General features: G+C 31.9%; 69 protein-coding genes and 1 riboswitch (2 of these 70 only partly in view). Of the genes, 10 read left to right on the top strand and 59 right to left on the bottom strand.

Annotated elements, in window-relative coordinates; translation table 11 throughout:
• The 6 genes from nusB to LQ675_RS07550 form a co-directional block, all read right to left on the bottom strand.
• On the bottom strand, positions 1–2 hold a 2-nt sliver of the coding sequence (nusB, locus tag LQ675_RS07575) for a transcription antitermination factor NusB (RefSeq protein ID WP_048539734.1). The gene continues 391 nt to the left of window position 1, outside the view; only 2 of the gene's 393 nt are visible here; the start codon is cut by the window's left edge — 2 of its three bases fall inside, at positions 1–2; its stop codon lies beyond the left edge, outside the window.
• 56 nt (positions 3–58) lie between these two features.
• Complete coding sequence (locus tag LQ675_RS07570) at positions 59–418, bottom strand: Asp23/Gls24 family envelope stress response protein (protein WP_025904942.1); 360 nt, start codon at positions 416–418, stop codon at positions 59–61.
• 12 nt (positions 419–430) lie between these two features.
• Positions 431–1,789: an acetyl-CoA carboxylase biotin carboxylase subunit gene (gene accC, locus LQ675_RS07565; RefSeq protein ID WP_048539733.1), complete on the bottom strand. Its 1,359-nt coding sequence runs from the start codon at positions 1,787–1,789 to the stop codon at positions 431–433.
• Position 1,790: 1 nt separating this feature from the next.
• Positions 1,791–2,240 carry an acetyl-CoA carboxylase biotin carboxyl carrier protein gene (gene accB / locus LQ675_RS07560; RefSeq protein ID WP_239727325.1) on the bottom strand — a complete coding sequence of 150 codons (450 nt, stop codon included), beginning with the start codon at positions 2,238–2,240 and terminating at the stop codon, positions 1,791–1,793.
• A 181-nt stretch (positions 2,241–2,421) separates the two neighbouring features.
• On the bottom strand, positions 2,422–2,979 hold the full coding sequence (efp, locus tag LQ675_RS07555; protein ID WP_025904945.1) for an elongation factor P: 558 nt from the start codon (positions 2,977–2,979) through the stop codon (positions 2,422–2,424).
• Between the two features lie 25 nt (positions 2,980–3,004).
• Positions 3,005–4,060, bottom strand: coding sequence for a M24 family metallopeptidase (locus tag LQ675_RS07550; RefSeq protein ID WP_048539732.1), 1,056 nt, complete (start codon positions 4,058–4,060; stop codon positions 3,005–3,007).
• Between the two features lie 99 nt (positions 4,061–4,159).
• On the opposite strand from LQ675_RS07550, the gene LQ675_RS07545 reads away from it, so the two are divergent.
• Together LQ675_RS07545 and LQ675_RS07540 are read left to right on the top strand one after the other, a co-directional pair.
• Positions 4,160–4,750: a hypothetical protein gene (locus LQ675_RS07545; RefSeq protein WP_048539731.1), complete on the top strand. Its 591-nt coding sequence runs from the start codon at positions 4,160–4,162 to the stop codon at positions 4,748–4,750.
• Between the two features lie 55 nt (positions 4,751–4,805).
• Entirely contained in the window at positions 4,806–5,018 is a 213-nt protein-coding gene (locus LQ675_RS07540; RefSeq protein ID WP_048539730.1) for an SA1362 family protein, read from the top strand.
• A gap of 27 nt (positions 5,019–5,045) precedes the next feature.
• Here the strand turns inward: LQ675_RS07540 and LQ675_RS07535 are convergent, their stop codons facing one another.
• Positions 5,046–5,876, bottom strand: coding sequence for a lipoate--protein ligase family protein (locus tag LQ675_RS07535; RefSeq protein ID WP_048539729.1), 831 nt, complete (start codon positions 5,874–5,876; stop codon positions 5,046–5,048).
• Positions 5,877–5,996: 120 nt separating this feature from the next.
• Between LQ675_RS07535 and LQ675_RS07530 the strand changes: the two genes are divergently transcribed.
• Positions 5,997–6,377 carry a rhodanese-like domain-containing protein gene (locus LQ675_RS07530; RefSeq protein WP_025904950.1) on the top strand — a complete coding sequence of 127 codons (381 nt, stop codon included), beginning with the start codon at positions 5,997–5,999 and terminating at the stop codon, positions 6,375–6,377.
• Between the two features lie 44 nt (positions 6,378–6,421).
• Here LQ675_RS07530 and gcvPB read toward each other — a convergent pair whose 3' ends face one another.
• The 10 genes from gcvPB to comGA form a co-directional block, all read right to left on the bottom strand.
• A complete protein-coding gene (gene gcvPB / locus LQ675_RS07525) occupies positions 6,422–7,897 on the bottom strand; it encodes an aminomethyl-transferring glycine dehydrogenase subunit GcvPB (RefSeq protein WP_048539728.1) in 1,476 nt (491 codons plus the stop codon).
• Entirely contained in the window at positions 7,890–9,233 is a 1,344-nt protein-coding gene (gcvPA, locus tag LQ675_RS07520) for an aminomethyl-transferring glycine dehydrogenase subunit GcvPA (protein ID WP_107602385.1), read from the bottom strand. The genes gcvPB and gcvPA overlap by 8 nt, the downstream gene beginning before the upstream one ends.
• A gap of 11 nt (positions 9,234–9,244) precedes the next feature.
• Positions 9,245–10,333: a glycine cleavage system aminomethyltransferase GcvT gene (gcvT, locus tag LQ675_RS07515; protein ID WP_107602384.1), complete on the bottom strand. Its 1,089-nt coding sequence runs from the start codon at positions 10,331–10,333 to the stop codon at positions 9,245–9,247.
• Between the two features lie 80 nt (positions 10,334–10,413).
• A riboswitch (glycine riboswitch) is annotated at positions 10,414–10,509 on the bottom strand.
• A gap of 16 nt (positions 10,510–10,525) precedes the next feature.
• Complete coding sequence (locus tag LQ675_RS07510) at positions 10,526–11,014, bottom strand: shikimate kinase (protein ID WP_239727323.1); 489 nt, start codon at positions 11,012–11,014, stop codon at positions 10,526–10,528.
• A 234-nt stretch (positions 11,015–11,248) separates the two neighbouring features.
• The gene (locus LQ675_RS07505; protein ID WP_048539724.1) at positions 11,249–11,683 is read right to left on the bottom strand and encodes a competence type IV pilus minor pilin ComGF; all 435 of its coding nucleotides are present in this window, start codon (positions 11,681–11,683) and stop codon (positions 11,249–11,251) included.
• Positions 11,658–11,939, bottom strand: coding sequence for a competence type IV pilus minor pilin ComGE (comGE, locus tag LQ675_RS07500; protein WP_048539723.1), 282 nt, complete (start codon positions 11,937–11,939; stop codon positions 11,658–11,660). The genes LQ675_RS07505 and comGE overlap by 26 nt, the downstream gene beginning before the upstream one ends.
• A complete protein-coding gene (gene comGD, locus LQ675_RS07495) occupies positions 11,923–12,372 on the bottom strand; it encodes a competence type IV pilus minor pilin ComGD (protein ID WP_048539818.1) in 450 nt (149 codons plus the stop codon). Before comGD ends, comGE begins: the two co-directional genes overlap by 17 nt.
• Positions 12,350–12,667 (bottom strand): competence type IV pilus major pilin ComGC, encoded by a 318-nt coding sequence (comGC, locus tag LQ675_RS07490; protein WP_037588275.1) that lies wholly within the window; start codon positions 12,665–12,667, stop codon positions 12,350–12,352. The genes comGD and comGC overlap by 23 nt, the downstream gene beginning before the upstream one ends.
• A gap of 14 nt (positions 12,668–12,681) precedes the next feature.
• Complete coding sequence (gene comGB / locus LQ675_RS07485) at positions 12,682–13,722, bottom strand: competence type IV pilus assembly protein ComGB (RefSeq protein ID WP_075577987.1); 1,041 nt, start codon at positions 13,720–13,722, stop codon at positions 12,682–12,684.
• Positions 13,712–14,614, bottom strand: a complete 903-nt coding sequence (gene comGA, locus LQ675_RS07480) for a competence type IV pilus ATPase ComGA (RefSeq protein ID WP_048539722.1) — start codon at positions 14,612–14,614, stop codon at positions 13,712–13,714. Before comGA ends, comGB begins: the two co-directional genes overlap by 11 nt.
• A 153-nt stretch (positions 14,615–14,767) precedes the next feature.
• Here comGA and LQ675_RS07475 point away from each other — a divergent pair, with 153 nt between their 5' ends.
• Positions 14,768–15,016: a DUF2626 family protein gene (locus LQ675_RS07475; RefSeq protein WP_025904960.1), complete on the top strand. Its 249-nt coding sequence runs from the start codon at positions 14,768–14,770 to the stop codon at positions 15,014–15,016.
• 34 nt (positions 15,017–15,050) lie between these two features.
• On the opposite strand, the gene LQ675_RS07470 is transcribed toward LQ675_RS07475, so the two are convergent.
• The gene (locus tag LQ675_RS07470; protein ID WP_048539721.1) at positions 15,051–15,683 is read right to left on the bottom strand and encodes an MBL fold metallo-hydrolase; all 633 of its coding nucleotides are present in this window, start codon (positions 15,681–15,683) and stop codon (positions 15,051–15,053) included.
• A 97-nt stretch (positions 15,684–15,780) separates the two neighbouring features.
• On the opposite strand from LQ675_RS07470, the gene LQ675_RS07465 reads away from it, so the two are divergent.
• Positions 15,781–16,020 (top strand): DUF2759 domain-containing protein, encoded by a 240-nt coding sequence (locus LQ675_RS07465; protein ID WP_016911885.1) that lies wholly within the window; start codon positions 15,781–15,783, stop codon positions 16,018–16,020.
• 28 nt (positions 16,021–16,048) lie between these two features.
• Here LQ675_RS07465 and LQ675_RS07460 read toward each other — a convergent pair whose 3' ends face one another.
• From LQ675_RS07460 to LQ675_RS07400, 13 genes are all read right to left on the bottom strand, one after another.
• On the bottom strand, positions 16,049–16,363 hold the full coding sequence (locus LQ675_RS07460) for an MTH1187 family thiamine-binding protein (protein ID WP_048539720.1): 315 nt from the start codon (positions 16,361–16,363) through the stop codon (positions 16,049–16,051).
• Positions 16,363–17,334 (bottom strand): ROK family glucokinase, encoded by a 972-nt coding sequence (locus tag LQ675_RS07455; RefSeq protein ID WP_048539719.1) that lies wholly within the window; start codon positions 17,332–17,334, stop codon positions 16,363–16,365. Before LQ675_RS07455 ends, LQ675_RS07460 begins: the two co-directional genes overlap by 1 nt.
• Positions 17,331–17,522, bottom strand: a complete 192-nt coding sequence (locus tag LQ675_RS07450) for a YqgQ family protein (protein WP_078099923.1) — start codon at positions 17,520–17,522, stop codon at positions 17,331–17,333. The genes LQ675_RS07455 and LQ675_RS07450 overlap by 4 nt, the downstream gene beginning before the upstream one ends.
• 4 nt (positions 17,523–17,526) lie before the next feature.
• Positions 17,527–18,975 carry a rhomboid family protein gene (locus LQ675_RS07445; RefSeq protein WP_048539718.1) on the bottom strand — a complete coding sequence of 483 codons (1,449 nt, stop codon included), beginning with the start codon at positions 18,973–18,975 and terminating at the stop codon, positions 17,527–17,529.
• Complete coding sequence (locus LQ675_RS07440) at positions 18,968–19,528, bottom strand: 5-formyltetrahydrofolate cyclo-ligase (protein WP_048539717.1); 561 nt, start codon at positions 19,526–19,528, stop codon at positions 18,968–18,970. Before LQ675_RS07440 ends, LQ675_RS07445 begins: the two co-directional genes overlap by 8 nt.
• 149 nt (positions 19,529–19,677) lie before the next feature.
• Complete coding sequence (rpmG, locus tag LQ675_RS07435) at positions 19,678–19,827, bottom strand: 50S ribosomal protein L33 (RefSeq protein ID WP_016911879.1); 150 nt, start codon at positions 19,825–19,827, stop codon at positions 19,678–19,680.
• A 76-nt stretch (positions 19,828–19,903) separates the two neighbouring features.
• The gene (gene phoU / locus LQ675_RS07430; RefSeq protein ID WP_048539716.1) at positions 19,904–20,551 is read right to left on the bottom strand and encodes a phosphate signaling complex protein PhoU; all 648 of its coding nucleotides are present in this window, start codon (positions 20,549–20,551) and stop codon (positions 19,904–19,906) included.
• Position 20,552: 1 nt separating this feature from the next.
• On the bottom strand, positions 20,553–21,341 hold the full coding sequence (pstB, locus tag LQ675_RS07425) for a phosphate ABC transporter ATP-binding protein PstB (protein ID WP_229412558.1): 789 nt from the start codon (positions 21,339–21,341) through the stop codon (positions 20,553–20,555).
• Positions 21,342–21,419: 78 nt separating this feature from the next.
• A complete protein-coding gene (gene pstA / locus LQ675_RS07420) occupies positions 21,420–22,322 on the bottom strand; it encodes a phosphate ABC transporter permease PstA (protein WP_048539714.1) in 903 nt (300 codons plus the stop codon).
• A gap of 1 nt (position 22,323) precedes the next feature.
• Positions 22,324–23,253 carry a phosphate ABC transporter permease subunit PstC gene (pstC, locus tag LQ675_RS07415; RefSeq protein WP_048539713.1) on the bottom strand — a complete coding sequence of 310 codons (930 nt, stop codon included), beginning with the start codon at positions 23,251–23,253 and terminating at the stop codon, positions 22,324–22,326.
• A gap of 66 nt (positions 23,254–23,319) precedes the next feature.
• A complete protein-coding gene (locus LQ675_RS07410) occupies positions 23,320–24,270 on the bottom strand; it encodes a PstS family phosphate ABC transporter substrate-binding protein (protein ID WP_048539712.1) in 951 nt (316 codons plus the stop codon).
• 627 nt (positions 24,271–24,897) lie between these two features.
• Positions 24,898–26,943 (bottom strand): peptidoglycan D,D-transpeptidase FtsI family protein, encoded by a 2,046-nt coding sequence (locus LQ675_RS07405; RefSeq protein WP_048539711.1) that lies wholly within the window; start codon positions 26,941–26,943, stop codon positions 24,898–24,900.
• Positions 26,944–27,133: 190 nt separating this feature from the next.
• Positions 27,134–27,736: a superoxide dismutase gene (locus LQ675_RS07400; protein ID WP_048539710.1), complete on the bottom strand. Its 603-nt coding sequence runs from the start codon at positions 27,734–27,736 to the stop codon at positions 27,134–27,136.
• Positions 27,737–27,900: 164 nt separating this feature from the next.
• Here LQ675_RS07400 and LQ675_RS07395 point away from each other — a divergent pair, with 164 nt between their 5' ends.
• Genes LQ675_RS07395 through LQ675_RS07385 form a run of 3 tightly spaced genes read left to right on the top strand, consistent with a single transcriptional unit; the run spans position 27,901 to position 30,372 of the window.
• Positions 27,901–28,656, top strand: a complete 756-nt coding sequence (locus LQ675_RS07395; RefSeq protein WP_048539709.1) for a DUF1189 family protein — start codon at positions 27,901–27,903, stop codon at positions 28,654–28,656.
• Positions 28,657–28,688: 32 nt separating this feature from the next.
• Entirely contained in the window at positions 28,689–29,789 is a 1,101-nt protein-coding gene (gene ispG, locus LQ675_RS07390) for a flavodoxin-dependent (E)-4-hydroxy-3-methylbut-2-enyl-diphosphate synthase (protein WP_048539708.1), read from the top strand.
• 19 nt (positions 29,790–29,808) lie between these two features.
• The gene (locus LQ675_RS07385) at positions 29,809–30,372 is read left to right on the top strand and encodes a 5' nucleotidase, NT5C type (RefSeq protein ID WP_048539707.1); all 564 of its coding nucleotides are present in this window, start codon (positions 29,809–29,811) and stop codon (positions 30,370–30,372) included.
• 167 nt (positions 30,373–30,539) lie between these two features.
• Here the strand turns inward: LQ675_RS07385 and LQ675_RS07380 are convergent, their stop codons facing one another.
• The 5 genes from LQ675_RS07380 to LQ675_RS07360 all read right to left on the bottom strand — a co-directional run bounded on the left by LQ675_RS07380 (position 30,540) and on the right by LQ675_RS07360 (position 35,047).
• Positions 30,540–30,953, bottom strand: a complete 414-nt coding sequence (locus LQ675_RS07380) for a Fur family transcriptional regulator (protein ID WP_048539706.1) — start codon at positions 30,951–30,953, stop codon at positions 30,540–30,542.
• Entirely contained in the window at positions 30,916–31,797 is an 882-nt protein-coding gene (locus tag LQ675_RS07375; protein ID WP_048539705.1) for a metal ABC transporter permease, read from the bottom strand. The genes LQ675_RS07380 and LQ675_RS07375 overlap by 38 nt, the downstream gene beginning before the upstream one ends.
• Positions 31,798–31,897: 100 nt before the next feature.
• Entirely contained in the window at positions 31,898–32,704 is an 807-nt protein-coding gene (locus LQ675_RS07370; protein ID WP_048539704.1) for a metal ABC transporter ATP-binding protein, read from the bottom strand.
• A 108-nt stretch (positions 32,705–32,812) separates the two neighbouring features.
• Positions 32,813–33,703, bottom strand: coding sequence for a deoxyribonuclease IV (locus tag LQ675_RS07365; protein WP_048539703.1), 891 nt, complete (start codon positions 33,701–33,703; stop codon positions 32,813–32,815).
• A 9-nt stretch (positions 33,704–33,712) separates the two neighbouring features.
• A complete protein-coding gene (locus LQ675_RS07360) occupies positions 33,713–35,047 on the bottom strand; it encodes a DEAD/DEAH box helicase (RefSeq protein WP_239727321.1) in 1,335 nt (444 codons plus the stop codon).
• Between the two features lie 148 nt (positions 35,048–35,195).
• Here LQ675_RS07360 and LQ675_RS07355 point away from each other — a divergent pair, with 148 nt between their 5' ends.
• Entirely contained in the window at positions 35,196–36,164 is a 969-nt protein-coding gene (locus tag LQ675_RS07355; RefSeq protein ID WP_048539701.1) for a 4-hydroxy-3-methylbut-2-enyl diphosphate reductase, read from the top strand.
• Between the two features lie 29 nt (positions 36,165–36,193).
• Here LQ675_RS07355 and LQ675_RS07350 read toward each other — a convergent pair whose 3' ends face one another.
• From LQ675_RS07350 to ccpN, 7 genes are all read right to left on the bottom strand, one after another.
• Positions 36,194–37,285 (bottom strand): Nif3-like dinuclear metal center hexameric protein, encoded by a 1,092-nt coding sequence (locus LQ675_RS07350; RefSeq protein WP_075577992.1) that lies wholly within the window; start codon positions 37,283–37,285, stop codon positions 36,194–36,196.
• Complete coding sequence (locus tag LQ675_RS07345; protein WP_048539699.1) at positions 37,285–37,950, bottom strand: tRNA (adenine(22)-N(1))-methyltransferase; 666 nt, start codon at positions 37,948–37,950, stop codon at positions 37,285–37,287. The genes LQ675_RS07350 and LQ675_RS07345 overlap by 1 nt, the downstream gene beginning before the upstream one ends.
• 54 nt (positions 37,951–38,004) lie before the next feature.
• A complete protein-coding gene (locus tag LQ675_RS07340; protein WP_048539698.1) occupies positions 38,005–38,358 on the bottom strand; it encodes a c-type cytochrome in 354 nt (117 codons plus the stop codon).
• A gap of 100 nt (positions 38,359–38,458) precedes the next feature.
• Positions 38,459–39,568, bottom strand: a complete 1,110-nt coding sequence (gene rpoD / locus LQ675_RS07335) for an RNA polymerase sigma factor RpoD (protein WP_048539697.1) — start codon at positions 39,566–39,568, stop codon at positions 38,459–38,461.
• 26 nt (positions 39,569–39,594) lie between these two features.
• The gene (dnaG, locus tag LQ675_RS07330) at positions 39,595–41,367 is read right to left on the bottom strand and encodes a DNA primase (protein ID WP_075577993.1); all 1,773 of its coding nucleotides are present in this window, start codon (positions 41,365–41,367) and stop codon (positions 39,595–39,597) included.
• Positions 41,368–41,378: 11 nt separating this feature from the next.
• Complete coding sequence (locus LQ675_RS07325) at positions 41,379–42,194, bottom strand: pyruvate, water dikinase regulatory protein (RefSeq protein ID WP_107602067.1); 816 nt, start codon at positions 42,192–42,194, stop codon at positions 41,379–41,381.
• A gap of 14 nt (positions 42,195–42,208) precedes the next feature.
• Positions 42,209–42,844 carry a transcriptional regulator CcpN gene (gene ccpN / locus LQ675_RS07320; RefSeq protein WP_239727319.1) on the bottom strand — a complete coding sequence of 212 codons (636 nt, stop codon included), beginning with the start codon at positions 42,842–42,844 and terminating at the stop codon, positions 42,209–42,211.
• A 294-nt stretch (positions 42,845–43,138) separates the two neighbouring features.
• On the opposite strand from ccpN, the gene LQ675_RS07315 reads away from it, so the two are divergent.
• Positions 43,139–44,527: a glycine--tRNA ligase gene (locus tag LQ675_RS07315; protein ID WP_025904194.1), complete on the top strand. Its 1,389-nt coding sequence runs from the start codon at positions 43,139–43,141 to the stop codon at positions 44,525–44,527.
• Between the two features lie 328 nt (positions 44,528–44,855).
• Here the strand turns inward: LQ675_RS07315 and recO are convergent, their stop codons facing one another.
• The 16 genes from recO to dnaK all read right to left on the bottom strand — a co-directional run.
• Positions 44,856–45,608 carry a DNA repair protein RecO gene (gene recO / locus LQ675_RS07310; protein ID WP_058592290.1) on the bottom strand — a complete coding sequence of 251 codons (753 nt, stop codon included), beginning with the start codon at positions 45,606–45,608 and terminating at the stop codon, positions 44,856–44,858.
• A 22-nt stretch (positions 45,609–45,630) separates the two neighbouring features.
• Positions 45,631–46,530: a GTPase Era gene (gene era / locus LQ675_RS07305; RefSeq protein ID WP_048539694.1), complete on the bottom strand. Its 900-nt coding sequence runs from the start codon at positions 46,528–46,530 to the stop codon at positions 45,631–45,633.
• Positions 46,531–46,935, bottom strand: a complete 405-nt coding sequence (gene cdd, locus LQ675_RS07300; RefSeq protein WP_025904197.1) for a cytidine deaminase — start codon at positions 46,933–46,935, stop codon at positions 46,531–46,533.
• A 19-nt stretch (positions 46,936–46,954) separates the two neighbouring features.
• Positions 46,955–47,302: a diacylglycerol kinase family protein gene (locus LQ675_RS07295; RefSeq protein ID WP_048539693.1), complete on the bottom strand. Its 348-nt coding sequence runs from the start codon at positions 47,300–47,302 to the stop codon at positions 46,955–46,957.
• Complete coding sequence (ybeY, locus tag LQ675_RS07290) at positions 47,295–47,756, bottom strand: rRNA maturation RNase YbeY (RefSeq protein WP_025904199.1); 462 nt, start codon at positions 47,754–47,756, stop codon at positions 47,295–47,297. The genes LQ675_RS07295 and ybeY overlap by 8 nt, the downstream gene beginning before the upstream one ends.
• Before the next feature lies 1 nt (position 47,757).
• Positions 47,758–48,705 (bottom strand): PhoH family protein, encoded by a 948-nt coding sequence (locus LQ675_RS07285; protein ID WP_037588335.1) that lies wholly within the window; start codon positions 48,703–48,705, stop codon positions 47,758–47,760.
• Positions 48,706–48,740: 35 nt separating this feature from the next.
• Positions 48,741–49,238 (bottom strand): PH domain-containing protein, encoded by a 498-nt coding sequence (locus tag LQ675_RS07280; RefSeq protein WP_058592287.1) that lies wholly within the window; start codon positions 49,236–49,238, stop codon positions 48,741–48,743.
• Between the two features lie 239 nt (positions 49,239–49,477).
• Positions 49,478–50,176 carry a hypothetical protein gene (locus LQ675_RS07275; RefSeq protein ID WP_075577994.1) on the bottom strand — a complete coding sequence of 233 codons (699 nt, stop codon included), beginning with the start codon at positions 50,174–50,176 and terminating at the stop codon, positions 49,478–49,480.
• Between the two features lie 15 nt (positions 50,177–50,191).
• The gene (gene floA / locus LQ675_RS07270) at positions 50,192–51,187 is read right to left on the bottom strand and encodes a flotillin-like protein FloA (RefSeq protein WP_025904203.1); all 996 of its coding nucleotides are present in this window, start codon (positions 51,185–51,187) and stop codon (positions 50,192–50,194) included.
• A 23-nt stretch (positions 51,188–51,210) separates the two neighbouring features.
• A complete protein-coding gene (locus LQ675_RS07265; protein WP_172965061.1) occupies positions 51,211–51,927 on the bottom strand; it encodes an NfeD family protein in 717 nt (238 codons plus the stop codon).
• A 211-nt stretch (positions 51,928–52,138) separates the two neighbouring features.
• Positions 52,139–52,315: a 30S ribosomal protein S21 gene (rpsU, locus tag LQ675_RS07260; RefSeq protein WP_016998564.1), complete on the bottom strand. Its 177-nt coding sequence runs from the start codon at positions 52,313–52,315 to the stop codon at positions 52,139–52,141.
• A gap of 124 nt (positions 52,316–52,439) precedes the next feature.
• Positions 52,440–53,786: a tRNA (N(6)-L-threonylcarbamoyladenosine(37)-C(2))-methylthiotransferase MtaB gene (gene mtaB, locus LQ675_RS07255; protein ID WP_048539690.1), complete on the bottom strand. Its 1,347-nt coding sequence runs from the start codon at positions 53,784–53,786 to the stop codon at positions 52,440–52,442.
• A 6-nt stretch (positions 53,787–53,792) separates the two neighbouring features.
• On the bottom strand, positions 53,793–54,542 hold the full coding sequence (locus tag LQ675_RS07250; RefSeq protein WP_048539689.1) for a 16S rRNA (uracil(1498)-N(3))-methyltransferase: 750 nt from the start codon (positions 54,540–54,542) through the stop codon (positions 53,793–53,795).
• Positions 54,543–54,550: 8 nt separating this feature from the next.
• On the bottom strand, positions 54,551–55,483 hold the full coding sequence (gene prmA, locus LQ675_RS07245) for a 50S ribosomal protein L11 methyltransferase (protein WP_119649272.1): 933 nt from the start codon (positions 55,481–55,483) through the stop codon (positions 54,551–54,553).
• Positions 55,484–55,486: 3 nt separating this feature from the next.
• Complete coding sequence (gene dnaJ, locus LQ675_RS07240; protein ID WP_048539687.1) at positions 55,487–56,620, bottom strand: molecular chaperone DnaJ; 1,134 nt, start codon at positions 56,618–56,620, stop codon at positions 55,487–55,489.
• A 94-nt stretch (positions 56,621–56,714) separates the two neighbouring features.
• A protein-coding gene (gene dnaK / locus LQ675_RS07235) for a molecular chaperone DnaK (RefSeq protein ID WP_048539686.1) crosses the window boundary here: on the bottom strand, positions 56,715–57,517 show its end. The gene runs 1,033 nt beyond the window's last position; the window shows 803 of its 1,836 coding nt (coding positions 1,034–1,836); its start codon lies off the right edge, out of view; it ends in the stop codon at positions 56,715–56,717.

The raw sequence follows: 57,517 nt of genomic DNA, 5'->3' as shown, positions 1-57,517 counted from the left end.
ATATTCTTCTCCTTCAAAGAATAAGAGGATGCACGCATCCTCTTAATTAATCATTTTATTATTGGAAATGTATATTAACGATATGTACATTAACTTCTTTTGGTGTTAATGCCGTCATCGTATTTAATGCTTGTTTAATTTCTGATTGAACTTTACGTGCTGTTTCAGAAATTTTTGTACCGTAGTCAAATGTACAGTAGACATTAATGTAGATGCCGTCTTCTTTAATATCGACTTTAATACCTTTACCAAAATTCTTTTTCCCGAATTTTTCTAAGGAATTCTTATTAAAAACGGATTGCATATGAGATACACCTTTAATGTCAGTAGTCGCAATGCTCGCAATGACCTCAATAACTTCTGGCGCAATCTCTATTTTACCTAAAGAAGGCTTTTTATTTTCAATTGTTTTAGCCATTTGAATCCCTCCCTATTTGTCTTCATTATTTATAATATCATGAATCTCTAGGAAATTGGTATTAAAATCACCTGATTCAAATACATCATTTTCTAACAATCTTAAATGGAATGGGATCGTTGTATCTATGCCAGCAACTAAAAATTCTGATAAAGCTCTTTTACCGATTTGAATTGCATCTGTTCTATCTTTACCATGAACAATAAGCTTCGCAACCATTGAATCATAATAAGGCGGAATCGTATATCCTGTATAACATGCTGAATCAATACGCACGCCAAATCCACCTGGTGTTAAATATTGATTAATTTTCCCTGGCGATGGCATGAAATTCTTAAATGGACTTTCTGCGTTGATTCTAAATTCAATCGCATGTCCACTCAAGTCAACTTCTTCTTGTGTAACTGGTAATGATTCACCACTTGCCACTTTAAGTTGAAGTTTAACTAAATCCATTCCAGTAACCATCTCAGTAACAGGATGTTCTACTTGAATACGCGTATTCATTTCCATGAAATAGAACGTTTCAGCATCTAAATCATAAATAAATTCAATTGTACCAGCATTTTCATAATTAACGGCTTTAGCTGCTCTAATAGCCGCTTCACCCATTTCTTTACGCATTTCTTCAGAAAGGACTGGTGAAGGAGATTCTTCTACTAACTTTTGCATACGTCTTTGGATCGTACAATCACGTTCACCAAGATGTATTACATTACCTTCTGAATCACCCATTACTTGAATTTCAATATGTCTAAAGTTTTCGATGAACTTTTCTAAATATAAACCTTTGTTACCAAACGCTGTTTCAGCTTCTTGCTGTGTCATTCTAAATCCTGTTACAAGCTCTTCTTCATTACGTGCAATTCGGATACCTTTACCGCCACCACCGGCAGTAGCTTTAATAATAACAGGATAGCCGATTTTCTTCGCACATTTCTTTGCAATTCTTACTGTATCTACTAAACCATCACTACCAGGAACAACAGGTACGTTAGCTTTGATCATTTCTTCTTTCGCAACGTCTTTAATACCCATCTTCTGGATAGATTGATAACTAGGTCCAATAAATTTAATTTGGCATGCTTCACACATTTCTGCAAAATCACTATTCTCGGCTAAGAAACCATAACCAGGATGGATACCGTCACAACCTGTTGATTTTGCAATTGAAATAATATTAGGAACGTGAAGATATGAATCTTTAGATTGTGTCGGTCCAACACAATAAGCTTCATCTGCTATTTGAGTATGTAATGCATCTTTATCAGCTTCTGAATAAATTGCGACCGTTTGTATGTCTAACTCTCTACAAGCTCTAATGATTCTTACTGCAATTTCCCCTCTATTTGCAATTAATACTTTTTTCATATTACTTCACCTTGAATAACGGTTGGCCATACTCTACCATTTGTCCGTCTTCAACTAATATTTCAGTGATTTCACCAGAAACTTCTGCTTGAATTTCATTAAATAGTTTCATTGCTTCTAAAATACATACAGTTGTATCAGCTTCTACACGTGAACCTACTTGAACGTATGGACCTTCATCAGGAGATGGTGATTTATAGAATGTACCAACCATTGGCGCATTAATCGTCAAATCACTTGGCGCTTCTTGTTCAACATTTTGTTGTGGTGCTGATTGAGTTGCTTGTTGTGGTTGTTCTGCTACGACATTTGTTGCACCTTGGCTATAAATAATTTCTTGTTTAATATCTTTTTTTAAAGTTAGTTTAAAATCTTTATCATTAATATCAATTTCAGTTAAAGAAGAATTATCTAACACATCAACTAGTTCTTTAATTTGTTTTAAGTTCATTTGAAAAACTCCTTTTAAATTCTAATACGTTACACTTCATACATTTTACTTTAGTGGTCATACCAATTCAAGAGATTTTAATATTTAATTATAAATGTAAATAAGAAACATTCCTAATGTAACTAAAATGATTGAGGCCAGGACACAAGTTACTGTCCCAGCCTCATTTTAATGTTTAATATTAACCTCTTGATACGTAGCTTCCGTCAGTAGTATTAATGACAAGTAAATCACCTTCATTAACAAATAACGGTACGTTTAAACTATAACCTGTTTCAACTGTAGCTTGTTTAGTTGCACCAGTTGCTGTATCACCTTTAATACCAGGTTCAGTTTCTGTTACTTGAAGTGTAACTGTATTTGGTAATTCAATACCAATTGTTTCACCTTCATAAGATTGGATTTGAACTTCCATGTTTTCTTTAATAAATTTAAGTTCATATTCTAGTTTATCACCAGGTAACTCTAGTTGATCGTAAGTTTCGTTATCCATGAACACATGGCTATCACCATTAGCATATAGATATTGCATACGACGATTATCGATTTGAGCTTTTTCAACTTTTTCACCGGCTCTAAAAGTTTTCTCTTGGATTGCACCAGTTCTTAAGTTTCTTAATTTAGAACGAACGAATGCCGCACCTTTACCTGGTTTCACATGTTGGAAGTCCATAACTTTCCAAATGCCATTATCAACTTTAATTGTTAAACCTGTTTTAAAATCATTAACTGAAATCATTCATTTTCCTCCTATTTATACCTTCTTATAAAATAATAAGGTCTTTTGAAGATTTAGTAAAGCGCTGTAAGCCATTTTTTGTAACTAATACGTCATCTTCTATTCTAACGCCACCTAAACCATCTACATATATACCTGGTTCTAAAGTGATACACATATTTTCTTCAAGAACGATATCTGATTTTTGAGATAATGCTGGGCCTTCGTGTACTTCTAATCCAATGCCATGTCCTAAAGAATGGCCAAATTGTTCACCATAGCCATAACTTTTAATAATATCTCTTGCAATCGTATCTGCTTCTTTACCAGTCATACCTGGTTTAATTTGTTCTAACGCTGCTAATTGTGCCTCTAAAACAATATTATATATTTTCTTCATTTCTTCTTTTGGTTCACCAATTGCAAATGTTCTCGTAACATCACTAACGTATCCTTCATATAATGCTCCGAAGTCTAATGTAATCATATCTCCTTCTTCGATAACTTTATTACTTGCTACACCATGAGGTAATGCACCACGGTGCCCTGAAGCAACAATCGTATCGAATGATGAGCATGTTGCACCTTTGCTTCTCATAAACATTTCCATTTCATTGTTCACTTCATTTTCAGTCATGCCAGGTTTAACCCATTTTAAAATGTGTTCATATGTTTCATCTACAATGTCAGCTGCTTTCTGAATTTGTTTAATTTCAAATTCATCTTTAACCATTCTGATTGTTTCGATAACACTTTCAATAGAAGAAAGTTCAACTGCATCTGTATTTAGTGCTTGATATTCATTATAAGTAATTAAATGTGATTCGACGCCAACATTTTTATACTGACCTTCTTTAATCAGGTCATTAATCTTACTTAACATTGGTCCTTCTTGATTAATAACTTCAAAATCTTGAGCTTGATCGTTCGCTTGTTGAATATATCTAAAGTCTGTAATTAAAAGGGATTTGTCTTGTGTAATTAACAGACTACCACTTGTCCCAGTAAATCCAGAAAGATATCTTCTATTATACGGTGATAGAATTACAACTGCTTCTAGACCTTTTTCATTCATGACTTCTCTTAATTTATTAATTTTCATATTTATCCCCTTTCTATTTGTACAATAAATCTATATACATTAAAATAATATCATACATATCGAAATTTTTTCACAGTAAAACATTGGGAGTAAATAAACATGAGAAAAACAATTATAACAATCATGGCAAGTACAGTTGTCTTATCTGCGTGTGGAAATGATAAAATTCAACAACTTGAAGAAAAGAAGTCTTCATTAAAAAGTGATAATCGAAAATTAAAAAAAGAAGTATTAGACTTAGAAGATAAAAACAAAACATATAAACAAAAAGAAAATAGTGTCAAAAGCAAAATTAAACAAAATGAAAAAGAATCGTCGAGTCTGTTTACAACTCAATATTTAAAGTCATCTACAAAATTTGTAAATGAAACAAAATCTAACATTACAAGTTATAACAAAATCAAGAAAAATGTAACATCTAAATTCGATGATGAACATACTAAAAATGAATTAGAAAATATTTATCACAATCAAGAAAACATTACAGATAGATATAAAGATGAAATGAAAGGTAAATCTATTCCTAAAGATTATAAAACGCTTCATAAAAGTATGTTAAAACTATCAACAAGTATTGAAAAAGTGTTTAAAGATTTAAATGATGCTTACAATAAGAAGGATAAAAAAGGTATCCAAAAAGCAATTCAAGAGCTTAATGGTTTAGATAAAGAGATAGGTCAAATTGAGTGAGATTATACATAAAATGTGCTATATTAAATAGACTAATAATTTAAGGTGAGATTTTATGAAAAATGTTTTATTCTATTTAATTATTGCTATAGCAGTTTTTGGATTAATTATGAATCTTGATTTCTTTATTATGGGCTTCATTCGTATGATTGTCTCATTAATCATATTCGGATTAATCATCTATCTAATTTACTATTTCTTCTTTTTAACGCCAGATCAACGTAAATATAAAAAAGCAATGCGTAAACAAAAGCGTAGAAATAGATAAAAAAAGAGACTTCAATAGTCTCTTTTTTTACTTTCTATAAGTCCAATCTTCTGATTTATATTTTTCTTCTAATTGTTTAATTTCAGCAAGCTGCTCTTCGGTAAATTCAAGTGGTTTATATTCTATATCTAAACCTTTCTTAAATCCTTCATAAAATGCTGTTTCCATTTCTTCTAGAGTGATGAATTTATCTGATAAATCATTTATAGCAACTGCTTTATTTGTAAATGCTGCTTTCATTTTATCTTTTAGTCGATCGTTTCTATATATAAACATATCAAACAATTCATCGACATCTATATCTTGTAAAATTGAGCCATGTTGTAAGATAACGCCTTTTTGACGTGTTTGAGCGCTTCCTGCTATTTTTCTATCTTCTACAACAAGTTCATACCAACTTGGTGCATCAAAACAAACTGAACTACGTGGTGTCTTAAGTTTATCTCTTTCTTCTTTTGTCTTTGGAATTGAAAAGTATGCGTCGAATCCTAATGATTTAAAACCTTCTAACAATCCCTCTGAGATTACTCTATAAGCTTCAGTTACCGTTTTAGGCATATTTGGATGCGATTCTGGAACGATGACACTATAAGTTAATTCTTTATCGTGTAAGACACCTCTACCCCCTGTAGCACGTCTTACAAGTCCAAAACCTTTTTCTTTTACTTTTTCAATATCAATTTCTTTAGTTAGTTTTTGAAAATATCCAATTGATAACGTAGCTGGATCCCAAGTGTAAAATCTAATTACAGGATCGATTTCTCCTCTACTCACAAAATTCATAAGTGCTTCATCAACTGCCATATTATAATATGGATTATTCGATTTCGTGTTTAAAAAGTGCCAAGTTTCTTTCACAATTAAAACTCCTATTCAATTAATTCTTATGTACTTTTCTATTTTAGCAAAAATATTTTGATAAATCTCACAAGAAATCTTATAATAAGGGTATCGACTTGAATTGGGAGGAATCAGACCATGAATTATTGGTATATCGCGCTCATAGTCCTAGTCTTGATTATCATTTATATGGCAATTAACTATTCATTAAATAAGCGCGCAGTAAAAGAATTAGATCAAAATGAATTCCATAAGGGATTAAGAAAGGCACAAGTTATAGACTTGCGTGAAAAGGCTGATTTTGACTATGGTCATATTATCGGGGCAAGAAATATACCGATGAGTGTATTTCGTACAAGATATCAAGGTTTACGTAAAGACCAACCTATATATTTTTGCGACGCAAATGGCGTAGCAAGTTATAGAGCTGCTAGAATGATGAAGAAAAAAGGTTACACTGAACTATTCATGCTTAAAGGCGGCTATAAAAAATGGACTGGTAAAGTTAAATCTAAATAATATTAAAGCGTCTTGATCGTTAAATGCGACCAAGACGCTTTTTATTATGCTTTTTCTTCTTTTAGTAATTCAAATTTAAGTACTGGTTTTCTTGCTGCTTGTGTTTCATCTAATCGACCAATGACAGTTGTATGTGGTGCTTCTAATACAACTTCTGGTGATTCTTCTGCCTCTTTAGCAATTTGAATAAGTGTATCACAGAATGCATCTAATGTTTCTTTAGATTCTGTTTCTGTTGGCTCAATCATCATACATTCTTCCACGTTGATTGGGAAGTATATTGTTGGTGGATGGAAGTTGAAGTCTAAGAGACGTTTAGCAATATCCAATGTTCTTACACCAAGTTTTTTCTGTCTTGAACCACTGATTACGAATTCATGTTTACAGTGTTGTGTATATGGCGTATCAAAATGATCTTGTAATCTTCTCAACATATAGTTAGCGTTCAATACAGCTGTTTCTGATACTGCTTTTAATCCATCTGGACCCATCGTTCTAATATAAGTATAAGCTCTTAAATAGATACCGAAATTACCGAAGAATGGTTTAACTCTTCCGATAGATTGTGGCATATCATGTTCGAATTTAAATGTATCATTTTCTTTAACTACTGTTGGTTTTGGTAAAAATGGTACTAAATCTGCTTTAACACCTACTGGTCCTGAACCAGGTCCACCACCTCCGTGAGGTCCTGTGAATGTTTTGTGTAAGTTTAAGTGAACAGCGTCAAATCCCATATCACCAGGTCTAACTTTACTCATAATCGCATTCAAGTTAGCACCATCGTAATACAATTTCCCGCCTGCTTGATGTACGATTTCTCTAATTTCTAAAATATCTTCTTCGAATAATCCTAATGTGTTAGGGTTTGTTAACATGATAGCAGCTGTATCGTCCCCAACTACACGTTTTAAGTCTTCGATATCAACTAATCCTTTTTCATTAGATTTTACAGTTACTGTATCGAAACCTGCTACTTTTGCAGAAGCTGGATTTGTACCGTGAGCTGAGTCTGGTACGATAACTTTCGTTCTATTGAAATCGCCATTTGCTTCATGGAAAGCTTTAATCATTAATAAAGCAGTCCATTCACCGTGAGCACCTGCTGCAGGTTGAAGTGTTACTTCATCCATACCTGTAATTTCTTTTAAATGCTCTTGTAAATCATAAATAATTTCGAGTGATCCTTGTACAGTAGAAACATCTTGTAATGGGTGTGCGTTTGCAAAGCCAGACATTCTAGCGACTTTTTCATTAATTTTAGGATTGTATTTCATTGTACATGAACCTAAAGGATAGAATCCTGTATCTACACCATGGTTTTTATTAGATAATTCAGTGTAGTGACGCATTAAATCTAATTCACTAACTTCTGGTAATTCTGCTTTTTGTTTTCTTGTAAATTTATCTCCTAAAAGATCTTGTACATCTTGTGTTTCAACATCTTTTTCAGGTAAAGAATATGCAAATCTATCTTTTCTAGATCTTTCAAATATTAATTCACTTGATGGTTTACGCACTGTATTCACCTACTTTTTTGATAAATGTATCGATTTCTTCTTTTGTTCTTAATTCTGTTACTGCAATTAACATATGATTGTTGAATGCTTCGTCTATGAAACCTAAGTCAAATCCACCAATAATACCTTCTTCAAGTAATTCAGCGTTGATTTCACTTATCGGTTTGTTAAATTTAACAACAAATTCGTTGAATGAAATACCATCTAACACGTCAAATCCAGCTTCTTGCATTTTTTGTTTCATGTAAGTTGTCTTTTCCATGTTAAGTTCAGCCATTTCAAATACACCATTTTTACCTAAAGCACTCATACAAACTGATGCTGCTAATGCATTTAGAGCTTGATTAGAACAAATATTTGATGTCGCTTTATCTCTTCTAATATGTTGTTCACGCGCTTGTAACGTAAGAACAAAGCCTCTATTGCCATCTTCATCTTGTGTTTGACCAACTAAACGTCCTGGTAGTTTTCTCATAAGTTTCTTAGTAGATGCAAAATAACCACAATGAGGTCCACCATATTGTGCTGGAATACCGAATACTTGTGCATCACCAACAACAATGTCAGCACCGAATTCTCCAGGAGGTGTAATTAAACCAAGTGATAAAGGATTGCTTGATACGATAAATAAAGCTTTTTTATCTTCAATTAACTGTTTAATTGCCTCTAAGTCTTCTAAAGAACCAAAGAAGTTAGGATATTGAACACATACTGCCGCAGTATCGTCATCGATAACTGCTTTCAACTTTTCTAAGTCCGTAACAGTACCGTCTAAATCGACTTCAACTACCTCTATATCTTGTGCTTTAGTATAAGTTTTAAGTACTTCAATAGATTGATAATGTACAGATTTAGAAACAATTACTTTTGATTTCTTAGTATGACCTGCTGCAAGAACAGCAGCCTCAGCAAAAGCAGTTCCACCATCATACATAGATGAATTGGCTACATCCATACCAGTTAATTCGCAAATTAAAGTTTGAAATTCAAAAATAGCTTGTAATTCACCTTGTGAAATTTCTGGTTGATAAGGTGTATAAGCAGTATAAAATTCTGAACGAGATATAACATGATCTACAACAGTTGGAATATAGTGATCATAAACACCTGCACCTAAAAATGAGGCATGAGTTTCACTTGTTATATTTTTATTCGCAATTTGAGATAGTTCACGTAATAAAGGCGTTTCAGCTTTCTTTTCTTTAATATTTAACGGTTTATTAAACCTTACAGATTCAGGTATATCCGTAAATAATTCGTCTACAGATTGAATACCAATGACGTCTAACATTTCAGATTTATCTTTTTCAGTTAAAGGTATATAGCGGTGACCCATTTTATTCACTCCTATGATTTAAATGATGATTTCTTAACAACTTTAGCTTTTACTTGTCTTTTTCTAACTTGTATTAAAATTTCTTTATCTAATTCAAATGCACTCTTCTCAATTAATCCCATAGCAATAGATTTACCAGTTGACGGAGACTGTGTTCCAGAAGTTACATAACCAATTTCATTGCCTTCAGTATCTAGAATTGCATAATCTGTTCTCGGTATACCTTTATCTATCATTTCTATACCAATTGATTTTCTTGGCGCACCATTTTCTTTTTGTGCTTTCAAAACATTTTTACCGATAAAGTCATCTTCAATTAATGGTTTAACAGCAAATCCAATGCCAGCTTCATATGGTGTGATTTGCTCAGATAAATCTTGGCCATGTAATGGTAAAGCAGCTTCAAGTCTTAAAGTATCACGAGCGCCAAGACCACATGGAATAACATTTTCGTTTATAAAACCATCCCAAATAGCTTTAGTGTCTGCAGCATCACAATAAACTTCGAATCCATCTTCACCTGTATAACCAGATTGAGATAATATAACTTCTTTCCCGAATAATGTTACATTTTGTTTGAATTCAAACATCTTCATTTCTGATACATCAACATTTACTAATTTTTGAATTAATTCGCGTGCTTCTGGACCTTGTATTGCTAATTGGCCATATTCAGAAGATTTATTTTCAACATTTACATTAAAATTTTTAATTGATTTTAACCATTCGAAATCTTTATCTGTATTACCTGCATTAACAACTAAGAAATAAACTTTGTCGTCTAATTTATAAACAACTAAATCATCAATCACGCCGCCATCGTGGTTACATAGCGTTGTATATTGAGCTTTACTATCCGTTAATAATGTTGAATCATTCGTTAAAGTGTATTGAATAAACTGATCCGCTTCTTCACCTGTAACGATAATTTCACCCATGTGACTCACATCAAAAATACCTACATGATTTCTCACTGCATTGTGTTCCTCTTTAATACTTGAAAATTGGACTGGTAAAGCCCATCCAGAAAAATCAATTACTTTCGCACCTTGATCTATATAAGTTTGATACAAAGGTGTTTGTTTTAAATCTGTCGTCATCATAACTCTCCCCTTCTGAATATGTATAATAAAAAAACAGGGTAGCTTTCGCTACCCTGTTGAAGTGCTCTTCAGGAATGCGTCACAAAGTTATCCTTTTGCCTGAGAGATTCACTCAAATCTGGCTTGCTCCTTCGGCGATGAATATATTATTCATTCTCTCTAACTTTGATCATTCGCAATTATTTTAGCTTATAGTGATTCAATAATTTCACTTGCAACTACTTCTCTAGGTCTGTTAGCATCAATATGCTTGAATGCGATTTCATTATAACTTAATTCTCGTTTTGAATACAAGGCTTTTAATTCATTTAATGACTTTCCATTAGCATTCGGTCTGTTATTATCATGATTAATTCTATTAAATAGAATTTCAACATCACATTTTAGCCAAAAAGTATTGTCATTTTGTTTTAATAATTCTTTACTTAATTCTGATTCTACAATACCGCCACCAGTTGAAATAATCACATCTTGATCAATCCATTTTTTTAAAGCTTCATACTCTAAATCTCTAAAATGTTTTTCACCATATTTTTCAAAAATTTGTGGGATTGGTAATTGAGTTGTTTCAACGATATAAGTATCTATATCTACTAAACTTTTGTCATAATGATCGCTCAACAAATTTCCGATAGTTGTTTTGCCAACACCCATAAATCCAATTAATACGATTGACATTAAATCTACTCCTCAGTTGTTTCATATCAACTTAAACTTTATTCTATCTCATTATTCAGAAAATAAAAAGCTTAAAATTATTTATTTATCATTATTTTTATTTCACGTATATAGTATTGTTCTAAATTGTGATAAGTATTAAGCTTAAAGCTATATTGTACTAAGTAAAATGACAAAAAGGAACTATAAATAAATAATATTCCAAGTAATAACGGTAAAATAAAACCAGCATCATTAGATATAAATTTCTTCATGTAATTCTTTATCGCCTTTTCTTATAATAATAAATACTTTAAATGTTTCGTTAGATATCTTATCTACTTGAAAAGCATTCACATTATTAACTAGAGTGATATTACCTCGACCATTTATACTTTTTATTATTTTTTCATTTAATAATGTGAATTCTGTAGAACGTGTTTCATTTATGAATTTAATCCTGTTATGAACCTTGTCTAATTTTATAGTACTTTCTTTTATTTCATCGGAGAGTTCTTTTCTGAACATCATCAATTCAAAATGCGTATGATCCATTGCATTATCCTTAAACAAATAAAGACTTTTAATGAGCAATGGAATTAAAGCTAATATAATTAATAAAAATGATAATGACAGTAGCATTTCTATCATGGTAAAGCCTTTATTATTTTTCAATACATATTTTTTCATTTTTCAATTCATCTTTCATACAAACTTTTGTATTAAACTTTAAATATTTATATCTCTTTACATCATATTTTGGTTCGATAGATTTTGATTGCACAGTTTGATAGAGCATTTGATAAAGCTTTATTCTATCGTGTTCACGAGAAATATTTTCATTTAATGTAGTAACTAAAGGTAGTAATGTCCCACTCAATAGCATTATGATAAAAATAGACAACATAAAATCTATAAACACATACCCATCATGTCGTTTCAACAATTCTATATCTCCCTTTCTCGATGCGAAAAATAACATGATACTTTCTTTCATTAAATTCCACTTTTAAAGTGCCAAATTGATTAATATTCCCCTCTCCATCAAAAACTAATGTCGTAAACTCATTATTTTTAGAAATACGACCTTTATAGAGTGAGATAGTTTGAATCTGATTCTTCTCAATTTGATAAAATATTTTATCTGAATTGGGTTTAAACCAAACTAATATAGGTTGCTTTTGAGATAGAGATTTCGTTTCTAAAAACTCTAGCTTCGTTTCAAAATCATCTATGCCATTATTTAATCCACTACTTGCCAATGGGTTTACAGATAAATACATTGTCACCATAAAAATAATACTGATAATGGATAGCACAATAATCATTTCCACCAATGTAAAACCTTTATTATCTTTAATGTGCAACAACTTCACCATTTTCAAGTGTAATTGTCTCACCTGATTTACATGTCAGTTGCTTTTGATTAATATAACCATCACTTACTAAATCATTTATAGAATTTGGTTTAGCGTCGTGCTTCAATGTATAAGCTTCTACTTGACCAGCAACCATTTTCACTTGAGCTTGGCATCCAGTACTTTTTACAGTCTCTGATTGCTTACTTATGTTTGGTATGATGATCACCAATAATATACTTATGATTAAAAGGACAATTAGCATCTCAACCAATGTAAATCCTTCTTTTTTACTTAAAAATTTAAATCTTTTCATTTAATACATTCCTTTCACTTTATACCTTCTACCATTTGCAGCATCGGTAGAATGATAATTAAATATAGCGTTACGATTAACAAGGCTAGAACACCAAATACTACTGGTTGTATCCATTTGAGATGTTTTAAAAAAGTCTTCTCCAGAGTATCTAGCATAAAAAGACTGTAATAATAAAGTTCTAAATCTAATTTAGATTTATTTTCTCCGTGATTAATATAGTGTATGAAATTAGATTCAAAGCACCCTAACTTTTTAATTGAGTTTGGAAATGTCATACCAGAAACTAATGATTGATTGATGGAATGGCCAATATATTTCAAAAAATCATCTTTAGTTTGCAACATATATATTTCAATTATTTTAGTAAGGGTAATACCATTTTGAATAAAAAAGGAAAAATCTCTAGATATACGATATGAGTTATACATCGTAATGTAACGATTGATGATTGGAATTTTCTTGTATATAGCTATTTTACGAGCCATTTCTTTGTCCATAAAATTCATATAACTGATGAGATAAACGAGGAATAAAATGAGGACTAAAGTAAAAATAGTTGTTGGTAAATATGAAAATATTGTCGTGATAATACGTAACGAAGTGGATATTTCTATATTCATTGAAGCATAAATTTCTGTGAATTGAGGAATAATGGTTTGATTCACAACAGCAAGTAACATAAAAAAGATGCTGAATAATAAAGCGGGATATTGAATTGTTTTTATAAATCTTTGTTTAACTTGTTCAATCTTTTTTAAATATAGGATAGAGTGTTCTAATGTTTCATTCAAATTACCATATTGTTCACCAAAGTATATTTGGGTAATAATGACTTGGGGATAATTAAACAGTTTAAGTATTTCATGTAATTGTCCAGTCTCTATAACAATTTCACAAGCAGTCGTGTTTAAATTGTGCTTTTTAAGTTGTATGAATTGATCAGACAGTAATTGAATAGCTTCTAGTAATGTGAAACCTTGTTTTAACATATCTAACAGTCGTGTTAAGTATAATACTTGGTCTTTCTTTAATACATTTTTCTTACGTTTCATAATCATTCTCCATATAGTTAATAATGTCATCTTTAAAAATATAAGACATATTTAAAGTTCTTGTTTCATCATTTTTCTTCACAAGACGTTGGTTTGTAATACATGAAATACCTTGTTTAATTTGTTCGACTGATACACCTAGTTCTATTAGTCGATGGATTGCCCCAATTGTATCACTCGCGTGCATTGTTGAAAGTACTAAATGACCACTTAAACTAGCTTGAATAACTTGCTTAGCAGTAACATCGTCTCTTATCTCTCCAATCATAATAACGTCAGGATCACATCTTAAAATGGCTTTAAAGGATTGTTGATAAGTTATGTTAGCTTTTTCATTGACTGAAACTTGAACGATGCCATTTAACGTTTGTTCTACAGGGTCTTCAATCGTAATAATATGTTTGTTCTTTTCTCTCTTTAAAGCGTACATCAATTCATACATTAATGTCGTCTTACCTGATCCAGTTGGACCCGTAAATAGAAATAGCCCTTCTGATTGATACATTCTATTTTGTAAAACGTTATATGATTGATGCTCTGATTTCACTTGTGATTGATTAAAATGTTGAGGGGTAATTCTAATGGAACAAGATTCTATTCCTAAACTGATAGGTATCGTAGAAATTCTTAAGTAGTAATGAATGTCATGTTCATATAAATATTGACCGCTTTGTGCTTTATTACGTTCACTTACATCAAGATGAGCGATAAATTTCATATAAATGAGTAGCCTACTATACAATTTAAAGTCTAGATCTAAATCATAAGGTGTATTATCACCATTTATCCTCATTTGAACAAAGACTTTATCATCATTTAAAGGTACAAAGTGAATATCACTCGCATTTGAATTGACAGCATCGTTAATAATTGACTTAAATAATTTCTCCATAATCTCCTCCTAATATATATAAACGCTTCCAATTACCTAAATTACTTGTTTAATGCTTATGAATTTGCGTTAAAATGCTATTTACTTTTGTATAGAGTAACTTTATAATTAAATATGAATAAGAAAGTAAACACAGAGGGGGTTCTTAAGAAGATGGATAAAGTTTATAAAACTCTAGGCTTCTGGACTGCTATTTTTGCTACGATGTTTTATGTCGGTGGTATGGACATGATGGCATATTTCTTCTTAGCACAAACTGGATTTTTCGTATTGTTGGGATACTTAAAATTAACAGAAAGAATGTATATGTATATATTCGCAATTTATTTAGTATTATGTTTTGTTGGATTTACATATTATTCTACATTCTTATTAGAGCCAAGTTTTGGAGCACATCATTAAAAGAAGCATTACACAAACGTGTAATGCTTCTTTTTTAATTAAATCCATTTAAATACGGATTTGTCATTTCTTCATCTGCTATTGTTGTCTCCGGTCCGTGACCTGGGAAAATAGTTGTATTTGAATCTAGTTCTAACAACTTATCTTCTATTGAATTCAATAATGTTTTTGTATCACCTTTATATAAATCCGTTCTGCCAATTCCACCTTTAAATAAAGTATCACCTACTATAGCAAAGTCATCAAATACAAATGATAAACTACCAGGTGAATGACCTGGTGTATGGATCGCTTCAAATTTAAATTCTCCAATCTCATATTCCCCAGGTTCCATTATTTGTGGAACAGTATGTTGAACCACTTGTGGTAATTGATACATTGCAAATTTTTTAGAACCATTTTTCTCTGTATCCGTTAACCATGATTTTTCTTCAGGATGCACATATACTTTCACATCAAATTCATTTGCGACATCATCTACAGCACCTATATGATCAAAATGAGCGTGCGTTAATAATACAGCACTCACCTTTTTATGATATTGTTTAATTTGTTTATTTAAAAACTCGCCATTATCTCCTGGATCTATAACGAGTAATTCGTTTTCACCTTCGAGAATATAACAATTCGTTTCTACAATTCCTAATGAAAAACTATGTACTTGCATTTTATTTCCTCCTCTTTTAAAAAGTATCTCGACAAAACCACATATTAATTATACAATTAATATGATAATAAAAGAAATTTGTATTGGGGGTATTGGAATGCCATTTATCGACACAGGGGAACTATTTGAGTTATTTGGAGTAAAAATCCATATCGGTGTTAATATTTTCTCATTATTAATGCTAGCTGTTTTTATTCTAGCTATATTTGGTTTAATTTCAGCATTCAAAAACAAAAATATTTTGGGCATTCTTTTTGGTGCAATAACTGTAGTATCTTTTGGGTTCTTCTCATTAGCTACAATCTTTACATACGGTTATCCAATTTTACATCATTAAAGAAAAGACGAGTTTACACTCGTCTTTTTTATTTGTTCAAATGTTTATTAACAGAATCTAATTTATCGTTCATTTTTCTAGACTTATCTCTTCTATCATCAATTCGAATATTTGTACAAACTCTGTCTAATCCTTTATTGAATGGACTTTCATGAATTTCTTGTATAATTTCAAGTAAATCTTTTAGATCACCTTCAATAAGTGTATTCATTGGTGTTAATTGATAATCAATTGTACCTGCCTCTTTATGTTTTTCTAAAATTAATTGAATATCTGCAATATATTCACTCACACTAGGTCCTTCTGTTCCTACTGGTATTACGACTACGTCAACTATTGCCATTATTCATTCTCCTTTTCTATTACATATGTCTTAATTAGACCAGCTGCACCGATGATACCTGCGTCGTTTCCTAATTGTGCAACTACGATGTTTGTACCATCTTGTGCAGGTTTAAATGTCATTTTTTCATAATGCTTTTTAATAAATTGGATGAGAATATCGCCGGCTTTACTAACGCCACCACCAATTATAATATATTTAGGATTTGTCATGACGCTAACAACACTTGCAGCATAAGCAATGTAACCAGCTACTTTATCAATGATAAACAAACTGAATTCATCTCCTGATTTTGCAGCATCAAATACGTCTTTAGCTGTTACATTTTTACCTGTAATTAAGTCATGAATACTTGATTTCATATTGATATTTGGATAATAATGATGTACTAAATTAATGACACCTGTAGCTGAAGCAACCGTTTCGAGACAACCCTTCATACCACAGTTACATTGAAATCTTTTCTTTTGATCCACTAAGAAATGACCTATTTCAGCACCTGAACCATTATGACCATGAATTAATTCTCCGTTTGAAACAATGCCACCACCTACACCTGTTCCTAGCGTCATACAAACAACATCACTTTCATTTTGACCAGCACCTTTAAATTTTTCACCTAAAGTTGCGACATTCGCATCATTATCTACGTAAATTGGTCCATCAAAATATTGTTGCATATGTTTTCTAACTTCAATGTTACCAGTCCAATTTAAATTCACAGCACCATTGACAATACCATTTTCAAAATCAATTGGTCCAGGTACACCGATTCCCATACCGATAATGTTTTTAATGTCGATATCTTTTCTATTCAGATGTACAACGAATGAATCATATATATTCTCTAATATGCCTTCACCCGTTTTGTTCGTTGAAATTTCCCATTTTTCTTCGATATTTAGTGAACGATCAAAAATACCTAATTTACATGTCGTACCACCAATATCAGCTGATAAAATATGTGTCATTTTTTCTCAATCCTTCTCTGATTTATAATAAGCCGTGCTTGTAAAAATGTTTCTTTATCAATAAGCATAGATTGATACATAGCTTTTATTTCTTGTTCCATCATTTCTAGTTGATCTTCTTCATCTTTAAAATAAATGATATAACCAAACTTTTTAAGTAATTGTTGTACGTCATATAAATTATTCATAAAATTAACTCCTAAACGCATCAATTTCATCTTTTAATGCTGCATAATGTTCATTCTTTTTATCAAGCTTTATTGCCTTATTAATAAACTTATTCGCTTTATCATAGTCATCTTTTGCTCTATAACCTAAAGCTAATTGGTAATTTAATTTAGCTGAATTAGGAAAAACTTTTAAGCCTCTTTCCCATTCTAGTATTGCTTCATTCAAAGATGTATTATTCGCCACGATTAAGCCACTTAAAATATATGTCTCATCCGACTCGAAGTTCTTCTCTTTAATTTGCTTTACCATTGTTTCTGCTCTATCAAAATCACCGTTATTCATAGCATCTTTCGTTAATTCATCATATATATAATGTTGTTGTCTGTTAAATATGATAACAATCAAAGTGATGATGATGACTATAAAGGCAGCAATATAATAAAGTTTGAATTTATCATGTTCCATCCATTTATACATGATAAACATTAAGATTGCCCCACCAACGAATCCACCTAAATGAGCGAAGTGGTTTACATTATTAATAAACAAAGCTAATAACGAAATAATCACAATACCGATAAATGTTTGTAATACAAATTGTTTATTAATATTTTTACGTGTAAATAAATACACAATAAAAGCACCAATTAATCCGAAAATGGCACCACTTGCACCAATTGAAATGGATTGTGTGTCAATACTAAGCGACACAATACCTGCAAATAAACCTGATATGAAATAAATGGTGAACATTTTAATGGATCCTAATGCACCTTCAATAAGTTTACCGAATATAATGAGTGAAAATACATTCATCATTAAGTGTGTAAAATTCGCGTGTATAAACATGGACGTTAATAAACGGTACCATTCACCGTGTACTATATTGAAATGTACAAGCCCACCGTAATCGACTAAATTAATTTGGCCAAAATGATTAAAAATTAAAATTAAAGACAGCCATACAATTACATTAGCAGCTACTAAAAAGTATGTTACCGGTGAAAACTTAAGCATAAAGCTATCAATAAAGCTCGCATTCAATAATTTATTTTTATATGTCGTAACAGGATTTGTTCTATTACGTTTAATTTGATGCTTCGTTACGAAGTGATGAGATACTTTCTCGAAATCATCAAGCTCATATAAAGCATGATACCTAATTTTAGGGCGTTTAGTATGATTAAATTCAGCGAAATCCATCTCTTTTTCGGTAATATAAAAAACATCTAATTGTTCAAAGCTAAACCCTATACTATCAATTAAGTCACCTAAATGGTCAGTAATTTTTTCTAAGTCAAAATCAACTTCTTGATGTGTAGGCGTCTTATGTATAAACCTTTTGACAATTTTTTTAGATTCATGTGTCAACCATATTTCTGCTTCTTCTTCATCAATCGATATTATTTTATAGCCTTCTGTATAAACTAAATAATATATCGACTTCCACATTTGTTTTGTTTTATCCATCTACTCTTCTCCATATATCATTTGGTGTCAACATCTCATCAACTGGTATATCATGTGATTCAGCATCAAAGTTTCTTATCTGAAAAGGATATAACAAACTTATTGTATGTCCATTATAATGAGATAAATATTTATCATAATACCCTCCACCATAGCCTATACGATAACCAGCTTGATTAAATACAACACCAGGTACAATAATTAAATCAATATCATCACTAATTTCAGTTTCTTCATCAACATATTTAATTCCTTTTTGATCAATTGCAATAGAATTCAAATCATGTAGTCGCTGAAATTCCATTTGTTTCGTTTCGTAATTCGTTTTCGGTACGAACACTTTCTTACCTATATTCAATAGATGTTCAATAATAGGTATCGTATTGACTTCATGGTCCATACTCATAACGATAGCAATTGAATTGGCTTGCTTAAAATTATTATGTTCAAATAATTGTTCCTTTAAATTTAAATCATATTGTTCTTTTTGAGAAATATCTTGATTTCTCATTAAATTCAATATTTCTTTTCTTAAAATTTTCTTGTTTGACATGAATTTAACACTTCCAAATATTGATTAAATTTTTATCAGTTACACATAATATGATAACACAAGAATTATTGTGATAGGTAGTCGTACAACCTTTAAAGGTATTAAAAAAACACATTCCCGTATAATGGAATGTGTTTTTATTCGTTTTATTATTTTGTTTCTCTATGAAGAGTGTGTTTACCGTCACGAGCACAATATTTTTTCATTTCAATACGCTCTGGGTTGTTACGTTTATTCTTTTTAGAGATGTAGTTTCTTTCACCACAATCAGTACATGCTAAAGTTACATTTACGCGCATGATGAACCCTCCTATTCTTATTTCAATTAATATACGACCTTATTATAATACCATCTATGCTTATATAATTCCAGTACTATTTTTCAATAGGTTCATAGTGTTCACCAGTTATATAATAATAGCAACTTTCACATATATTCGTGATATGGTCGCCGATTCGTTCTAAGTATCTTGCAGCAAGATGAGCTTGAGCAGAAATAAATGGATCGTTATCGATTAAATATGTCGTATTACTAATCTCGCGATATAAATCATCAATATCATTGTCACGATCAATAATTTCTTTTATCAACAAGATATCTTTGTCATTAACTGCTGCTTCTAAATCTTTTAGCATTAACATTGCCAATTTACCCATTGTTTTTAATCTCGTTAGTATAAAATAATCTGTTATTTTAACTCTTTTTCTGATTTGAGCAATATTAGTAGAATTGTCAGCCATTCGTTCTAATTCAGAAGCGATTTTTAAACCTGAGATCATAACACGAAGATCTGTCGCTATAGGTTGTTGCTTTGTTATTAGCATAACCACTTTTTCATTAATGTCATATTCCATTTGGTTTATTTTTTTATCGTATTTGATTAAATTACGAGCATTGTTTCTATCTTCATCGCTCAATACAGATATAGATTGTTCTATCATAAAGTATACTTCTTTACCCAACACAAACAAATCATTAATGAGTGAGTTTAATTCATCTTCATATTTTTCTCTAATAACCATATTATCCAAATCTCCCTGAAATATAGTCTTCAGTTTTCTTATCTGTTGGGTTAGAGAATATTTTATCTGTTTGATCGAACTCATTTACATAACCGTTTAGGAAGAACGCTGTTTTATCAGAAATTCTAGCTGCTTGTTGCATGTTATGTGTCACGATAATGATTGAGTATTTAGTTTTTAATTCTTGCACAAGTTCTTCTACTTTTAGTGTTGAAATAGGATCTAGCGCTGAAGTTGGCTCATCCATTAAAATAACATCTGGTTCAATTGCTAAACATCTCGCTATACAAATTCTTTGCTGTTGCCCACCAGATAATCCGTATGCATTCTTATCTAGTCTATCTTTACATTCATCCCAAATAGCTGCACCTTTTAATGAACGTTCAACGATTTCATCTAGTACCTTTTTATCCGTAATACCATGAATTCTTGGTCCATAAGTAATGTTGTCATATATGGATTTTGGGAATGGATTTGGTTTTTGGAAAACCATACCAACATTCGTTCTTAATTCTTCAACACTATACTTTTTGTCGAAAATGTTTTTATCTCTATAAATGATCTCTCCTGATGTTTTAACACTTGGAATTAATTCAATCATTCTATTTAATGTTTTAATATAAGTTGATTTACCACAACCTGATGGCCCAATAATTGCAGTCACTTCATTTTCTGTAATATCTAAATTTATATTTTTAAGCGCATGAAAATCTCCATACCATAAATCTAAATTATTCGTTTTATAAACAATATTTTTATCTTCTACTGCTATTTGTTGATTTGCTGTCATCTCATTTGAAGGTATATTTTGAGATAAATCTCTAATTTTTACGTCTGTCATAATTATGACCCCTCTTCATTTTGATTATTATAATTTTCTTTGATATTTGTTTCTAATATAGATTGCGATTGAGTTCATAAGAATTAAAATTACGAGTAATACGATAATTGCTGCTGACGAAACAAATTGAAATTCTGCCTGTGGCAATTTAGCCCAGTTGTATATTTGCATAGGTAAAGCTTGGAAAGATTCAAATATACTGTTTGGTGTTTTCATCAATATTGCAGGAATACCGATTACAACAAGTGGTGCAGTTTCTCCAAGTGCTCTTGATAGTGCAAGAATCGTCCCTGTTAAAATACCAGGTATTGAAGCCGGTAATACAATATTTTTAATCGTTTGCCATTTAGTACCACCTAATCCTAATGATGCTTCTCTAATAGAAGATGGGACAGCTTTAATTGCTTCCTGACTTGCTACAATAATAATTGGTAATATCATTAACGACATCGTTAATGCTGCAGCAATAACTGTCTTACCTAGTGATAAATTTTCGATACCTGCACCACGTACAAATATTGTTAATCCTAATAAACCAAATACTACTGATGGAACACCTGCTAAATTTGAAATATTGACTCTTATAAATTTCGTAAACCAGTTTTCTTTTGCATATTCAACCATGTAAATAGCAGTACCAACACCTAGTATGATAGATATAGGTGCTATCGTCATCATGAGCCATAGTGTACCGATTAAAGCACCTTTAATACCTGCACGTTCAGGTGATGTAGATGAGAAGTTTGTAAAGAAATCTGTATTTAGATAAGGAATACCTTTTCTAAATATGTCAAATAGCAAAATAGCTAATACGATTAAGCCAATTAATGTACAAACGAAAAATATTGATTTAATGACTTTATTTTTCATTAATCTTGTCGGTAGCTTTTTACGAACGACGGTTTGATCAACTAAATTAACCTCTGACATATTAATACTCCTCTCTAAATCGTTTAGTAATCCATTGTGAAATAATATTCATAATAAATGTGAATATAAACAATGTGAAACCTACAGCATAAATACTGTAATAAATATCAGATCCGTAAGTCGCATCTCCAGTAGCAACTTGGACAATGAATCCAGTCATTGTTTGAATAGATCCTATTAGACTAAAGCTCGAATCAGGTGTACTACCTGCCGCTAAAGATACAATCATTGTTTCACCTATTGCTCTTGATATCGCTAATACAACAGATGCGATGATACCGGATAAAGCAGCAGGAAATACAATTTTAGTTGCAAGTTCAAACTTAGTTGCACCTAATCCCAGTGCACCTTCTTTAATTGAATCTGGTACCGAACTCATAGCGTCTTCACTCATACTCGTAATCATCGGTATAATCATGACCCCCACGACTAAACCTGGACTAATAGAGTTAAAGCTTCCTAAATCCGGGAATATACCTCTTAAAATTGGTGTTACAAATGTTAAAGCGAAAAATCCGTAAACAATTGTTGGTATACCAGCTAATATTTCAAGAATAGGTTTAATAATTCTTCTTGATCTATCAGAGGCATACTCACTCAAGTATAGTGCTGCACCTAATCCAACTGGAACAGCAAAGATTGTCGCTACCGCTGTAACTTTCAACGTACCTAATATAAGTGCGAAAATACCGTATTTAGGATCAGATGAAAAAGGTGCCCAGTCTTTCGTAAATAAAAATTCAAATGGATTCACTCTTGTGAAAAACGTTGCTGTTTCAGTTACAAGTGTGAATAATATCCCGATTGTTGTAAGTACAGAAACCGAAGCGATTAACAATAAAATAATGGGAACAGCTTTATCCGCAAAGACTTTACCTTTATTATTGTTATTTTGCTTAATCAATTCTTGTACTGAAGTTTGTTGTTTCATAAAAATAACTCCTTCATTTTGAAAAAGGGCGATTACTGACCGCCCTCTGCTTTAATTTATTAATGATTATTTTTTAAATTTTTCTAACGTTTCTTTATCTTCTTTATACTCATCATCTTTCAATGGAACATAACCAGCGTCTTTTGCAGCATCTGCTGAGTTATCAATTACATATTCCATAAATCCATAAAACGCATCATTATCTTCTAGAGATTTATTTTTCGCATATACGAATAACGGTCTACTTAAAGGATAGCTACCATCATTTACTGTTTTATCTGTAGGTTCTATTGCTTTTCCATCATCTTTAATCTTCACTGCTTTAAGTGAATCTTTATTTTCTTGATAGAAGTTATATCCAAAGAATCCGATTGAATCTTTATTATCTTGGACAGATTTAACGATGACATTCGTGTCAGCATTTTTCTCAGATTGTAAATCTTTTTCATCTAATACTTCTTCACTAAAGAAGTCGTAAGTACCATGTGATTGGTCTGGTGAAAATGCTTTGATCTTTTTATCAGGGAATTTTGAATTAACATCTTTCCATGTTTTTGCTTTGCCGCTATAAATTTTTGCTAATTCATCCATACTTAACTCATCAACAAAGTCATTATCTTTGTTAACAGCTACTGTTAAACCATCTTGAGCAACCTTAAACTCAGTGTATTCTATTTTAGCATTTTTTAATTTTTCTTTTTCTTCATCTTTAATATCTCTAGAAGCATTTGAAAAGTCTGTTTCTCCCGCTATGAATTTTTCAAAACCGCCACCAGTTCCTGATACACCAATTGAAACTGAAACATCAGGTTGCTCTGCTGAGAAGTCTTCGTTTATTTTTTCCATAACTGGTGCAACTGTTGATGAACCATCACCTTTAACTTCACCACTTAATTTTTTATCATCTGAAGATTTAGTATCCCCGGAACTAGATTTTTCAGCTGCCCCACCACAAGCTCCTAATAAAAGTACAGAACTTAAAGCTGTTGTTGATCCGATTAATTGCCACTTTTTCATGTTAAATCCTCCTAATTAATATCGCCTTAATCTTTATTACATCTTCACTTTACAATTTCTTTATTAAGTACAAATAAATTGAATGTAAATTTTGTGTTAACTTCCTATGAAAACGGTTTAAAATGTGAAAAATAAAGAGAATGGTTTTTAATAAGGGGACAGTAGTTACAAAACTCGGGAGAACTGTTACTATGGGCTGCCTTAGTTACAAAAGTCGGGAGATTTGTTAATAAGATCCCACATAGTTACAAAACTCAGGAGAACTGTTAATAAGAGCCTCCTTAGTTACAAAACTCGGTAGATTTGTTAATAAGAGCCCATATAGTTACAAAACTCAGGAGAACTGTTAATAAGAGGCTCCTTAGTTACAAAACTCGGGAGATTTGTAACTACTCATATCTATAAAACGATTTTGTGAAGTGCTGACGCCTGAGGGAATCGTATGAGCGAGGGACTACAGGCTCAAGCCATACCCTAGGCAAACATGCACAAACAAAATCGTAATCTATGTACTTCACTAAATCTCAAACTATTCAAAAATAAATTCACACATAAAAAATAACACCTCATTTCTACTGAATTAATCAGTAAAATGAGATGTTATATTGATTCAATCTTTATATTGAGTTATTTTCTATCTTTAAAATAATAGTTAATAATATCTCTACCTAAATCCCCACCTGGTAACCATGGTTCTGGTACGGGTTGATTTGTATAAGTGATTGAGAATGATAATTCAGGATTCTTAGCAGGTGCATATCCAATATATGTTGAATTTACTTTTGGTTTACCATCTTTGAATACTTCTGCTGTACCTGTTTTACCAGCTGATCGTACGACCGTTTTATTAAAACTTGTATACCCTGTTCCTTCTGGTTTATTAAACGCCATATCGAAACCTTTTTGTACTTGTTTTATTTCTTTATCACTATTATTAACCTTATTCATCACTTCACCTTTAAATGTCTTTTTAATAGGTCCAAGCGAATCTTCATTTGTAGAGTTTCTAATTTCTTTCGCTAAATGTGGTTTCAATCTATACCCATCGTTCGCAATAGTAGCGACATATTGTGATAGTTGTATAGGTGTATAAGTATCAAATTGTCCAATTGCTAAATCAATGTAGTTACCTGGGTTATCTTTAATGGGTTCAATTTGTCCAGCTGATTCATTTGGTAAATCAATACCTGTTTTAACACCTAAACCAACTTGATTTAAACCTTTACGTAATTTAATACCTGCTTGTTCCACATCAGATGGTAGTGACATGCCACTACTATATGGAGATCCAGCTAATAACAATGCTGTCTTATACATAAAGACGTTTGATGAATGCATTAATGCTTCAGCATCAGTAATCGTTTTTCTGCCATTTTGGTTAAAGTATGATCGTTTTGTTAAACCACCACTAAATTTTAATGGTTCATCGACCATTGTATCGCCAACATTTAATACGCCGTTTTGATAACCAGTAAGTAATGTTGCACCTTTAACAGATGAACCAACTGTATATTGACTAGTGAAGTTACCAATATGGTTATCAGTAATCTTACCATTTTTGTCAATATCACGTCCGGCCATTGCTAATACATCACCATTTCTAGGATCTTGGACAACAACCATAACTCTGTCCATATCTGTAGCGCCTTTGCTTCTTAATGATTCAATGTGCTTATCAATATATTCTTCAACTTTTTTCTGTAAGTCTATATCGATAGTTAACACTAAATCGTTACCACGTGAACCTTGTGAAATAACTTCAGAACTTGTTATTTTCCCAGATTTATCAGTGACATATTTCATTTTCTTCTTAGAGCCTTTTAAAATATCTTCATATTGATATTCTAAGTAAGATTTACCGACTCTATCATTTCTAGAATACCCTTTAGCAAGATAGTCATTCACTAACTCTTTAGGTAATCCTTCTTCTTTACTTGAAACATTTCCGAATAAAGTTCTTAACGTGTCACCATAAGGATAACGTCTTTCCCAGTCCATTGTTGTATTAACGCCAGGTAGTTCTGATAAGTGTTGAGATACAGCTGCATACTCATCATTTTTAACACCTTCATTTTTTATAACAACAGGGCTCAGTTGAGATCCAGAATTCATTTCTCTAAATATCGCAAGGATTTGCAAATCCTTTTTTGATAATTTATCTGTATATTTAGATGTTACTTTGTCGTATAACGCTTTATCATAATCATCTTGACTAATATTGCCATCAGAGAATAAAGCTTGTTCATCTTTCATTAACTTATGAACTTCATCTTGATTTCTCAATATCCAAAAATCCTGCTTATCACGTTCTGTAATGTTTGAAGTATCCATCTTCATTAAGTGAGATAGTTTTTCAGCGATTTTCAAAATATCATCTTGGCTTGTTCTTCTATCTCTCGTGTATGTAATTGCCTTTTTAGACTCGTTGTCTACTAAAACTTTACCATTTCTATCATAAATACGGCCTCTTGGCACCGATTCATTAACTGTAATCGATTCTGTACTATCTATCGTTCGCTTGTATTCTCCGCCTTTTACAATTTGTAAATAACCTAACCTCATAATGAGCACAGAGAATAAAATCACGACAACGGCCAATATTAGGCTTACGCGTTTATTCATTAATAGGCGAAATGCTTCTTCTTTTGATTTCTTTTTTACTCGTTTCAACAACTAAACCTACCTTTTTAACTCTATTATAATAATCTCATCATATATTATTATGACTTACATTGCTATTGATATAGGTAAATTTTTATAAAAAAAGAGCGGAGCTGAAATCTCGTTTAAATAAAAAGATTTCATTGCTCCACCCCATTAGGATGATTGTCTTATAAATCAGTCATCCAAATTTAAAGACGAATTATTTTGCAGCTTGGTATAATTCGTTTACTTTATCCCAATTTACAACGTTCCAGAATGCATTAATGTAATCTGGGCGTCTGTTTTGGTAGTTTAAGTAGTAAGCATGTTCCCAAACATCTAAACCTAAAATTGGAAGTTTACCTTCTGAAATTGGGTTATCTTGGTTTGGAGTTGAAACAATCGCTAATTGGCCATTATCTACAACTAACCATGCCCATCCTGAACCAAAACGGCCAGCTGCTGCAGCTGCAAATTCTTCTTTGAATTTGTCTAATGAACCAAATGTAGAACTAATTGCATCTACAACTTCTCCTGAAGGCTCAGAAGCGTTTGGAGTTAATAGTTCCCAGAATAATGAATGATTATAATGTCCGCCACCATTGTTTTGAACTGCAGTACGGATATCATCAGGAACAGAGTTTAAGTTTTTAACAATATCTTCAATAGATTTGCTTTCTAAATCTGTACCTTTCACTGCATCATTTAATTTTGTTACATAAGTGTTATGGTGTTTCGTATGATGAATCTCCATAGTTTCTTTATCGATGTGTGGTTCTAATGCATCATACGCATATGGTAATTTTGGTAATTCAAAAGCCATAAAAAATCATCCTCCTCATTTGTTTTACATACCTATCTTATCAAGATTAAAGTTTTATAACAAATAATTTGTTTAATAAATAATCAAAAAATTTTTAATTCTTATGTATCGCCTTGCAACAGGTGTTTTTTAACATTATTATTAAGTGAAGAAGAGGTGAATTTATGCAGTATATAAATGAGCTTAAAAGGTTATTTAAGCATCCTAGTAAGTATCCAATGTTTAGAATTACGAAGTTAAGGTACATATTCCTTCATATATTATTATTAAGTTTGATATTAATCATACCAAATTCTATTCAATACATACAAATCACTCAGAATTTATCAACGTTAGTCAATGATGAAGTGACAGAGATTCCTGATTTTAAAATAGATCATAACAAAATGATTTTATCCCAAGATAAATCTATCAAATTAAATAATCATCAAACGATAGAATTTACTAAATCTAATGATTTCGCGATGAAAGATCATCATTTAATCGTGTTTAAACCAAATCATATTGAAATATCAAATTATAGTGACTACACAGAAATTAGCTATGGTTCCCTATCCTCTCTTGTTACCGATCAAGATGATTTAATAAAGTTTATTGAAACGATTAATGATTCTAAATATTTTTATTTAAGTTTGATTGTTGTCTTTCTATTATTCATTCAATTCTTAAGCTTATCTATAAAAATTGGAATTCTGGCATTTGCTGGACATTTATTGGGAATTATTTTACGAAGAAAGTCTCGCTTTATGACTTGGTTCAAAATGATGACGTTTGTGATAACGCTTCCGACTTTAGTACTATTATTTGGAATGATTACAGTGATTCCTTTATTAATAATTGCTTCATGGTGTATAATCATTTTAAGCATTGTTATGATTGCTATGTATTTACCTAAAGGAAAAAGATCTGCTAAAGTGTAAAGGTTAGCAAATTTAAACAAAGGAGTCTTATCATGTCAGAAATCATTCATCGCACGAAAACGAGACCTGTTAAAGTTGGGGATTTAACGATTGGTGGTTCAGATGAAGTTATCATTCAAAGTATGACGACTACAAAAACATATGATGTTGATGCAACTGTAGCTGAAATTAAACGATTAGAAGAAGCTGGTTGTCAAATTGTTAGAGTAGCTTGCCCAAATGAAGAAGACGCATATGCAATTAAAGATATCAAAGCACAAATTAATATTCCATTAGTTGTAGATATTCATTTCAATTACAAATTAGCTTTAATTGCTATTGAAAATGGCGCAGATAAGATTCGAATCAATCCAGGGAACATAGGTAGACGTGAAAAAGTTGAAGCAGTTGTCAAAGCGTGTAAAGAAAAAGGTATTCCTATTCGAATTGGAGTTAATGCTGGTTCATTAGAAAAACATATTATTAAAAAATATGGCTATCCTACTGCTGATGGTATGGTCGAAAGTGCATTGCACCATATAAAAATACTCGAAGATTTAGATTTTCATGACATTATCGTATCAATGAAAGCAAGTGACGTAAATTTAGCTATAGAGGCATACACGAAAGCAGCTCAAGCTTTTGACTACCCACTGCATTTAGGTATAACTGAAAGTGGCACCCTATTTAATGGAACAGTTAAATCGTCTGCAGGATTAGGTGCTATACTTAGTTTAGGTATTGGCAATACTTGTCGAATTTCTTTATCAGCTGATCCAGTTGAAGAAGTTAAAGTAGCGAAATCTTTGCTTAAAGCATTTGGATTAGCCAGTAATGCTGCTACATTAATTGCTTGTCCTACATGTGGACGAATTGAAATCGATTTAATATCGATAGCAAATGAAGTAGAAGAATATATTTCAAACCTTCAAATCCCATTAAAAGTAGCTGTACTTGGTTGTGCAGTTAACGGTCCTGGTGAAGCAAGAGAAGCAGATATCGGCATTGCTGGTGCTCGTGGTGAAGGGTTACTGTTTATGAAAGGTAAAACCGTTCGCAAAGTACCTGAAAAAACAATGGTCGAAGAATTAAAAAAAGAAATTGATAAATTAGCAATTGAAATGGAACAAAATAAAGAAGCTCAAAAAGCATAAAATAAAAAGGTGAATTTTTATGAATCAAAAGCCAAGATTAGGTATAGATATAGACGGCACAGTTACATGTCCAAAAACATTTGTACCCTATTTACAAAGAGATTTTAATCAACAACTTAAATATGAAGATATTACAGAATACAATTTAGCAAATGTCTTAAACTGTAAAGAAGAAGAAATGTTGAGTTGGTTTAAAAGCAATGAATCACATATATACCAACACTCCCCTGTTGCAGAAGGTGCAAAAGACATTTTGAATCAATTAAAAGATGACTACGAACTCTATTATATAAGTGCAAGACATCATTATTTAGAAGATATTACGAAAGAATGGTTTCAATCACATCATATACCATTTGATCAAATTACATTAACAGGAAGTCATAATAAATTAGAAGTAACAAAAGAACAGAATATCGATATTTTCTTTGAAGATAAATTAGATAACGCAGAAGATATCAATCATTATTTAAATATCCCTGTTTTCCTGTTTGACACACCATATAACCAAAAAGATTTACAGAATGGTATATATAGAATTAAAAATTGGCATGAAGTATCAACGTTACTTAATAGAATTTAGTTAGAACCTGGCCCATATGTGAGATGGACCAGGTTTTTGTATATTGTGAAATTAAGTTGCCAGCTAACGATCTTGTTTCAGGGTCTTGATCGTTAGCGTACATTCAATACTAGCTGTTTCCCTACAAATAAAAAATGGTAACTCGAGGAGCTACCATTTTTCTCTTCTTATACTGTTTTACATTGTTCACATTTACCGTATACTTCTAATTTATGTGATGCTATTTCTACATTTGGTAATTGTTGTTTAATTGAATCCATTGGGCAAAAGTCTATTACTTTTGTTGTGCCACATGATTCACAAATAAAATGATGATGATGATGACTTTGACATGCAATTCTAAATTTCATTTCGCCGTCTATTTCAGTGCTTTCGATAATATTCAAGTCTTTAAATAAGTATAAATTACGATAAATTGTATCGAAAGATAATCCTGTATAATCGTCTTTCAATGCTTCTTGAATATATTTAGCAGTGATGTATTTATCTTCATCTACAAACAATGATATGATATCACGGCGTTTATTTGTGTATTTATGTCCATCATTTTTCAATATTTGAATGGCTTCCTCTACTTTCAAGATGATAGCCTCCTTTTTTTATCAATACTTTACTGTACGCTATGCTAGCAAGTAATTCTATAATCAATAATCCTACTATAATACCTCCTGGTGAAATATTCAAATAGAAGGACAATATCAATCCTAGTACTACTGAGATTTCACCGAATAAAATACTTAATGCGATTAACTGTTTGAACCCTTTAGCTAATCTCATGCTTGTAGCGACTGGCAATGTCATTAAACTACTAACTAATAAAATACCAACGACTCTCATTGAAGCTGAAATAACAAGTGCAACAATGACAATAAATAGTAATTGGATCCATTTTGGCATGCCAATCACTTTTGAGTATTCTTCATCGAATGATAATACAAATAATGATTTGTACAATAACATAACAAAGATTAAAACAATTATTGTAATGACGATAATTGTAAATAAATCACTTAAATTTACGGCACTAATTGAACCGAATAAATATCCAAATAAATCTTGATTAAATCCGTTTGCTAAAGAAATAAATATAACACTAATACCAATTCCACCACTCATAATAATTGGAATAGCGATTTCTTGGTAATGTTTATATTCAGTTCTTAATTGTTCTATTAATAATGCACCTGCTATTGAAAAAATGATACCAAACCATATCGGATTTATAGTAGCAAACAAAGGACTAACACTCATTAAGAACAGCCCCATTGATATACCACCTAGCGTCACATGGCTTAAAGCATCAGCAATAAGTGATAACCTTCTAACTACAATAAATGCCCCTATTAAAGGTGCAATCAATCCTACTAAGATACCACTTATAAATGAGTATCTTATAAAATCAAAATTTAAAAACGCATCAATCACTATATAACACTCCTTCGTTTAGGAGTATAAATCTATCTCTCGTTTCAACTGACATATCCAATCTCCTTATTTAAAATCTATATATTCATTATATTCATCTTTAACTTTGTACTAATTCTTCCACTTCTTCATTTGCACAACAGTCACGATTATGTTGATGATCAACAAATTGCACGGGATGTCCATAGATTTTAGATATTGAGACTTCATCTAATGATTTAAACGACTCACTTGTACCATGGAAATGTATATGTTGATTTAAGCAAGCTACTTTACTTGCCGTATCGGCTACAACACCAATATCATGCGTTACAAGAATGATTGTAATCCCTTCTTGTTTTAATTGCGTCAGTAATTGGTAAAATTCAGAAACATGTCTTGCATCAATACCTACAGTAGGTTCATCTAATATTAAAATACTCGGCTTAGAAATTAAAGCTCTAGCAATAAACGTCCTTTGCTGTTGACCACCTGACAACTGTGCAATATTCTCATTCTTAAGATCACTTATATTTAATCTTTCTAATATTGCATCTACTTGTGCAGCATCTTCTTTATTAAACCATTTAAAAAGACTTTTATTTTTAGTTAAGCCACTCATGACAACTTCTTTCACTGTCGCTGGAAAACCAGAACTAAAAGCGTTGGATTTTTGTGATACATAACTAATTTTTTCCCAAGATTTATATTGATTAATTTTTTTACCACTTATTAAGATATCACCTTTTTGTAAAGGTAATAAGCCTAATATCAATTTCAGTAAAGTCGATTTCCCAGAGCCATTTGGGCCAACTATTGCCAAGAAATCTCCTTTATAAATTTGTATATTAATATGGCTGAGTGCCAATTTATTTGGATAGCTATAACTGATATCTTTTAACTCGAAAATCGGTGTTTCTTTTTCCATCTTCATCACCTCGTCAATAGAATACTATACAATGAATATGAAAGAATGTAAATAGTAATGTTTACGAACAAAAAAGAATGCTAATTGAATTAGCATCCTTAAATAACATTATTGATTAAAGATTTTATCTTTTAAATCTGGATCGAATGTACCATGTTTAATCATTTCGATTTCATATTTATATGGTGGTTTTTTATTCTTTTTGTCATCACCAACATATGGTGTTTCTAAAATTTTAGGTACTTCTTTAAATGCATCATGATGAACAATATAGTGCAATGCATCATAACCAATTGATCCAAAGCCAATATTTTCATGTCTATCTTTTCTGGCACCTTGTGGATTTTTACTGTCGTTTACGTGAAGTACTTTAATACGATCGATACCAACGATTTTATCAAACTCATTTAATACGCCATCAAAGTCTTCTTTAACGTTGTAACCAGCATCATTTGTATGACAAGTATCGAAACATACAGATAATCTTTCATTATGGTTTACACCATCAATGATTTGAGCAAGTTCTTCGAATGTTTTACCACATTCAGAACCTTTACCTGCCATTGTTTCCAATGCGATACGTACATCATTATTATTTGTTAATACTTCATTTAAACCTTCAATAATTTTTTGAATACCTTTTTCTTCACCGGCACCAACATGCGCACCTGGATGAAGTACGATATCTTTAGCACCTAATGCTTCAGTACGTTCAATTTCTGATTGTAAGAATTCAACACCTAAGTTAAATACTTCTGGTTTAGTTGTATTTGCAATATTGATGATATATGGTGCATGCACAACAATGTTAGATAAACCATATTCTTTCATTGCTGTTTTACCATTTTCAATATTTAAATCTTCAATCTTTTTACGTCTTGTGTTTTGTGGAGCACCTGTATAAATCATAAATGTAGAAGCATTATAACTTGCCGCTTCTTCTGCTGCTTGTAATAGCATCTTCTTACCACTCATTGAAACGTGTGATCCAATTAACATATTTGACACCTATCCTTTTCTACTTTGTCTTTTAGTTCTCTTAGAATGAGCTTTCTTTTCTTTAAATTTCAACTCATCTAATTCTCGTTTGAATTTCTTCTTATAGCCAGGTTTTACTTTATTTTTATTGTTTCTTTTAATTTTTTGTTTTAATGACTTTTCAATATTATCTTCTTTTTTAACACGTTTTGTACGTTTTTGACGATCTTTAATTTCTACAAATTCATCGTTTTTAATATCGACATGTTTAAACTTGTAATTATGTTTCTCAATTTGTGTAATTAAATCATCTTCATCAGGTGTATATAAAGTGATTGCGATACCTTTATAATCACCACGACCTGTACGACCAACTCTATGTGTAAAGAAATCTATTTCTTTAGGTAAATCATAGTTGATAACGTGACTTACGCCTTCAATATCAATACCACGTGATGCTAAATCACTTGCGACAACAAACTCAAAGTCTAATTGTTTAATACGCTTCATTTGTTGTGTTCTTTCTCTAGGTGTTAAACCACCATGGATAACCCCAACTTTATAGCCTTCTTCTGATAAATACGCAACTAATTCATCTGCTCTATCACGGCTATTAGCAAATATAATTGCTAAATAAGGATTAATCACATTCATAATTTTTAAGACTTTTTCTTTTTTCTCAACACCTTTAGTCGGTATTAAGTAAAAGTCGATATTGTCTTTATTAGATGATGCTGTTTCAATTTCAACAAATTCAGGATTGCTTAAATATTTATTTAAGAATGGATGTAACGCTTTAGGAATCGTTGCACTAAATACTGAAATTTGTGCGTTTTCATCTAATCTACTCGCAATACTATCTACTTTAGGCATAAATCCTAAATCAATCATTAAATCTGCTTCATCAATAACAACTGACTTCGCTAGATGTAAATCTAAAGCACGCTCTACAGCCATATCATCAATTCTATTCGGCGTACCTACAACAACATGTGGTGTATTTTTAGATTTATCAATATCTCTTGATTTATCTGTTCCACCAATGTATAAACTAACTTTTACACCTTTTTTAAATTGAGTTAAATGTGAAGCTGCGTCATATAATTGCTTTGCTAATTCTCTTGTTGGTGCCAAAATAATCACTTGTGGTTCTTTTATATCTACGTCAATTTTATCAAATAATGGTAGTAAAAATGCGTGTGATTTCCCTGTACCAGTTTGAGATTGTCCTATTATATTAGATCCTTTTTTAATTTTGGGTATAACTCTTCGCTGTATTTCTGTTGGCTGGTTAAAATGTAAATCTTTAACGGCCTCTACTAATTCATTTTCAAGTTGAAAATGTTCAAACGGATGCTTAGACATAAGCGACCCTCCTCGTTTCTTTTTCACTTCATACATTATATAGTAAATGCGCACTTTATGATAGGCTAAAAGATTTATTTTGAATTTTTATTTAGTTTCTTTAAGACTTGTGTGTTGTTATAATAGACATTAATAAGGAGGGCAATTTATGGAAATTATAAAGATTACCCCTAGAGGCTATTGTTACGGTGTTGTAGACGCTATGGTTATTGCTAGAAATGCGTCTTTAGATAAGTCACTTCCAAGACCCATTTATATACTTGGCATGATTGTTCATAATAAACATGTGACTGATGCCTTTGAATCTGATGGTATTATTACGTTAGATGGTCCGAACAGATTAAAGATCTTAGAACAAATTGATGAAGGTACCGTTATATTTACTGCGCATGGTGTATCGCCTGAAGTCAAAAGACGTGCTAAAGAAAAAGGATTGGTTTGTATAGATGCGACATGTCCAGATGTTGATAATACGCATCAGTTAATACGTGAAGTTAAATCAAATGGTTATCACGTTATTTATATTGGTAAAAAAGGGCATCCCGAACCTGAAGGCGCAGTTGGTGTGGCACCTGATATCGTACATCTCGTTCAGACTTTAGAAGATATCGATGCCTTGCCGGAAGAATTATTGAACCAAAAACTCATCGTAACGAATCAAACAACTATGTCACAATGGGATGTGAAACATCTTATTGATGAATTAAAAGTAAAATATCCCCATATTGAAGTACATGAAGAAATTTGTTTAGCAACACAAGTTAGACAAGAAGCTGTTGCCACACAAGCAGATCAAGCAGATTTACTCATTGTCGTTGGTGATCCTAAAAGTAATAATTCAAATAGATTAGCCCAAGTATCTAAAGAAATCGCACATACTAACGCATATCGAATCGCTGATTTGAGTGAATTAAAATTAGAATGGCTACAAGATGTTGAAAGTGTAGCTGTTACAGCAGGTGCTTCAACACCAACGCCTATAGTTAAAGAAGTCATAGATTATATTAAAAATTATGACCCGACAGAAATACGTGACGCAACCTTAACAAGTAATGTACCTGTTGAAAAAATATTACCTAAAATTAAAAAGCCTAAACCTGTAAAAATAATGGACTAAAAAAACTGCCGAATTCACTCGGCAGTTTTTTACATATATTGATAAGGATCTGTATTAATAGAAGATGTTAACACTTTAATCTTTCCATTTGTCCATTCTTCTAATAATGACTTTAATCCTTCTTTCATAACATACTCACTATAATGATTAACATCTAAAATATTTATACCATCCATTAGTGCATCTAATGCTTCATGATGTTTAACGTCTCCAGTAATAAATAAATCAGCTTGTTGTGCCTTAGCTAAATTTGCATATTCAATACCAGCACCACCAACAATTGCGATGCGTTTAATTTGCGCTGATTGGTCTCCTATAAATCTAACTGCTGGAATAGCGAGCTTTTCTTTATAGTTTTGCACAAATTCATTTACTGATTGCGTTTCATTTAATTCCCCGATTATTCCTAAACCTACAGAAGACGATCTCGACATTTTGATGAAATCATAAACGGGTTCTTCATAAGGATGTGTTTGAATAATGAGTTCTTTAGCAAGTGCTAAATCTTTCTCATCAACCATTAATTCTAGTTTCGTTTCATAAACCGTTTCAGTCTTATCAGCTTGTCCAAGATGTGGATTTGCTGATGCACTAGGTTTAAATTGACCTTTACCTTGAGACTGGAAAAATACTTCGCTGTATTCTTCAGTTTGTGCTAAATGATGTTCATTAAATGCAGCTTTCATAGTTTCAACATCTTGATCAAGTAGGAATATTTGTACTTTATAATATGACTCTTGTTGTTCTTCTAATACTTTCATATTATCTAATCCTATTTGTTGCCCAATCATGTAACTAACACCTTTAGGATGTACATCAAGATTTGTATGAAGTGCTATCAAATTGATATCATTTTGTATCAATTTACGAATAATAGGACCGTAGCTTTTATCCGTAATATTTTTAACACCTTTAAAAATAAGTGGATGATGTGCAATTATTGTATTGATATTGTTTTGAATGGCTTCATCTACAACTTCTAACGTACAATCTAATGTTGTTAATACACCGTTCACTTCACTTTTTTCTGTACCAATTAATAAACCAACATTATCCCAAGATTCACTCGTAGAAAATGGAACTTGTTTATCTATTTCTTGCAATAGCTCTTGAATAATCATTAAAGCACCTCTTTTATTTGAAGTATTTGTTGATTAATTTCTTTATACCTATTTTTATCCTCATGATGTTCTAATTGTTTACTAATTTTATTAAGTGATTCTAATTCTCTTTGCCATTTTTCATGGAATAAATCATTTTTATTGGCTAATAATTTAGGACCAAATTTTAATTCTAATTCATTTAGATCCATCTCACCTTTTTTAGCCACTATGATTTCATATATATGTTTTTTATCTTTTATTAATTGTTCATCAACGATTTGATAACCAATGCTTTGTAATACTTTTCTAATAGGTAACGCATGAATATTTGCTTGTAAAATTAAATCAGGATGCCCTGTTAACTTATGCTTTCCTTCTTCAATAATTTGTGCAATTAATGGACCACCCATGCCACAAATCGTAATAGCATCAATTGTATCGTCTACTACTTCTAAACCGTCACCCAGTTTAACTTCTATAAGTTCATTCATACCATATAATTTAGTGTTTTTTTGAGCTGCTAGAAAAGGTCCTTTTACAACTTCTCCAGCAATCGCTTCTTTAATTAATCCATTTTGAATTGCGTATATAGGTAAATATGCATGATCGGAACCGATGTCTGCTAATTTATGATGATTTAAATATTCACTTACCTTCATTAAACGTTTATTGATTTGGATCATTATTTTTCCCTTTCATTAAAAAAATCTTTTGCAATAGCAAAAGATTTTTTTGTGTTATTTAGCGCCATCTTTTAAGTACTTGACAAGTGTGTCTAAATCTTTATTTGAAATAGTAGCTTCGTCATGTGCAGGCATTGATCCTTTACCATTACGAATGATTTTTTTCATTTCATCGGCACCTTTTTTGCTTCCAGCTAATTTAGGTCCCATTCCACCTTCAAGATTTTGTCCATGACAACTTGTACAATTGTCCTTAGCGAATGTAGCTGCATCAAACTTTTCAGTTTTAGCACCGCCACCGCCTTCTTTTTCTTCCTCTTTGTTAGCACCATGTGCTGACATGAAGAATATTAATCCTACACCGAGTAGTAAAATCAGAATAAACGGGATAACAGGATTACGATTCATTCATACAACCTCCCTTTTGTTAAACCTTCATACAATTATATTTTATATTAAAACAAGGCATTGTCAAAGGCTTTTTGGGATTAATATAAACTTTTCATGTTTAATCCATAAAATCTTTCAAACGCTTACTTCTAGATGGATGTCTTAACTTGCGTAATGCCTTCGCTTCTATTTGACGAATACGTTCTCTAGTAACACCAAATACTTTTCCGACTTCTTCAAGTGTTCTTGTTCTACCATCATCAAGACCAAATCTTAGTCTTAATACATTTTCTTCTCTATCTGTTAATGTGTCTAATACATCTTCTAATTGTTCTTTAAGTAATTCATATGCAGCGTGATCTGATGGGCTTTGTGCATCTTGATCTTCAATAAAGTCGCCTAAGTGACTGTCATCTTCTTCACCAATAGGCGTTTCTAATGATACGGGTTCTTGAGCAATTTTAAGAATTTCACGTACTTTTTCTGGTGGTAAGTCCATTTCTTCACCAATTTCTTCAGGAGATGGATCTCTGCCTAAATCTTGAAGTAATTGACGTTGAACACGAATCAACTTATTGATTGTTTCAACCATATGAACTGGGATACGGATTGTACGTGCTTGGTCAGCAATCGCTCTAGTGATTGCTTGACGAATCCACCAAGTTGCATATGTTGAGAATTTGAAACCTTTATTAAAGTCGAATTTTTCTACGGCTTTAATTAGACCCATATTACCTTCTTGAATAAGGTCAAGGAATAACATACCTCTACCTACATAACGTTTAGCGATACTTACAACAAGTCTTAAGTTCGCTTCTGCAAGACGTGATTTCGCAATTTCATCACCTTGCTCGATACGTTTAGCTAATTCGATTTCTTCTTGGGCAGTTAATAAATTGACGCGTCCTATTTCTTTTAAGTACATTCTTACTGGGTCGTTTATTTTAACACCTGGAGGAGCACTTAAGTCATTTAAATTTAGTTTGTCATTTGTATCACTTGAATCTTTTTCATTAATAAGATTGATTTCATTCTCATTAATTAAATCAAAGAAATCATCCATTTGATCTGGATCCATTTCGAAGTTTTGCAATTTATCTGCAATTTCTTCGTGACTCAAATGTCCTGCTTTTTTACCTTGTTCAATTAATTGGTGCTTAACTTGTTCAATTGTAAGCACTTCTTCATTATTAGCGCTATTAATTTTGTTTAATTCTTTATCAGACATGAATAGGCCTCCCGGGTTATTAACTCTTACATTCTATTCCGATTATATTGTACAATTTGTTCTAAATATTGCCTTTGCAGTGCGATATCGCCTGCTTGCATTGCTTTATTCAATTGTTGATTCAAATATTCTATGGAATTTTCTTTGTGTTCGTTAGGACAGATAATCCTAATGTAGTCTTCGATTTCTTCTGTCTCTGGTTCATCATTGATTAGCAATGAATCTAGGTACATAACCGTTTCAATGATTTGATGTTCTTCAATGTAACTTGAAAAATCACTTATGTTAAAAACATCGTTATTCTTATAATACCCATTTAAACGTGAAAAAATCACTCTATTATTCAATGAAGTGAAGTCTTCTTGATTAATCCTAGAATGATATTCTAAAAATAGCTGTTTATGATTCATAAAATGTTTTAACAACGCTTGCTCTGCTCGACCGATCTTATCAAGTTTTTTTTCCTTCATTTCAGGAACGAAATTATTATAATCGGTATAATTTTGAACAATATTAGGCGAAAGTCGATTTTTTAGACTGTTAACATCTACTTTATACAAATCTGCTACTTGTTGCAATACTTTTTTTCTTAAAAATTCCGATTGAATCAGATTGATGTCATGAATCAACTCTTCAATATGTTGTTCATGTTTTAAATCATTATTTTCGTTGGCATAATATAATTGTTGCGCTTTAAATGTAACATATGATTGTTTTTGCCCTTCAACGAATGATTTGAAAGCATCACTTCCGTATTCTGTAATATAATCATCAGGGTCCATCGTTTTTGGTAAATTGACAACAAAGACATTTAATCCTTCATTTAATAAGTCTTTACCAACATTTATGGCAGCTTCTTTACCTGCGAAATCTCCATCATACAGTAAAGTTACATTAGATGCCAGTTTTTTGACCATTGTAACGTGTTCTCTAGATAATGCTGTACCCATCGTTGCCACAACTTGTTTAATATCCGCTTCAAATGATTTGATAACATCCATAAATCCTTCTAACAGAATGACTTCATCATTTTGTCTTATAAATTTCCTTGCTCGATCAATGTTGTATAACATTTTTCTTTTTTGGAATATTGGCGTTTCTGGACTGTTTAAATATTTAGGCGATTGGTCCGTATATGTTCTACCAGAAAAACCAACTGCCTTACCTTGGAAATTCAACAAAGGAAAGATGATTCTATCTCTGAATCGATCGAAGTAATCAAAAGTTTCATCATTTCGGCTTAACAAGCCTGCTTCATATGCAAGTACAGCATCATAACCATTTTTCTCTAAAAAGTCATGCGTGAATTTCGAATGATTTGGTGCATATCCAATTTTCCTATCATTAATCAATTCTTCCGTGAAGCCTCTTGATTTCAAATAGTTTAAAGCTGCCTCACCTTCTTCAGTATGCTTCAATATATAATGGTAGTTATTTGCCATTAACTCATGCATTTCGATCATTTTTATATGATCATCCACAATACCTTCAGTTGGTGCTGTTTCTTGCTGTTCTATATGAATATCTACCTTATCACCAAGTTCTCTCACTGCATCAACAAATGATATCCCTTTAATTTCTTGAATAAATTGAAAAACATTGCCACCTTTTTTACAGCCAAAGCAATGACAAATTTGTTTATCTTCTGATACTGAAAAAGAAGGTGTCTTTTCATCATGGAAAGGACATAATCCAATATAATTACGTCCTCTTTTTTCAAGTTTCACATATTCACTTACAACATCTAATATGTCATTCTTCTCACGTATTTCATTAATGAGTTCTTGTTCTATACGCATCCTGTCACCCTTTAACGGTTTTGTTGTGTAATGATTTTAATAATGTCATTTGCTGTTTCTTCTATTGCCTTGTCAGAAACATCTAGTACAGGACAACCAATTTTTTCAACAATTTCCTCGAAGTATCTTAATTCTTCTTCGATTCTATCATCTTTAGCATAATTAGCATCATCACTTAAACCTAATTGAATTAATCTTGCTCTTCTAATCGCATTAAGGTTTTTTTGATTAATTTTTAAAGCGATACATTTCTTTGGATCAATTTCAAATAATCCTTCCGGCGGTGCAACTTCAGGCACTAATGGTACATTCATTACTTTATAACGTTTATGTGCCAAGTATTGTGACAATGGCGTTTTTGAAGTTCTAGATACACCTATAAGAATGATATCAGCTTTTGGTAATCCGCGTGGATCTCTACCATCATCATATTTAACCGCAAATTCGATTGCTTCAATTTTCTTGAAATAATCTTCATCTAATTTATGAATATTGCCTGGCTCATTAAGTGGGGCTTCATTAAGTTCATTGCTTAAAATACTCATCAATGGACCCATAATGTCTACATTTTTTATATTATTTTCTTCTAATTTTTCTTTTAAGTATAATCGCATTTCAGGTTTCACCAATGTATAAACGACTATAGATTTTTGTTCTAATGCTAATGATACTACTTCATTAATATTACTCTCATTCTCTATATACGGTAATCTTACAATATCTAAAGCATTTCCTTCTGTCTTATATTGAGACGTACATGCTTTCGTAACAAGCTCTGCCGTTTCTCCTACTGAATCGGATGCTATAATTATTCTTATCTCTTCCATTTAACTAATTCCTCCTACTCATCTTCAATAAGTGAAACAAATGCTCTTGTGATCGTTGTTTTTGTAATTCTGCCTTTAACTTTCATTTTGTCGCCTTTAAGTTTTTTGACAACAGGTATCGCATCTATTTGTTTATCAATTAATAATTTAGCTGCATAAATCAATAAATCATCTTCTAAACATACTGTTATGTTTGGCATTCTGCTCATATTAATACTAACCGGTGTATCTTTTAAATTTTGACCACCTATTGCTGCTCTTAGTAAATCTTTTCTCGAACAAACGCCGATTAAATTGCCTTCTTTATTGATGACAAATAATGTGCCGACATCTTCTAAAAACATCTTACATATTGCTTCATATACAGAAATACTTTCTTCTATTACGACTGGTATCGCCATCGATTCTTTTACGGTCATTTTTTTAATTGAATCACTTAACAATTGTGTACTTGATTTCCCTGTATAAAAATATCCTACTCTAGGTCTTGCATCTAGATAACCTGCCATTGTTAAAATTGCTAAATCTGGTCTTAAAGTTGCTCTTGTTAAATTTAGCCGTTCAGCTATTTTTTCTCCTGTAATGGGTCCATTGTTCTTAACAATTTGTACAATTTGTTCTTGTCTTTGATTTAATTCGATTGCTCTCACCCCTTCGAACACAATTCAGATAGATTAATTATAACATGTAACGCAAATATTGCTCAATTTGAATATCTGTTTTCACTTGATAACTCTCTCATACCGTGCTATATTTTAAATAACTTTGAAATAAAAGCGAGTTAAGGATGGTGAAAGCTTAACATTAAAGTTTTGGCTTACAAAATTTTATAAAAAGTGAGTGGCTACACTAATTTGGGTGGAACCGCGGGTAATATACTCGTCCCAAGGCATTATTTGATGATGTCTTGGGGCTTTTTTAATTTAATTAAGGAGTGAATTTTTATGGCAAAAGATATGGATAAGGTAGTAACATTAGCAAAACATAGAGGGTTTGTATTCCCTGGTAGTGAAATTTATGGTGGTTTAGCAAACACTTGGGACTATGGTCCACTTGGTGTTGAATTAAAAAATAACATTAAAAAAGCATGGTGGCAAAAGTTTGTTCAACAATCTCCATACAACGTTGGATTAGATGCAGCTATTTTAATGAACCCAAGAACTTGGGAAGCTTCAGGTCACTTATCAAACTTTAACGATCCAATGATAGACAACAAAGATTCTAAAATTCGTTACAGAGCAGATAAATTAATTGAAGATTACATGCATAATGTTGAAGGTGATGAGAACTTTATTGCTGACGGTATGAGCTTTGATGAAATGAAACAATTAATTGATGATAAAGGCATCACTTGTCCTGAAAGTGGTACAGCAAACTGGACAGACATTCGTCAATTCAACTTAATGTTCAAAACATTCCAAGGTGTTACCGAATCTTCTACAAACGAAATTTTCTTACGTCCTGAAACTGCGCAAGGTATTTTCGTAAACTATAAAAACGTTCAGCGTTCAATGCGTAAAAAATTACCATTCGGTATTGCGCAAGTTGGTAAATCATTCAGAAACGAAATTACACCTGGTAACTTTATCTTCAGAACGAGAGAATTCGAACAAATGGAACTTGAATTCTTCTGTAAACCTGGTACTGAAATTGAATGGCAAAATTACTGGAAAGACTTTGCTGCAAAATGGTTAAAAGATTTAGGTATTAAAGAAGAAAATACAAAATTACGTGACCATGACGAAGACGAATTAAGTCACTACTCAAATGCAACAACTGATATCGAATACAAATTCCCATTTGGTTGGGGAGAACTTTGGGGTATCGCTTCAAGAACAGATTATGATTTAAAACAACATAGTGAATTCAGTGGTGAAGACTTCAAATATCACGATCAAGAAACAAATGAAAAATTCATTCCTTACTGTATCGAACCATCATTAGGTGCTGACCGTGTAACATTAGCATTCTTATGTGACGCATACGAAGAAGAAAATGAAGGCGAGAAAGATCAACGTACAGTGTTGCATTTCCACCCTGCTTTAGCACCATATAAAGCAGCAATCTTACCCTTAAGCAAAAAACTTTCACCAGATGCTATTAAAGTATATGAAAAATTAAGTGAAAGATTTGCAATCGATTTTGATGAGTCACAATCAATCGGTAAACGTTACCGTAGACAAGATGAAATTGGTACACCATACTGTATCACATTTGACTTCGATTCATTAGAAGACAACCAAGTTACAGTACGTGACAGAGACACAATGGAACAAGTACGTATGCCAATTGATGAAGTTGAAAACTTCTTAGCTGAAAAAATTAGATTCTAATACTAAACAAAAAACAGAGCAAAAACTTATTAATTAAGTTTTGCTCTGTTTTTTTATGGTTAAGTTGTTGGGAAAATATAAAGAAATGACATTAATGCCTGTTCTTATTAACACTTCTTATGAGTTTTGTAATTATAGGCACTCTTAGTTACAATTCGTATGACTTTTGTTACTATAGGCACCCTTGGTTACAATTCGTATGACTTTTGTTACTATAGGCACCCATAGTTACAATTCCTACGACTTTTGTTACTATGGGCACCCTTATTTACACTTTCGCCTACTTTTGTAAAGTAGCTTACCTTTTTAATACAAACTATTGAAGTCTTTACATTTTTAAGTTTTCAAGTTGATTGAGTAATTTTTTGGTTCTAAATACAACACCAACGTATTCGTCATACATGTTATCAATTAAAGTTTGTATTTCTTTTTTGACTTGTTCGCTTATTTTAAAGCTATTTAAATGTTTAATCGGCAATTGATACATGAGATTCATAAAATATAATGCTCTATTAGATATTCGATATGCATGTTCATCATGTATTAATGCTTGATTGCTAAGTGGTCCATTATATTTGAAACTATATGCATTTAATTGCTGTTGATCCATATCTCCTGTTATGACGCACGCATTGAAAGTTGGTTCATATCCATATTTAGGCATACATTTCAACGCGACTATCATGCTCATCGTATCTGCGTCAACTCCTCTTTCTACTGCTTGGAATACACCTAACAATAATTCATAAAAGAATACATCATGTTCTTCCGCTTCTAACGCCTTATCTACGACTTCTATACAATATGCACCATATGCACTTTTAAAAATATCGGATTGCATCGTTCTATGACTGTTAATAATATCAGCTGATGATAATGTGCCCATTCCTTTAAACTTCGAAAAAATAAACAAGCCATGTACAAAGGGCTGAGTAGCACCTTGTAGTGGATGACTTGTTTTTTTAGCACCACGCGCCATTAATGGAACTTTATGACCGTGTTCATTTAATATAGTGATGATTTTATTGTTTTCACCATAATCTACAGAGCGAATGACAAATCCTTCTTGTTTATAAAGCATTATATCATCGCCTCCATTCTACTTAATACTCGTCTTCTCTATAACCAATTTGTTTAATGAAATTAGGTTTATTACGCCAATCTTTTTGTACTTTAACCCATAAATCCAAATATACTTTTGAGCCAAGTAGCATTTCAATATCTCTTCTTGCACGTTTACCTATTTCTTTAAGCATTTTACCGCCTTTACCAATGACAATACCTTTTTGAGAGTCTCTTTCAACATAAATTGTTGCTTCTACTTGGACTTTCTCACCTTCTGCTTTTGTCATTTTATCGACGTTCACACCGATAGCATGTGGTATTTCTTGATTCGTAAGGTGTAATGCTTTTTCTCTTATCAACTCAGCTACAACAAATTGTTCTGGATGATCAGAAATTTGATCTTTAGGATAATACATTGGACCTTCTTCGAGATACTTTTTAAATTGTTCTAGTAGTGTTTCAATATTTAATCCTTCTAATGCTGAAATTGGAATAATTTCTGCAAAATCCATTGTTTTTTGATACTTTTCAATTTCAACTAATAGTTGATCAGGGTGAATTAAATCTATTTTATTTAATACTAAAAATACTGGTGTTTTCGTTTGTTTCAACAAGTCGATAATGTATTCATCGCCTTTACCGATACTTTCATCAACATTAACCATAAACATGATTAAATCTACTTCTTTCAAAGTATTTTTAGCGATTTTCATCATGTAGTCACCTAAAGCATGTTTAGGTTTATGAATACCTGGTGTATCAATAAATATCATTTGAGCATCATCAGTTGTTAATACACCCTGTACTTTATTTCGAGTCGTTTGTGCTTTATCAGACATTATCGCTACTTTATGACCAATAACTTTATTCATAAAAGTAGATTTACCTACATTAGGTCTACCTATAATAGATATAAACCCTGATTTAAATTCATTCATTTATTCTAGATCCTTTCCTGAGAAACCTAAAGGTAATAATTCATTAACTGTAGTTTCAATTCTTTCATTTGTTTGATGTGTTAAAAATACTGGCATGTCATCATCACATAACTCTTTTAACACTTGTCTGCATGTTCCACATGGAGATGATGGTTTATCAGCATCTACTGTAACTGTAATACATTTGAAGTCTCCCGGTCTATACCCATCTGACATTGCTGCAACGAGTGCAGACCTCTCAGCACAAATTGTTGATGGGTAAGCTGCATTTTCAATGTTAGCACCATAATAAGCTTTACCATCTTTCGTAACTAAATATGCACCTACGTTAAATTTAGAATATGGAGTATATGCTCTCTTTTGTGCTTCTCTTGCGCCTTCATACCACTCTTGTTTGAATTCCATACCATTTCCCCCTATATGTTTATATTATTTTTGGTAATAATATCACTATCCCGATTATTGCAGCCATTATTGATGTTAATAAAACGGCTAAAGCGGCTGTATCTTTAGCATGTTTAGCAAGTAAGTTATATTCATCCGTAAACATATCTACTACATACTCTATAGAAGTATTGAGAACCTCTACAATGAGTACACTAAATATTGCAAATAAAATCCATAACCATTCAAATGTATTGAGATTTAATATTAAACTAACAATCAATACAAGTACAGCGAATATAAGATGTAATAAAAAGTTTTTATCTTTTTTGAGAATGGTCACTAAACCTGCTAAAGGAAATTTAAAGCGATTTACAAATTTATTCACGTGTTAATCCAAATTCATTTAATATTTCATCTTGTCGAGAAAACATTTCTTTTTCATCTTCTTCAGTCATATGATCATAACCTAGTAAATGTAAAAATCCATGTAATGCTAAAAATCCTAATTCTCTACTCAAACTATGATTATAAGACTCAGCTTGCTCTTTAGCAACTTCAAGACAGATGATAATATCACCTAATACTCTAGGCATATCTAAGCCTTCTATTTCAGGCTCATCTTCTTCTAATGAAAATGAAATAACATCTGTTACTTTATCTTTATCGCGATAATCACGATTAATAGCTTGAATCTCTTCTTCATCGACAAATGAAATTGAAAGTTCTGCTTCTTCAGTAATATTTTCCTTTTTAGCAGCAAAAGTGAGCAATGATTCAATTTGATTTTTTGTATCTTCATCAATTACTTGTTGCTCATCAATAAAATCCATTGTTAGCATATTATTTCTCCTCTTCGTATGCGTTTATTATTTTACCTACTAATGGGTGTCTCACAACGTCTGTTTGTTCTAAGTAAGTCATTGCTATCCCTTTTACACCACTTAATCGTTGATCAGCTTCAATTAATCCACTTTTAACACCTTTAGGTAAATCGATTTGTGTACGGTCACCTGTTACTACCATTTTTGAACCGAAACCTAATCTTGTTAAGAACATCTTCATCTGTGGGTGTGTCGTATTTTGTGCTTCATCAAGGATTACAAACGCATCATCTAATGTTCGACCTCTCATATAAGCAAGTGGTGCGATTTCAATCGTACCTCTTTCAATTAAGCGTGATGTTTGCTCAGTTCCTAACACTGTATGAAGCCCATCATATAAAGGTCTTAAATAAGGGTCTACTTTTTCTTTTAAATCACCTGGTAAGAAACCTAATGATTCACCCGCTTCTACTGCAGGACGCGTTAATACGATACGTTTTACTTGTCCTAGACGCAATGCTCTTGCAGCCATTACAACTGCTAAGAAAGTCTTCCCTGTACCTGCTGGACCTATGCCGAATACTAAGTCATTGTTCTTTATATTATTGATATATACTCTTTGACCCATTGTTTTAGCTCTTATTATTTTACCATTACTATCTTTAGTAATTTCTTCATCATATAAATTAATCAGTTGATCGATTGTTCCTTTATCAGCCATTTTAACCGCTGCTTGTACATCATTAATAGTTATACTCGCACCACTCTCGATTACTTTTAGTAAGTTCAATAATACTTTTTCAGCTTTTTCAACATTTTCTATACGTTTACCACGGACAGCAATTTCTTGTCCACGTGTTAAAATATCCACCTCGAGTTCATTTTCAATATACTTTATATGCTCATCTCCATTACCCAATAGAGCTTGAGCTTGATCCATATTCTCGATTTGAATTAATGTAGGCATTAAATATCTCCTTTATAAGTTGAATTGTTGACACTTTAAATGTACCAAACCTTATTGTAACGTGCAATCTTATGCACTTTATTTTGTATATTATTTAGTTTTTCACGTGCAATAATGAGATTTCTAACTTTTTCATATTCATGTAGTCTATTGCTATTATTTAATTTAATTTTAGGATTAATGCGTATTAATGTAATAATAAACTCACGTTCTTCAATTGGACTCACTTTTTCGACCAATTCACCTTTTGAAACAATTTCTAACATACTGTTGCCTTCTATGGATTTAGTCATATTAATTTGATCGATATCATAGATATTGTAACGATTTTTGAATAATCCTCTTCTTATGGATAAAAAATGCTCTTTTATTGTGTATCTCTCAAAAAGAATGTTTAAAATTATAAGAAAAACGAGAATAAAAGTAATGACTATTAAATACTTATTACTAATAAAAAGCGGTATCAAAGCAATGAATAATAATAAAATCGAAATGATAATAGATAATATACTCTGCTTTTTCTTAAATACCATTTTTATCACACCCTCTTGAATCCTACCTTTATTGTAAGTCTAAATAGTATTTTTGTGAATATAAAAAGGGAGCGGAACAGAAATCTAATTTGTATAAAAAGATTTCGTAGTTCCGCCCCAGCAAAGATGACTAGTATTGAAAAAAGCTTGGTACAAGCGAATTTTCAATTCAGTCATCTACTGCCAAGATACTAAAACAAGCTGAGACATTACATTATGTCCCAGCCTGTTTATATTCGTTATTTTAATTCATTCGGTCTTTTTAAAATTTCTGACCAAATGATACCATTTACGACTTGGTTTTCATCAACATTGATTGCTTCATCATTAAACTTATGTTTACTGTTTAAATAGAGTTGTTTAACCATCGCTCTTCTTGTTCTTTCTGAAAGTTGCGTGTTGTTGATAATTTGCTCTGCTTCCTTTTCAACATCATCTATACTTTCACGCTGTACATTCATTAAAGACTTTTTTTCTTCTTGGCTGTATGCCAATAACTGTTTGATTGCTTCTTGTTGTTTTTTAGGTCTATTTTTATGAATTTGTTCTTTTCTCTGATTGATATAAGCATTCTCATGCTCACTTGAAATTTGCTCCGGTTGTTGTTCTACTTTATGAGTTTGAACAACAGGTTTTTCAACATCTATATTATATTGTTTAAGATGATTTGCAAGTTGATCAGCTAAGTTTTTATAATGGCCAGACATTCGTTCAGTTGAACTCGTTTCTGCTTTCTGCTTATAAGATTCATACTTATTAACTAAGTCTTGTAATTCTTGCTCAGCAGATTTCTTCTTTTCTTCAGCTTGTCTATTTACTGGATTCGATCTTTGTCTTGTTTGAGGTCGCTTATTTTTATTTTTAGAAGCGCCTTCGATTATACCGCTCACGACACTAAAAATAACCCAAATAACAAAGATGATAATGCCTATTTCCATTTTAAATCACCTCTCTTATTGGTTCGGTGAATTAGAATCTTGTGGCTTTGTACTCTTATTGATTGCTTCTCTCATGCCAGTGTCAGCTTCTATATTTTTTAAATTATAGTAGTCTTTAACACCTAAATTGCCTGATTTAAGTGCTTCTGCCATTGCAAGTGGTACTTCTGCTTCTGATTCAACAACTTTAGAACGCATTTCTTGTACTCTTGCTTTCATTTCTTGCTCAGTAGCAACGGCCATAGCACGACGTTCTTCGGCTTTAGCTTGTGCAATATTTTTATCAGCAAGTGCTTGTTCAGTTTGTAAGTCTGCACCAATGTTTTTACCGATATCTACATCAGCAATGTCGATTGATAGGATTTCAAATGCTGTACCTGAATCTAAACCTTTACTTAATACTGTTTGTGAAATACTATCTGGATTCTCAAGTACTTTAGTGTGATGTTGACTTGAACCAATAGTTGATACAATACCTTCACCAACACGTGCGATGATTGTGTCTTCACCAGCACCACCGACTAATCGATCAATGTTTGCTCTAACTGTAATTCTAGCTTTCGCTTTTACTTCGATACCATTCATCGCAACACCTGAGATAAATGGTGTTTCAATTACTTTAGGGTTAACGGACATTTGAACTGCTTCTAAAACGTCACGACCAGCTAAATCAATCGCTGCCCCTCTTTCAAATACTAAGTTGATTTCTGCTCTTTGAGCCGCAATAATTGCATCAACTACTCTATCAACATTACCTCCTGCAAGATAATGAGATTCTAACTGGTTCGTTGTTAATGCTAAACCAGCTTTATGAGCTTTAATTAATGGGTTAATAACACGTCTAGGTGATACACGTCTTAAACGCATACCAACTAAAGTACCAATACCTACTTTTACGCCTGCAGCAATAGCTGAAATCCATAATCCTACTGGTACAAATGAGAATAAAATCATAAGTAGTACGATTAATATTACAGCAATAATTACAAAAGCAATTAAACCTGATAACATATGCATTTCTCTCCTTGTCTAAATTAAATTTCTCTTACGACAACTCTTGTACCTTCAACCTGTACAATTTTGACTTGCTTATCCTTCTGAATAAAACTACCATCTGAAACAGCATCTATTCTTTCGTCATCAACAAGTATAATTCCTGAGGGTCTCAACGCTGTGTATGTTGTACATAGTTTGCCAATCAAATGACTTCTATCATCATGAGATGTATAGCCAGATTCTTTATTCGTAGAGTCTCTAAGAATGACTTTATCAAAGAATGGTATTTTACGATTAAATCCTTTCACTAATATCACCCACTCTATCGTTGTTAGAATTAATGCTACAGCAATAATCATACCCATAGTTAAGATATTTTCTCCAACTAATACAAAACTACCAATAATGGCAATAAAACCAAGGATACCTAGTACTGCTCCTATAACAAATAATTCAATTATTACTAATAATGCACCAATCCCAAAAAGTAAAACAGAAATCAAACTAATTTCATCAATTATAACGTAGCCAATGAAAAAGATAAGTGTACAAATAAAGCTTAAAATTCCCGCAAAATTAATACGTTCTGAATATAATTGATATAGTGCACCTAGAAAAATAATACAAGTCAGTATCAATGTGACTAATGGGGTCGTAATAAACTCACCAATAGACGACATGCTTTGACTTGAAACAATACCTAAATTCAAGTTGTTCTGAAAATAAGCAAATATGTATTCATACCCTGATGTCAATAATCTCACCCCTCATATTTATTATACAATAAAATAGGCGTGAACTAAAACGTATACACATAATATTCTAAATTTATAAACTTAAATGTTTTTCAAATAAATAAAAGAACACATAAACGATATCGTTTATGTGTTCTTTATGACGTTCAACGTTAAATATTGTTCATTATAATTAATTAATATTCATTGAGGGAGTTCAATAAAAAATTAATTATTTAAATTTACGTTTACGTGCTGCTTCTGATTTCTTCTTACGCTTAACGCTTGGTTTTTCATAGAACTCACGTTTACGCACTTCTTGAATCGTACCGCTTTTTGAAACTGTACGTTTGAAGCGACGTAATGCATCTTCGATTGATTCGTTTTTACGAACTACTGTTTTAGACATCTGTATTTCCCTCCCTCCAAATATCAACAAAGCTTTATATGTCATTTACATAGTATATATTACTATGTACTTAAACATTATAAAATAAGTCATTTTTTAAGTCAATAATCATTTGTTATGAATATTAATATGCAACTAATCTTTCGTCTTTATTTGTTGCATGATCTACAACTTTTACAAGTTTACCTTTATTGATAGGATAACCTGGTGTGACAACTTTCACTTTCACTAACTCTCCAATTAATGATTCATCGCCTTCAAATTCAATCTTCATGTAATTATCTGCATATCCAACAAGTTTACCATCTGTAGAACCTTTTTCTTCAGGAATCACTTCTAATACAGTTTGATCAAATTTAGAAGCATAATCTTTAGCTAATTGATTTGATAATTCAATTAAACGATGTACGCGTTCATTTTTTACTTCTTCATCAATTTGATCTGTCATTCTAGCTGCTGGTGTTCCTGTTCTCATAGAATAAGGGAACACGTGTAATTCAGAAAATTGATGTTTAACAATGAAGTCATATGTTTCTTGGAATTCTTCTTCAGTTTCACCAGGGAATCCAACAATTACGTCACTTGTAACTGCTAAACCTGGTAAAGCTTTATGCAATTTTTGTAATCTTTCTGAGAAGTGTGCCATCGTATATTTTCTTCTCATGCGTTTCAATACAGTATCAGAACCTGATTGTAATGGTATATGAAGATGTCTCACAACTTTAGTTGATTTATCAATAACATCAATAACTTCATCTGTAAGCTGGCTTGCTTCTATAGATGAAATACGAATTCTTTCAAGATTTTCAACTTGTTCTAAATCTCTTAATAATTGCGCCAAGTTATAATCTTTTAAATCTTCACCATATCCACCTGTATGAATACCTGTTAAAACAATTTCTTTATATCCTGAATTTACAAGTGTCGTTGCTTGGCTTACAACTTGTTCAGGATCTCTTGATCTCATTAACCCTCTTGCCCAAGGAATGATACAGAAAGTACAGAAATTATTACAGCCTTCTTGAATTTTTAATGATGCACGTGTTCTGTCAGTAAAGTATGGAACTTCTAATTCTTCATACTTTCTATTTTTCATAATATTACCTACACCATTAATAGGTTGTCTACTTTGTTTATAGTCCTCAATATAAGAAATAAGTTTATGTCTATCTTGAGTACCTACAACAATATCAACGCCCGGAATTGCCATAATTTCTGCAGGAGATGTTTGAGCGTAACAACCCGTTACACAAACAACTGCATCTGGATTTTTACGTATTGCTCTTCTAATCACTTGTCTACTCTTCTTGTCACCTGTATTTGTTACTGTACAAGTATTAATGATAAAGACGTCAGCGTTCGTTTCAAAATCTACTCTTTCGTAATCATTTTCCTTAAATAATTGCCAAATTGCTTCAGTTTCATAATGGTTTACTTTACAACCTAACGTATGGAACGCTACTGTAGCCAATTTTATTCACCTCATTAATTCTAATTGATAGCTTAAAGCAGCTAAAGCATACAATGGAGCGGTTTCAGCTCTTAATATTCTAGGTCCTAAACTCACCTTAATAGCATCATCATAAAGATTAACTTCATTTTCAGTTAATCCACCTTCTGGTCCAAATATCATTAAAACCTTTTGTCCATGTTTAAGGTTAGAACCAATTTGATGAAATTTGCTTGTTCCCCCACTTTTAGCTTCTTCTTCATAAGCTATTATTACATAATCATATTCATTCATATTATCATAAATTGATTTAAAATTCGACTTATACTTTATACTTGGTATTGTAAGTCTCATACTTTGTTCACTAGCTTCTTTAACAATTTTTTGCCATCTATCTAATTTTTTAGATATTTTTTTCTCGTCTAATTTAACAATAGATCTTTCAGATTGGACAGCAATAAAATGATGGGCACCCATTTCAGTTGCTTTTTGAAGCAACCATTCATATTTATCGCCTTTAATAAGCCCACTCGCAATCGTTATATCAACTGGTAGTTCCGTTTGTCTTGTAATGTCTTCTACCGTTTCTAACTCAATGCTATCGTCATGAAAAGCAATAATTTTTGAAATTAACGACTTTTGATCTTCAAAAGTTAATATAATTTCTTGATCGACACTTTTGCGCATAACATTTTTAATATGATGTATATCATCCGTATTATGTATAAAAAAACGCTGATTTAACTCAGCGTTTTCTTGTAAGAAATATCTTTGCATCATTTCTCCTACTTTCTAGCTCGTATTGAAACCCAACCATCTTCACGTAGTACTTTTTCGATAGTATAACCAGTATTTTGTAGTTTTTCAATTATTTCATCGGATTTTTCTTCAATAATGCCTGAAGTAATAAAGTAGCCATTATCATTCAATCTTTCATAACTATCTTCTATCATTAAATCAATAATATGCGCTAATATATTTGCAATAATCACGTCATATTGTTCTGTTTCTTCAGTAAGCAAATTGCCAGTATCTGCGATGATATCTTTCTCACAATCATTGATTTCAAAGTTTTCTTTAGCAACTTTAATTGCTAAATCATCTAAATCCACCGCTTTAATGTCGTTTACTCCTAGTAAATGACAAGCTATGCTAAGAATACCCGAACCTGTACCAACATCAATTATCTTATGCTGAGGTTGTACAACCTCTTCTATATGTCTTAAACACATACTTGTTGTTGGGTGGTCACCTGTACCAAAAGCCATACCTGGATCTAGTTTGATGCAAAGATCACCTTCATTATTTTGATATCCTTCTTGTTCCCAACTCGGAACAATCGCAAATCTTTCAGAAGCTTTAAACGGATGGAAATAATTTTTCCATTCATTTTCCCAATCTGATTCTTTAATAATCGTCTTCTCAAACGATAAAATTTCTGACTGGATGCCATTTACATTTGCAATTGTTTCTTGAATTTCTTGTTCTAATTGATCCGTAAATACTAATTCATTAAAATAACATTTAACCCTAATATCATGATCAGGATAATCTGCGGGATTTAATTCATAAATCTCACCGTATACATCTGTATGTTCTTTCTCTAATTCTGCTGAATCTTCGATTACGACACCATTTGCACCTAATTCATTTAACAATGCTGTAACTTCTGGTTCTGCTTCGCTATTTATCATGATAGAATACTCAATCCAATTCACAGGCTATTCTCCTTTAAAAAACTTTTTGGCTCTGTCTTTAAAGCTTGATGGTTGTTCTGTAATTGTTTCTCCACCTATTTCTGCAAACTCACGTAATAGTTCTTCTTGTCTTTCAGTCATTTTATCTGGTGTTACAACTTTTACAGTTACAAAGTAATCACCTTTACCGTAACCATGAACGTTTTGAACACCTTTTTCTCTCAATCTAAATTGTTTACCAGTTTGCGTACCTGCTGGAACGGTTAATGATACATTGCCAGTTAATGTAGGAACAGTAATTTCATCACCAAGTGCTGCTTGAGGGAATGATAGATTTAAATCATAGAAGATATTGTCTCCATCACGTCTAAATTTACTGTGTGGTTTCACTCTGAATACAACATATAAATCGCCTGCAGGTCCACCATTTATACCTGGACCACCTTTACCAGCTAAGCGAATTTGTTGGTCGTTATCTACACCTTCAGGTACTTTCACTTTGATTGTAACTTTTTTGTTTTGAGTTCCTTTACCATGACAATCTGAACATTTTTCTTCAAATACTTGTCCAGAACCTTCACATTCAGGACAAACTTTTTGTGTTTGCATTCTACCTAGAATTGTATTTTGTTCAACTGTTACATGACCTTGTCCGTTACAGTACGTACAAGTTTTTTTATTAGTGCCAGGTTTAGCACCATTACCATGACAAGTTTCACATTCCACATCTTTACGAACTGTAATATCTTTTTCAGTACCAAATACAGCTTCTTCAAATGTTAATGTCATGCTATATTGTAAGTCATCACCTTGTCTTGGAGCGTTAGGATCTCTTCTAGCGCCACCGCCACCAAAGAATGATCCGAATATATCTTCAAAGCCACCGAATCCAGAGAAGTCTTGTCCTCCAAACCCTTGTGATCCACCGAAACCTTGTTGCGGACCACTATGACCGAATCTGTCGTATTGCGCACGTTTGTTTTCATCGCTTAGCACTTCATATGCTTCTGAAATTTCTTTAAACTTTGCGTCAGCACCTTCTTCTTGATTGATATCAGGATGGTACTTTTTTGATAATTTACGATAAGCTTTTTTTATTTCATCTTTAGAAGCATCTTTGGATACGCCAAGCACTTCATAATAGTCTCTTTTTGCCAATGTAATCTCTCCTTTACACACTGATTTATAATACGTATATGAATTAAAAAAGTCAAAGCCAATCACATTGACTTTGACTTTTTAATGATTAGTATTATTTTTTATCGTCTTCGTTGACTTCTGTATATTCAGCATCAACTACGTCATCATCGTTTGAAGTAGATTGGCCTTCAGCGCCTTCAGCACCTTGTTGTGCTTGTGCAGCTTGTTCATACATTTTAACAGATAATTGTTGTACGATTTCTTGAAGTGCATCTTTTTTAGCTCTGATATCTTCTATATCAGTACCTTCAAGTGCTTTTTTCAATTCTTCTTTAGCTTCTTCAGCTTTAGCTTTTTCGCTTTCATCAACGTTATCGCCAAGATCAGTTAAAGTTTTTTCAACAGTAAATACCATTTGGTCTGCTTCATTTCTTAAATCGATTTCTTCACGACGTTTTTTGTCTGCTTCAGCATTTTTCTCTGCATCTTGAACCATACGATCGATTTCTTCATCTGATAATGATGAGCTTGATTCAATCGTAATTTTTTGTTCTTTGTTTGTACCAAGATCTTTAGCTGTTACATTAACGATACCATTTTTATCGATATCAAACGATACTTCGATTTGTGGCACACCACGTGGAGCTGGTGGAATATCCGTTAATTGGAATCGACCAAGCGTTTTGTTATCTGCTGCTAATTGACGTTCACCTTGTAATACGTGAATATCAACTGCTGGTTGGTTATCTGCTGCAGTAGAGAATACTTGAGATTTAGATGTTGGAATTGTTGTATTTCTTTCGATTAATACTGTAGATACGCCACCCATAGTTTCGATACCTAATGATAATGGTGTAACGTCAAGTAATACTACGTCTTTAACATCACCAGTGATTACGCCACCTTGAATTGCAG

The organism is Mammaliicoccus sp. D-M19, from assembly GCF_022386695.1.
In the GTDB taxonomy this organism is placed as follows: Bacteria; Bacillota; Bacilli; order Staphylococcales; family Staphylococcaceae; genus Mammaliicoccus; species Mammaliicoccus sciuri.
The sequence above is the reverse complement of the archived record's forward strand: the minus strand, read 5'-3'. Positions and strand labels throughout refer to the sequence as shown.

What these genes read in the sequence shown, in the direction of transcription:
- rpmG (WP_016911879.1), bottom strand. Translation starts at nt 19,827, where the DNA reads ATGCGCGTAAATGTAACTTTAGCATGTACTGATTGTGGTGAAAGAAAC.
- LQ675_RS07280 (WP_058592287.1), bottom strand. Translation starts at nt 49,238, where the DNA reads ATGGTATTTAAGAAAAAGCAGAGTATATTATCTATTATCATTTCGATT.
- pstC (WP_048539713.1), bottom strand. Translation starts at nt 23,253, where the DNA reads ATGAAACAACAAACTTCAGTACAAGAATTGATTAAGCAAAATAACAAT.
- LQ675_RS07570 (WP_025904942.1), bottom strand. Translation starts at nt 418, where the DNA reads ATGGCTAAAACAATTGAAAATAAAAAGCCTTCTTTAGGTAAAATAGAG.
- era (WP_048539694.1), bottom strand. Translation starts at nt 46,530, where the DNA reads ATGAATGAATTTAAATCAGGGTTTATATCTATTATAGGTAGACCTAAT.
- LQ675_RS07475 (WP_025904960.1), top strand. Translation starts at nt 14,768, where the DNA reads ATGGATAAAGTTTATAAAACTCTAGGCTTCTGGACTGCTATTTTTGCT.
- LQ675_RS07460 (WP_048539720.1), bottom strand. Translation starts at nt 16,363, where the DNA reads ATGGCAATAGTTGACGTAGTCGTAATACCAGTAGGAACAGAAGGACCT.
- comGB (WP_075577987.1), bottom strand. Translation starts at nt 13,722, where the DNA reads ATGAAACGTAAGAAAAATGTATTAAAGAAAGACCAAGTATTATACTTA.
- ybeY (WP_025904199.1), bottom strand. Translation starts at nt 47,756, where the DNA reads ATGCTAACAATGGATTTTATTGATGAGCAACAAGTAATTGATGAAGAT.
- phoU (WP_048539716.1), bottom strand. Translation starts at nt 20,551, where the DNA reads ATGGTTATTAGAGAAAAATATGAAGATGAATTAAACTCACTCATTAAT.
- LQ675_RS07505 (WP_048539724.1), bottom strand. Translation starts at nt 11,683, where the DNA reads ATGAAAAAATATGTATTGAAAAATAATAAAGGCTTTACCATGATAGAA.
- LQ675_RS07365 (WP_048539703.1), bottom strand. Translation starts at nt 33,703, where the DNA reads ATGTTAATTGGATCACACGTTTCAATGAGTGGTAAGAAGATGCTATTA.
- comGA (WP_048539722.1), bottom strand. Translation starts at nt 14,614, where the DNA reads ATGGAGAAATTATTTAAGTCAATTATTAACGATGCTGTCAATTCAAAT.
- recO (WP_058592290.1), bottom strand. Translation starts at nt 45,608, where the DNA reads ATGCTTTATAAACAAGAAGGATTTGTCATTCGCTCTGTAGATTATGGT.
- LQ675_RS07465 (WP_016911885.1), top strand. Translation starts at nt 15,781, where the DNA reads ATGCCATTTATCGACACAGGGGAACTATTTGAGTTATTTGGAGTAAAA.
- LQ675_RS07345 (WP_048539699.1), bottom strand. Translation starts at nt 37,950, where the DNA reads ATGATCCAAATCAATAAACGTTTAATGAAGGTAAGTGAATATTTAAAT.
- LQ675_RS07275 (WP_075577994.1), bottom strand. Translation starts at nt 50,176, where the DNA reads ATGGAAATAGGCATTATCATCTTTGTTATTTGGGTTATTTTTAGTGTC.
- LQ675_RS07545 (WP_048539731.1), top strand. Translation starts at nt 4,160, where the DNA reads ATGAGAAAAACAATTATAACAATCATGGCAAGTACAGTTGTCTTATCT.
- LQ675_RS07385 (WP_048539707.1), top strand. Translation starts at nt 29,809, where the DNA reads ATGAATCAAAAGCCAAGATTAGGTATAGATATAGACGGCACAGTTACA.
- LQ675_RS07530 (WP_025904950.1), top strand. Translation starts at nt 5,997, where the DNA reads ATGAATTATTGGTATATCGCGCTCATAGTCCTAGTCTTGATTATCATT.
- ispG (WP_048539708.1), top strand. Translation starts at nt 28,689, where the DNA reads ATGTCAGAAATCATTCATCGCACGAAAACGAGACCTGTTAAAGTTGGG.
- rpsU (WP_016998564.1), bottom strand. Translation starts at nt 52,315, where the DNA reads ATGTCTAAAACAGTAGTTCGTAAAAACGAATCAATCGAAGATGCATTA.
- pstA (WP_048539714.1), bottom strand. Translation starts at nt 22,322, where the DNA reads ATGTCAGAGGTTAATTTAGTTGATCAAACCGTCGTTCGTAAAAAGCTA.
- LQ675_RS07510 (WP_239727323.1), bottom strand. Translation starts at nt 11,014, where the DNA reads ATGTCAATCGTATTAATTGGATTTATGGGTGTTGGCAAAACAACTATC.
- LQ675_RS07350 (WP_075577992.1), bottom strand. Translation starts at nt 37,285, where the DNA reads ATGATTATTCAAGAGCTATTGCAAGAAATAGATAAACAAGTTCCATTT.
- LQ675_RS07455 (WP_048539719.1), bottom strand. Translation starts at nt 17,334, where the DNA reads ATGACACATATTTTATCAGCTGATATTGGTGGTACGACATGTAAATTA.
- LQ675_RS07470 (WP_048539721.1), bottom strand. Translation starts at nt 15,683, where the DNA reads ATGCAAGTACATAGTTTTTCATTAGGAATTGTAGAAACGAATTGTTAT.
- LQ675_RS07315 (WP_025904194.1), top strand. Translation starts at nt 43,139, where the DNA reads ATGGCAAAAGATATGGATAAGGTAGTAACATTAGCAAAACATAGAGGG.
- comGC (WP_037588275.1), bottom strand. Translation starts at nt 12,667, where the DNA reads ATGAAAAGATTTAAATTTTTAAGTAAAAAAGAAGGATTTACATTGGTT.
- dnaG (WP_075577993.1), bottom strand. Translation starts at nt 41,367, where the DNA reads ATGCGTATAGAACAAGAACTCATTAATGAAATACGTGAGAAGAATGAC.
- LQ675_RS07355 (WP_048539701.1), top strand. Translation starts at nt 35,196, where the DNA reads ATGGAAATTATAAAGATTACCCCTAGAGGCTATTGTTACGGTGTTGTA.
- LQ675_RS07370 (WP_048539704.1), bottom strand. Translation starts at nt 32,704, where the DNA reads ATGGAAAAAGAAACACCGATTTTCGAGTTAAAAGATATCAGTTATAGC.
- LQ675_RS07445 (WP_048539718.1), bottom strand. Translation starts at nt 18,975, where the DNA reads ATGGATAAAACAAAACAAATGTGGAAGTCGATATATTATTTAGTTTAT.
- floA (WP_025904203.1), bottom strand. Translation starts at nt 51,187, where the DNA reads ATGTTATCAGGTTTAATTGCTTTTGTAATTATTGCTGTAATATTAATC.
- gcvT (WP_107602384.1), bottom strand. Translation starts at nt 10,333, where the DNA reads ATGACGACAGATTTAAAACAAACACCTTTGTATCAAACTTATATAGAT.
- rpoD (WP_048539697.1), bottom strand. Translation starts at nt 39,568, where the DNA reads ATGTCTGATAAAGAATTAAACAAAATTAATAGCGCTAATAATGAAGAA.
- LQ675_RS07325 (WP_107602067.1), bottom strand. Translation starts at nt 42,194, where the DNA reads ATGGAAGAGATAAGAATAATTATAGCATCCGATTCAGTAGGAGAAACG.
- accC (WP_048539733.1), bottom strand. Translation starts at nt 1,789, where the DNA reads ATGAAAAAAGTATTAATTGCAAATAGAGGGGAAATTGCAGTAAGAATC.
- accB (WP_239727325.1), bottom strand. Translation starts at nt 2,240, where the DNA reads ATGAACTTAAAACAAATTAAAGAACTAGTTGATGTGTTAGATAATTCT.
- LQ675_RS07250 (WP_048539689.1), bottom strand. Translation starts at nt 54,542, where the DNA reads ATGCAAAGATATTTCTTACAAGAAAACGCTGAGTTAAATCAGCGTTTT.
- cdd (WP_025904197.1), bottom strand. Translation starts at nt 46,935, where the DNA reads ATGGAATTCAAACAAGAGTGGTATGAAGGCGCAAGAGAAGCACAAAAG.
- pstB (WP_229412558.1), bottom strand. Translation starts at nt 21,341, where the DNA reads ATGACAGCAAATCAACAAATAGCAGTAGAAGATAAAAATATTGTTTAT.
- LQ675_RS07285 (WP_037588335.1), bottom strand. Translation starts at nt 48,705, where the DNA reads ATGCCTACATTAATTCAAATCGAGAATATGGATCAAGCTCAAGCTCTA.
- LQ675_RS07395 (WP_048539709.1), top strand. Translation starts at nt 27,901, where the DNA reads ATGCAGTATATAAATGAGCTTAAAAGGTTATTTAAGCATCCTAGTAAG.
- LQ675_RS07340 (WP_048539698.1), bottom strand. Translation starts at nt 38,358, where the DNA reads ATGAATCGTAATCCTGTTATCCCGTTTATTCTGATTTTACTACTCGGT.
- LQ675_RS07440 (WP_048539717.1), bottom strand. Translation starts at nt 19,528, where the DNA reads ATGTCAAACAAGAAAATTTTAAGAAAAGAAATATTGAATTTAATGAGA.
- LQ675_RS07410 (WP_048539712.1), bottom strand. Translation starts at nt 24,270, where the DNA reads ATGAAAAAGTGGCAATTAATCGGATCAACAACAGCTTTAAGTTCTGTA.
- efp (WP_025904945.1), bottom strand. Translation starts at nt 2,979, where the DNA reads ATGATTTCAGTTAATGATTTTAAAACAGGTTTAACAATTAAAGTTGAT.
- LQ675_RS07360 (WP_239727321.1), bottom strand. Translation starts at nt 35,047, where the DNA reads ATGTCTAAGCATCCGTTTGAACATTTTCAACTTGAAAATGAATTAGTA.
- comGD (WP_048539818.1), bottom strand. Translation starts at nt 12,372, where the DNA reads ATGGTGAAGTTGTTGCACATTAAAGATAATAAAGGTTTTACATTGGTG.
- LQ675_RS07450 (WP_078099923.1), bottom strand. Translation starts at nt 17,522, where the DNA reads ATGAATAATTTATATGACGTACAACAATTACTTAAAAAGTTTGGTTAT.
- LQ675_RS07540 (WP_048539730.1), top strand. Translation starts at nt 4,806, where the DNA reads ATGAAAAATGTTTTATTCTATTTAATTATTGCTATAGCAGTTTTTGGA.
- LQ675_RS07550 (WP_048539732.1), bottom strand. Translation starts at nt 4,060, where the DNA reads ATGAAAATTAATAAATTAAGAGAAGTCATGAATGAAAAAGGTCTAGAA.
- gcvPA (WP_107602385.1), bottom strand. Translation starts at nt 9,233, where the DNA reads ATGGGTCACCGCTATATACCTTTAACTGAAAAAGATAAATCTGAAATG.
- LQ675_RS07400 (WP_048539710.1), bottom strand. Translation starts at nt 27,736, where the DNA reads ATGGCTTTTGAATTACCAAAATTACCATATGCGTATGATGCATTAGAA.